The 55,795-nt window shown below is 43.1% G+C and carries 46 protein-coding genes, 21 tRNA genes, 2 rRNA genes, 1 riboswitch and 1 other annotated feature; of the genes, 7 read left to right on the forward strand and 62 right to left on the reverse strand.

Annotated features, from left to right (window positions below; genetic code table 11):
- Window positions 1-212: 212 nt before the first annotated feature.
- From LFYK43_RS04575 to LFYK43_RS04620, 10 genes are all read right to left on the reverse strand, one after another.
- Window positions 213-920 (reverse strand): Bax inhibitor-1/YccA family protein, encoded by a 708-nt coding sequence (locus tag LFYK43_RS04575; protein WP_124975905.1) that lies wholly within the window; start codon window positions 918-920, stop codon window positions 213-215.
- A 174-nt stretch (window positions 921-1,094) separates the two neighbouring features.
- Window positions 1,095-2,426, reverse strand: coding sequence for a UDP-N-acetylmuramate--L-alanine ligase (gene murC / locus LFYK43_RS04580; RefSeq protein ID WP_124975907.1), 1,332 nt, complete (start codon window positions 2,424-2,426; stop codon window positions 1,095-1,097).
- 84 nt (window positions 2,427-2,510) lie between these two features.
- The gene (locus tag LFYK43_RS04585) at window positions 2,511-4,943 is read right to left on the reverse strand and encodes a DNA translocase FtsK (protein WP_124975909.1); all 2,433 of its coding nucleotides are present in this window, start codon (window positions 4,941-4,943) and stop codon (window positions 2,511-2,513) included.
- 131 nt (window positions 4,944-5,074) lie between these two features.
- Window positions 5,075-5,716, reverse strand: a complete 642-nt coding sequence (ytpR, locus tag LFYK43_RS04590) for a YtpR family tRNA-binding protein (RefSeq protein ID WP_124975911.1) — start codon at window positions 5,714-5,716, stop codon at window positions 5,075-5,077.
- Between the two features lie 33 nt (window positions 5,717-5,749).
- Entirely contained in the window at window positions 5,750-6,070 is a 321-nt protein-coding gene (locus LFYK43_RS04595; RefSeq protein WP_124975913.1) for a thioredoxin family protein, read from the reverse strand.
- Between the two features lie 177 nt (window positions 6,071-6,247).
- Complete coding sequence (gene trmB / locus LFYK43_RS04600; RefSeq protein WP_124975915.1) at window positions 6,248-6,898, reverse strand: tRNA (guanosine(46)-N7)-methyltransferase TrmB; 651 nt, start codon at window positions 6,896-6,898, stop codon at window positions 6,248-6,250.
- Window positions 6,899-7,055: 157 nt separating this feature from the next.
- The gene (locus LFYK43_RS04605) at window positions 7,056-7,847 is read right to left on the reverse strand and encodes a phosphotransferase family protein (RefSeq protein WP_124975917.1); all 792 of its coding nucleotides are present in this window, start codon (window positions 7,845-7,847) and stop codon (window positions 7,056-7,058) included.
- A gap of 91 nt (window positions 7,848-7,938) precedes the next feature.
- Window positions 7,939-9,159, reverse strand: a complete 1,221-nt coding sequence (locus tag LFYK43_RS04610) for an ABC transporter permease (protein ID WP_124975919.1) — start codon at window positions 9,157-9,159, stop codon at window positions 7,939-7,941.
- Window positions 9,160-9,309: 150 nt separating this feature from the next.
- Window positions 9,310-11,097, reverse strand: coding sequence for an ABC transporter ATP-binding protein (locus tag LFYK43_RS04615; RefSeq protein WP_158609184.1), 1,788 nt, complete (start codon window positions 11,095-11,097; stop codon window positions 9,310-9,312).
- A 78-nt stretch (window positions 11,098-11,175) separates the two neighbouring features.
- Complete coding sequence (locus tag LFYK43_RS04620; RefSeq protein WP_124975923.1) at window positions 11,176-11,901, reverse strand: ABC transporter ATP-binding protein; 726 nt, start codon at window positions 11,899-11,901, stop codon at window positions 11,176-11,178.
- Between the two features lie 216 nt (window positions 11,902-12,117).
- Here LFYK43_RS04620 and LFYK43_RS04625 point away from each other — a divergent pair, with 216 nt between their 5' ends.
- The 3 genes from LFYK43_RS04625 (at window position 12,118) to LFYK43_RS04635 (ending at window position 13,896) form a co-directional block, all read left to right on the forward strand.
- On the forward strand, window positions 12,118-12,549 hold the full coding sequence (locus LFYK43_RS04625; protein ID WP_124975925.1) for an HIT family protein: 432 nt from the start codon (window positions 12,118-12,120) through the stop codon (window positions 12,547-12,549).
- Window positions 12,550-12,558: 9 nt separating this feature from the next.
- A complete protein-coding gene (locus tag LFYK43_RS04630; protein WP_124975927.1) occupies window positions 12,559-12,837 on the forward strand; it encodes a hypothetical protein in 279 nt (92 codons plus the stop codon).
- Between the two features lie 159 nt (window positions 12,838-12,996).
- A complete protein-coding gene (locus LFYK43_RS04635) occupies window positions 12,997-13,896 on the forward strand; it encodes a peptidylprolyl isomerase PrsA (protein WP_124975929.1) in 900 nt (299 codons plus the stop codon).
- 131 nt (window positions 13,897-14,027) lie between these two features.
- Here the strand turns inward: LFYK43_RS04635 and LFYK43_RS04640 are convergent, their stop codons facing one another.
- From LFYK43_RS04640 to purB, 12 genes are all read right to left on the reverse strand, one after another.
- Complete coding sequence (locus tag LFYK43_RS04640; protein WP_124975931.1) at window positions 14,028-14,369, reverse strand: DUF4260 family protein; 342 nt, start codon at window positions 14,367-14,369, stop codon at window positions 14,028-14,030.
- A gap of 203 nt (window positions 14,370-14,572) precedes the next feature.
- Window positions 14,573-15,544, reverse strand: a complete 972-nt coding sequence (locus LFYK43_RS04645; protein ID WP_124975933.1) for a 3'-5' exoribonuclease YhaM family protein — start codon at window positions 15,542-15,544, stop codon at window positions 14,573-14,575.
- A gap of 84 nt (window positions 15,545-15,628) precedes the next feature.
- Entirely contained in the window at window positions 15,629-15,970 is a 342-nt protein-coding gene (locus LFYK43_RS04650) for a YlbF family regulator (RefSeq protein ID WP_124975935.1), read from the reverse strand.
- 80 nt (window positions 15,971-16,050) lie between these two features.
- Window positions 16,051-18,198, reverse strand: coding sequence for a PBP1A family penicillin-binding protein (locus LFYK43_RS04655; protein ID WP_124975937.1), 2,148 nt, complete (start codon window positions 18,196-18,198; stop codon window positions 16,051-16,053).
- A 118-nt stretch (window positions 18,199-18,316) separates the two neighbouring features.
- Window positions 18,317-18,775: an arginine repressor gene (locus LFYK43_RS04660; protein WP_124975939.1), complete on the reverse strand. Its 459-nt coding sequence runs from the start codon at window positions 18,773-18,775 to the stop codon at window positions 18,317-18,319.
- Between the two features lie 135 nt (window positions 18,776-18,910).
- Entirely contained in the window at window positions 18,911-19,630 is a 720-nt protein-coding gene (locus tag LFYK43_RS04665) for a cyclic nucleotide-binding domain-containing protein (RefSeq protein ID WP_124975941.1), read from the reverse strand.
- 339 nt (window positions 19,631-19,969) lie between these two features.
- Window positions 19,970-21,664 carry an arginine--tRNA ligase gene (gene argS, locus LFYK43_RS04670; RefSeq protein ID WP_124975943.1) on the reverse strand — a complete coding sequence of 565 codons (1,695 nt, stop codon included), beginning with the start codon at window positions 21,662-21,664 and terminating at the stop codon, window positions 19,970-19,972.
- 304 nt (window positions 21,665-21,968) lie between these two features.
- Window positions 21,969-22,039, reverse strand: a tRNA-Gly gene (locus LFYK43_RS04675).
- A gap of 110 nt (window positions 22,040-22,149) precedes the next feature.
- The gene (locus tag LFYK43_RS04680) at window positions 22,150-22,365 is read right to left on the reverse strand and encodes a DUF2187 domain-containing protein (protein ID WP_124975945.1); all 216 of its coding nucleotides are present in this window, start codon (window positions 22,363-22,365) and stop codon (window positions 22,150-22,152) included.
- 111 nt (window positions 22,366-22,476) lie between these two features.
- Window positions 22,477-23,850: an MATE family efflux transporter gene (locus LFYK43_RS04685; protein WP_124975947.1), complete on the reverse strand. Its 1,374-nt coding sequence runs from the start codon at window positions 23,848-23,850 to the stop codon at window positions 22,477-22,479.
- A 555-nt stretch (window positions 23,851-24,405) separates the two neighbouring features.
- Window positions 24,406-25,305: a LysR family transcriptional regulator gene (locus tag LFYK43_RS04690; protein WP_124975949.1), complete on the reverse strand. Its 900-nt coding sequence runs from the start codon at window positions 25,303-25,305 to the stop codon at window positions 24,406-24,408.
- A gap of 94 nt (window positions 25,306-25,399) precedes the next feature.
- Window positions 25,400-26,695 (reverse strand): adenylosuccinate lyase, encoded by a 1,296-nt coding sequence (gene purB, locus LFYK43_RS04695; RefSeq protein ID WP_124975951.1) that lies wholly within the window; start codon window positions 26,693-26,695, stop codon window positions 25,400-25,402.
- 252 nt (window positions 26,696-26,947) lie between these two features.
- Here purB and LFYK43_RS04700 point away from each other — a divergent pair, with 252 nt between their 5' ends.
- Window positions 26,948-27,673 (forward strand): deoxynucleoside kinase, encoded by a 726-nt coding sequence (locus LFYK43_RS04700; RefSeq protein ID WP_124975953.1) that lies wholly within the window; start codon window positions 26,948-26,950, stop codon window positions 27,671-27,673.
- Between the two features lie 91 nt (window positions 27,674-27,764).
- Here the strand turns inward: LFYK43_RS04700 and LFYK43_RS04705 are convergent, their stop codons facing one another.
- From LFYK43_RS04705 to LFYK43_RS04745, 10 genes are all read right to left on the reverse strand, one after another.
- The gene (locus LFYK43_RS04705) at window positions 27,765-27,968 is read right to left on the reverse strand and encodes a hypothetical protein (protein ID WP_124975955.1); all 204 of its coding nucleotides are present in this window, start codon (window positions 27,966-27,968) and stop codon (window positions 27,765-27,767) included.
- A gap of 166 nt (window positions 27,969-28,134) precedes the next feature.
- Window positions 28,135-29,346 (reverse strand): acetate/propionate family kinase, encoded by a 1,212-nt coding sequence (locus LFYK43_RS04710; protein ID WP_124975957.1) that lies wholly within the window; start codon window positions 29,344-29,346, stop codon window positions 28,135-28,137.
- Between the two features lie 165 nt (window positions 29,347-29,511).
- The gene (locus LFYK43_RS04715) at window positions 29,512-29,856 is read right to left on the reverse strand and encodes a hypothetical protein (protein WP_124975959.1); all 345 of its coding nucleotides are present in this window, start codon (window positions 29,854-29,856) and stop codon (window positions 29,512-29,514) included.
- Between the two features lie 47 nt (window positions 29,857-29,903).
- The gene (locus LFYK43_RS04720; protein WP_124975961.1) at window positions 29,904-30,353 is read right to left on the reverse strand and encodes a universal stress protein; all 450 of its coding nucleotides are present in this window, start codon (window positions 30,351-30,353) and stop codon (window positions 29,904-29,906) included.
- Between the two features lie 91 nt (window positions 30,354-30,444).
- Window positions 30,445-30,738 carry a hypothetical protein gene (locus LFYK43_RS04725; protein WP_124975963.1) on the reverse strand — a complete coding sequence of 98 codons (294 nt, stop codon included), beginning with the start codon at window positions 30,736-30,738 and terminating at the stop codon, window positions 30,445-30,447.
- Between the two features lie 169 nt (window positions 30,739-30,907).
- Complete coding sequence (locus LFYK43_RS12505) at window positions 30,908-31,054, reverse strand: hypothetical protein (protein WP_158609185.1); 147 nt, start codon at window positions 31,052-31,054, stop codon at window positions 30,908-30,910.
- A gap of 616 nt (window positions 31,055-31,670) precedes the next feature.
- Window positions 31,671-32,051, reverse strand: coding sequence for a type II toxin-antitoxin system HicB family antitoxin (locus tag LFYK43_RS04730; protein WP_124975965.1), 381 nt, complete (start codon window positions 32,049-32,051; stop codon window positions 31,671-31,673).
- Between the two features lie 40 nt (window positions 32,052-32,091).
- Window positions 32,092-32,280 carry a type II toxin-antitoxin system HicA family toxin gene (locus LFYK43_RS04735; RefSeq protein WP_124975967.1) on the reverse strand — a complete coding sequence of 63 codons (189 nt, stop codon included), beginning with the start codon at window positions 32,278-32,280 and terminating at the stop codon, window positions 32,092-32,094.
- A 383-nt stretch (window positions 32,281-32,663) separates the two neighbouring features.
- Window positions 32,664-32,748 (reverse strand) — tRNA-Leu (locus LFYK43_RS04740).
- A gap of 180 nt (window positions 32,749-32,928) precedes the next feature.
- Window positions 32,929-33,669: a glucose 1-dehydrogenase gene (locus LFYK43_RS04745; RefSeq protein ID WP_124975969.1), complete on the reverse strand. Its 741-nt coding sequence runs from the start codon at window positions 33,667-33,669 to the stop codon at window positions 32,929-32,931.
- Window positions 33,670-33,839: 170 nt separating this feature from the next.
- Here LFYK43_RS04745 and LFYK43_RS04750 point away from each other — a divergent pair, with 170 nt between their 5' ends.
- Both LFYK43_RS04750 and LFYK43_RS04755 read left to right on the forward strand, forming a co-directional pair.
- Window positions 33,840-34,724 carry an alpha/beta hydrolase family protein gene (locus LFYK43_RS04750; RefSeq protein WP_124975971.1) on the forward strand — a complete coding sequence of 295 codons (885 nt, stop codon included), beginning with the start codon at window positions 33,840-33,842 and terminating at the stop codon, window positions 34,722-34,724.
- An 18-nt stretch (window positions 34,725-34,742) separates the two neighbouring features.
- Complete coding sequence (locus tag LFYK43_RS04755) at window positions 34,743-35,612, forward strand: NAD(P)H-hydrate dehydratase (protein WP_124975973.1); 870 nt, start codon at window positions 34,743-34,745, stop codon at window positions 35,610-35,612.
- A 66-nt stretch (window positions 35,613-35,678) separates the two neighbouring features.
- Here LFYK43_RS04755 and LFYK43_RS04760 read toward each other — a convergent pair whose 3' ends face one another.
- Complete coding sequence (locus LFYK43_RS04760; protein WP_124975975.1) at window positions 35,679-36,080, reverse strand: hypothetical protein; 402 nt, start codon at window positions 36,078-36,080, stop codon at window positions 35,679-35,681.
- Between the two features lie 34 nt (window positions 36,081-36,114).
- Between LFYK43_RS04760 and LFYK43_RS04765 the strand changes: the two genes are divergently transcribed.
- Complete coding sequence (locus LFYK43_RS04765; protein ID WP_174713962.1) at window positions 36,115-36,696, forward strand: restriction endonuclease subunit S; 582 nt, start codon at window positions 36,115-36,117, stop codon at window positions 36,694-36,696.
- On the opposite strand, the gene LFYK43_RS04770 is transcribed toward LFYK43_RS04765, so the two are convergent.
- From LFYK43_RS04770 to LFYK43_RS04910, 29 genes are all read right to left on the reverse strand, one after another.
- The gene (locus LFYK43_RS04770) at window positions 36,679-37,611 is read right to left on the reverse strand and encodes a site-specific integrase (protein ID WP_124975979.1); all 933 of its coding nucleotides are present in this window, start codon (window positions 37,609-37,611) and stop codon (window positions 36,679-36,681) included. The two genes, LFYK43_RS04765 and LFYK43_RS04770, sit on opposite strands and share 18 nt — an antisense overlap.
- Window positions 37,612-37,773: 162 nt before the next feature.
- A complete protein-coding gene (locus LFYK43_RS04775) occupies window positions 37,774-40,857 on the reverse strand; it encodes a type I restriction endonuclease subunit R, EcoR124 family (RefSeq protein WP_124975981.1) in 3,084 nt (1,027 codons plus the stop codon).
- A gap of 49 nt (window positions 40,858-40,906) precedes the next feature.
- Window positions 40,907-42,109, reverse strand: coding sequence for a restriction endonuclease subunit S (locus LFYK43_RS04780; RefSeq protein WP_124975983.1), 1,203 nt, complete (start codon window positions 42,107-42,109; stop codon window positions 40,907-40,909).
- Window positions 42,106-44,691: a type I restriction-modification system subunit M gene (locus LFYK43_RS04785; RefSeq protein WP_124975985.1), complete on the reverse strand. Its 2,586-nt coding sequence runs from the start codon at window positions 44,689-44,691 to the stop codon at window positions 42,106-42,108. Before LFYK43_RS04785 ends, LFYK43_RS04780 begins: the two co-directional genes overlap by 4 nt.
- Before the next feature lie 144 nt (window positions 44,692-44,835).
- Window positions 44,836-46,488: a putative polysaccharide biosynthesis protein gene (locus LFYK43_RS04790; RefSeq protein WP_124975987.1), complete on the reverse strand. Its 1,653-nt coding sequence runs from the start codon at window positions 46,486-46,488 to the stop codon at window positions 44,836-44,838.
- A gap of 322 nt (window positions 46,489-46,810) precedes the next feature.
- Window positions 46,811-49,225 carry a leucine--tRNA ligase gene (leuS, locus tag LFYK43_RS04795; RefSeq protein WP_124975989.1) on the reverse strand — a complete coding sequence of 805 codons (2,415 nt, stop codon included), beginning with the start codon at window positions 49,223-49,225 and terminating at the stop codon, window positions 46,811-46,813.
- Window positions 49,226-49,294: 69 nt separating this feature from the next.
- Window positions 49,295-49,500, reverse strand: a binding site (T-box leader).
- A gap of 55 nt (window positions 49,501-49,555) precedes the next feature.
- Window positions 49,556-51,733: a muramidase family protein gene (locus LFYK43_RS04800; RefSeq protein WP_124975991.1), complete on the reverse strand. Its 2,178-nt coding sequence runs from the start codon at window positions 51,731-51,733 to the stop codon at window positions 49,556-49,558.
- Between the two features lie 184 nt (window positions 51,734-51,917).
- A complete protein-coding gene (gene metK / locus LFYK43_RS04805) occupies window positions 51,918-53,108 on the reverse strand; it encodes a methionine adenosyltransferase (protein WP_124975993.1) in 1,191 nt (396 codons plus the stop codon).
- A riboswitch (SMK box riboswitch) is annotated at window positions 53,106-53,194 on the reverse strand. (Overlaps the previous gene by 3 nt.)
- 283 nt (window positions 53,195-53,477) lie before the next feature.
- Window positions 53,478-53,551: transfer RNA gene (locus LFYK43_RS04810), tRNA-Asp, on the reverse strand.
- Window positions 53,552-53,554: 3 nt separating this feature from the next.
- Window positions 53,555-53,628 (reverse strand) — tRNA-Met (locus tag LFYK43_RS04815).
- Between the two features lie 15 nt (window positions 53,629-53,643).
- Window positions 53,644-53,715, reverse strand: a tRNA-Glu gene (locus LFYK43_RS04820).
- A 9-nt stretch (window positions 53,716-53,724) separates the two neighbouring features.
- Window positions 53,725-53,812, reverse strand: a tRNA-Ser gene (locus tag LFYK43_RS04825).
- A gap of 15 nt (window positions 53,813-53,827) precedes the next feature.
- Window positions 53,828-53,902 (reverse strand) — tRNA-Ile (locus tag LFYK43_RS04830).
- 23 nt (window positions 53,903-53,925) lie between these two features.
- Window positions 53,926-53,996 (reverse strand) — tRNA-Gly (locus LFYK43_RS04835).
- Window positions 53,997-54,006: 10 nt separating this feature from the next.
- Window positions 54,007-54,079 (reverse strand) — tRNA-Phe (locus LFYK43_RS04840).
- Window positions 54,080-54,116: 37 nt separating this feature from the next.
- Window positions 54,117-54,190 (reverse strand) — tRNA-Asp (locus LFYK43_RS04845).
- 3 nt (window positions 54,191-54,193) lie between these two features.
- Window positions 54,194-54,267: transfer RNA gene (locus LFYK43_RS04850), tRNA-Met, on the reverse strand.
- 10 nt (window positions 54,268-54,277) lie between these two features.
- Window positions 54,278-54,367: transfer RNA gene (locus LFYK43_RS04855), tRNA-Ser, on the reverse strand.
- A gap of 39 nt (window positions 54,368-54,406) precedes the next feature.
- Window positions 54,407-54,480: transfer RNA gene (locus tag LFYK43_RS04860), tRNA-Ile, on the reverse strand.
- A 16-nt stretch (window positions 54,481-54,496) separates the two neighbouring features.
- Window positions 54,497-54,570, reverse strand: a tRNA-Met gene (locus LFYK43_RS04865).
- Window positions 54,571-54,586: 16 nt separating this feature from the next.
- A tRNA-Pro gene (locus LFYK43_RS04870) sits at window positions 54,587-54,660 on the reverse strand.
- Between the two features lie 5 nt (window positions 54,661-54,665).
- Window positions 54,666-54,739 (reverse strand) — tRNA-Arg (locus LFYK43_RS04875).
- Window positions 54,740-54,762: 23 nt separating this feature from the next.
- Window positions 54,763-54,848: transfer RNA gene (locus tag LFYK43_RS04880), tRNA-Leu, on the reverse strand.
- Window positions 54,849-54,860: 12 nt separating this feature from the next.
- Window positions 54,861-54,932 (reverse strand) — tRNA-Gly (locus LFYK43_RS04885).
- A gap of 3 nt (window positions 54,933-54,935) precedes the next feature.
- A tRNA-Thr gene (locus LFYK43_RS04890) sits at window positions 54,936-55,008 on the reverse strand.
- Between the two features lie 71 nt (window positions 55,009-55,079).
- A tRNA-Lys gene (locus LFYK43_RS04895) sits at window positions 55,080-55,152 on the reverse strand.
- Window positions 55,153-55,164: 12 nt separating this feature from the next.
- Window positions 55,165-55,237: transfer RNA gene (locus LFYK43_RS04900), tRNA-Val, on the reverse strand.
- Window positions 55,238-55,245: 8 nt separating this feature from the next.
- A 5S ribosomal RNA gene (rrf, locus tag LFYK43_RS04905) occupies window positions 55,246-55,362 on the reverse strand.
- Window positions 55,363-55,447: 85 nt separating this feature from the next.
- A 23S ribosomal RNA gene (locus LFYK43_RS04910) occupies window positions 55,448-55,795 on the reverse strand; the annotation flags it as partial.

Here is a 55,795-nt window from a genome sequence, read left to right on the forward strand (position 1 = left end):
GATAGAATTGTCTTGGGACATCATTAAAACCTCGCTTTGATTGATTTTTGGACACTTTAATCTTAGCACTTGAGGGACAATGATGTCCTTTTTTAGTATTTTGAGAAAAAAATAGTGCTGATGATTTTACTCATCAACACAAAAAAGTGTACACCCCAAAAAAGGCGCCGGCCGCCGCACGGTCAAACACCTTTTTGAGCTAAAAATCATACTTAATTCTTGCTGCCTTTGCCGCCTGAAAAAATTGAAAGCAGCTGTAAGAACAGGTTGATAAAGTCAAGATACAGTTGTAATGCCCCAGAAACAGCCAACGATGTCGTGTTGACTTGTGAACCATACTCAAGGTACATATTCTTAAAGGTCTGTGAATCCCAAGCAGTCATGATCGTAAAGATGATCACGCCGATAAAAGCAAAGAAGTAAGTGATCATTGCACTTTGCAAAAAGATGTTGATGATCGACACCACGATCAAAGCAATCAATGCTGCCAAAGCTTGAGTACCGATCCGAGTCAAGTCGCGTTTAGTAACGGCACCAAGAATTGCCATAACAATAAAGTCGGCTGAAGCAGCCACAAAGGCCATTGAAATGTCGCCAATATCATAAACCAGTAAGACAACACTTAGGAACAAGCCTTCAACACCAGCAAATGCAAACAGCAGACTAGCACTCATGAGCCCAGAACGATCGGGTTTAAATGAAATCGCAAAAACCATTACCAGCTGGACCGCAAACAACAAGAGCATTGACCACATGCTGCCGGCAAAAAAATTGATCACTTGCATCGGAAAAACACTGGCACACAGAAAAGCAACCAGAGCAGAAACTGCAACAGCCCCTGCCATAAAGCCATACATCTTAGTGAAGAACCGGTTTAAACCGCTGGCTTCAGGAGTGTATGTCTGATTCGAATTATTCATCTGATCTCCCTCTCTTCATCATTCTCGTTATTTTTAAAAGAGCTTCCAAAATCATCATACCATAGGGAAGTATGCCCTACAACAAATCTGCCATGGGAAAGCCTGGAGCGCTAGTCAAGACCTCAATACTTTTTGCAAAACAAGTAATTCCAGCCGATCTGTCGGACTTTAAAACTAATTTTTGCGCAATTTCACTGCGCTCAACAGTGTCTCATAGCTTTGTTCATATTTAGGAATATCCCCGGCGCCCATGAAGACTACCACAGCATCGTGAAAATCTAACAATGGCGACATATTATCGACACTTAAAACTTCGCCGCCCTTAGTTATTTTTTGTCCTAAGTCAGCAGCAGTTACGCTGCCGTTCTTTTCCCGAATGGAGCTAAAAATTTCGGTCAAGTAAACCTTGTCTGCCAAATTTAAACTTTCAGCAAACTCATCCATCAACGCAATGGTCCGACTAAAAGTATGCGGCTGGAAGACAGCTACGATCTCTTTATCCGGGTATTGTTGGCGGGCAGCATCCAAAGTCGCTTTGATCTCATGCGGATGATGCGCATAATCATCAATGATGATCATGTCTTCAACTTTTTTCTCAGTGAAACGGCGTTTGACACCAGCAAAAGTCAACAGATGCTGCTGGACTTCTGCTTGATCTAATCCTTCCAAGTAGGAAACAGCGATCACCGCTAAACTGTTCAAGATATTATGTGCGCCAAACATATGGATCTCATAGTTGCCTAAGAAATCTTCTTTAAAGTACACATCAAAACTCGAACCGCTAGTTGTACGCTTGATGTTTTTAGCCTGAAAATCATCATTTTCATCTGTGCCGTAAAAATAAATCGGCAGCTTAGATTTGATTTGACGTAAGTGCGGATCCTTACCCCAAGCAAAAATCGCTTTCTTGGTCTGATCGGCTAAAGTCTGAAAAGCCGCGCAGACGTCATCGATCCCCGTGAAGTAATCTGGATGGTCGAAATCAATGTTAGTCATGATCGTATAGTCTGGGTGATAGGCGACAAAGTGACGCCTATATTCATCTGCTTCAAACGCAAAAAAGCGCGCGTCGGGCGTTCCCTTCCCGGTACCATCGCCAACTAAAAAGCTTGTGGGCGAAACACTGCTCAAAACATGTGCTAAAAGGCCAGTCGTACTGGTTTTCCCGTGTGCACCAGCAACACCAATACTAGTAGTCTCCTCCACCAGCATTTCAACAACTTCCGGGTAAGTACAGATCTGCAAGCCCATTTGTTTAGCCTGGGCAATTTCAACTTGTTCATCATCAAAGGCATTTCCCTTCACGATGGTCATATTTTCTGTGATATTTTCACTGTTAAATGGCAGTATTTTGATTCCCGCCTGTTCAAGCCCACGCTGTGTGAACGTGTATTTATCAATATCAGAACCAATCACTTCACAGCCCTTGTCGTGCAGGATCAATGCTAAAGCACTCATGCCGGTCCCTTTGATACCAACAAAAAAATAGGTCGTATCCATTCTCATTACAAGTGTCCTCTTTTCAGTTTCTACTGCTATTAGTCTATCATACTTAGTCAGAATTAAAGCTAAATTTTAGAGTTTTAGTGTTTAGTTCTCCCGAATTTTAGCCAAACGTTCTGGCGTCAAGAAAACATCGCGCGGTTTGGAGCCTTTCGCCCCAGAGATATACTGTTTGTTTTCCAAGTCCTCTACGATACTTGCTGCTCGATTATAACCGACCGAAAAAACCCGCTGCAGCTTGGAAGTTGAAACTGCATCTTCGTTAACGATATAGTTGAGGACCTGGGGCATCAGCTCATCCTCATTTTCTGATTGACGAGCCTTTTCTTTCAGACCATCCGGGTCAAAAGCATATTGCGGTTGCCCTTGAGCCCTGACAAAATCAGTGACCCGATCAACTTCTTCATCAATAAATGTTCCTTGCAGGCGCAAAGCCTGACTCGCGCCATTACCCAGATACAACAAGTCTCCTTTGCCCAAAAGACGTTCTGCTCCGGCTGAATCTAAAATCGTCCGTGAATCAACTTGACTAGAAACCATAAAGGCTACCCGGGTCGGAATATTATTTTTGATCGTCCCCGTCACAACGTCGACACTCGGTCTTTGTGTTGCGATCAATAAATGGATCCCCGCTGCTCGGGCTTTGGCAGTAATACGAGCAATATAATCTTGCACTTCTGAAGCAGCAGCCATCATCAAGTCAGCCAATTCATCGATCACAATGACAATATATGGCATCTTGAGCCCAAAGTCGCCCGCGGCTGCAGCCTTCTCGTTAAAACTATCAATATTTCGCGCTCCGCTTGCTGCTAAACGCTCATACCTTTCCTCCATCTCCTTGACGACCCATTTCAAGGCTGCCGCAGCAGACTGGGGGTCTGAGACTACCGGAGCCAAAAGATGCGGAATTTTTTGGTAAGGAGCCATTTCAACCGCCTTCGGGTCGATCAAAAGTAATTTAACTTCTGAAGGTTTGGCTTTGTACAACAAGGAGATCAGTAAACTATTAATAAAAACAGATTTTCCTGACCCTGTTGCCCCAGCAATCAGACCATGCGGCATCTTCTTTAAATTAGTTACACGTGGTTTACCGAATAAATCGACCCCTAAAGCAACCGTTAAAGGTGAACGTGCCGACTGAAAGGCTTGTGATTGCAAGACCTCTTTGAGCATCACAGGCCGGGAAGTTCTATTTGGGATCTCGATGCCAATACTGCTTTTACCAGGAATTGGCGCTTCGATGCGAATATCTTTAGCTGCCAAAGCCAACTTTAAGTCATCGGTTAAATTTGTGACCTTATTGACCTTAACACCACGCCCTAAAGTGATCTCGAACTGCGTCACAGTCGGACCGATCGTCCAATCTTTAACGGTCCCATTCACATGAAAAGCCTGCAGGGTCTCGTTTAAAGTATCTGCTTCTTTCAAAACCCATTCATCGAGCTGTGGATCATCGTCCACTACTGGCTCAGGCAGCAACTCAAGCCCTGGAAATTGATAACTGGCATCTGCCGCTTCAGTTGCAGCCTGCTTAGTATCTTTGACAAGACTTTCGTGCTGCGAAAACAGACTTAAGTTTCGCTGATCATTTTGCTCAAAATCTAAGATATCAGCGAAAGAACGATTTAAGGCCCGCTCTTTAGGCTCTATTCGTTGGGGCTGTTGATCTCTGATTACGAGTTCAGTATGTTCTTTTTCATCGTTCTTGCTGTCCGACTGCTCTGCTTTCTCTGGAGAAATTGCAGGACTAAGCTCTTGTTGTTCTTTCTTTGGAACAAAAACTTCAGTTGGTTCTTTAGGACCCGCTAGAATAGTCTGTACAGGTTTTGTTTCAACTTGAGGCTGATGAGTGGCAGCCTCGTCCAAATCTAGGGGCTTTTCACCCAAATAAGTCAGCTTTTCAGCTTGATTTTCATCTGGCAAGATCAGTTGATCCTGAACCTCTGCTGCTTGAACTGTTCCGTCATTTAAATCCTCTGCTTTTTCGTCTAAGCCGCTTCTTAGATGTTGCGGCAAGAATGTTTCCGTAGGTAAGATAACTTCAGACTCGCTTTGACTTGAGAAAGCCTGATCAGCCTCGGCCGACTGAGTACTTGAAAAAGCTGGCCCCTTTTGATCCTCGCCTTGAGCTGCAGTTTTTGCTGGTTGATTTGCCTTGCTTTGTAAGTCTGCAGTCAAGTCAAAAGTAGGCTCGCTGCCATCTTCCTGATCTGACAACCAAAAATAGGTTTCTGCCTTTTTGTGCAATTCTTGGTATAAACGCGGATAAGAAATCGTTGGCGCAGCTTTTTTGGATTGCGACCTATTTAAGATCGAAGGAGGAATATAAGACGGTCGAAAAGGTCTTGAACTGATCGCTGTTTGAGAAACTTGAACACGAACTTCATGCTGTGCATCCTGCTGTGCAACAGACCGATGAACATGGGCATCTTTTTTTCTATTAAATTTTTCAGGTGTGCTCATTTGTTTTTTCGGACCACGCTGTACTCGATAAAATGCTGGTCCATCATAATGTTTCATCAGTTAATCATCCAATCATAAAAAAATCGGGCAGTGTTCCTTGCAAAAATGCACCCACTACCCGGATAAAAGAGCAAACCATGGCACATAACGTTTGCCATAAGGAGCTCGCCCTACCAATTAAATTCCTTTTAAGCTGAGAACAAACTTGCAGCTTGTAAAAAATCAAATGCTTCGCCGACTTGATAATCAGCAGCGGGAAGTTCAAGGATGCCGCGCTTTTGCGGAGCATTTGGCAAGGCCAGCTCGCGTGCTGAACAAACCATACCAAAGCTGTCGATCCCACGGAGTTTACCCGGCCAGATAATTGCACCAGAAGGCATCATCGCACCAACTTTAGCAATGACAACTTTCTGCCCCGCGGCAATATTAGGTGCACCGCAGACAATCTGCAAGTGCTCGTCGCCATCGACTAGAACAGATAAAACATGCAAATGATCCGAGTCAGGATGTTCTTCCATTGTCTCCACATAGCCGACCACGAAGTGCGGCTGATCATCAACAACTAGTTCGGCAGGCATCCCATTTGCGAGCAATTGCTGGTTTAAAAGTTCTACTTGTTCGGCGGTCAAATTGACTTGACCAGCTGCATTTAATTGCGGCAAATATGTTGAAGCGGCAAAAAAGTTATAACCTAACGTTTTACCGCTTTTTTCATCATAAATTCGCACGATATTATTTTTCTTTTCATAAACTTGTTGCGTGGTATCCTGACGTAAAACGACCATCAGGACATCACCGGTTTGTGCCAAATTGTAACTTGCGATCAGCATAATTTTAAATTAGTCTCCTCTATCCCTTGATAATTATTTAGCAGCAACTAAGAAATCTTCAACTTCTGCTTTAGTTTTCCGATCTTTATTCACGAAACGACTAACTTCTTTGCCGTCTTGATAAACAATAAAGCTTGGGATCCCCATAACCATCAATTCTTGGCAAAGATCGATATTCTCGTCACGATCGACCTGAATAAAGGTATAATCGGCAAAATCCGCTTCGATCTCAGGCATTGCCGGTTTAATAAAACGGCAATCCGGGCACCAATCAGCGGTAAAGAACAGAACATATTGCCCAGAGCCAAGCTTTTCTTCTAATTGTTGTTTATTCATTTTAGCTAACATTTCCATGATAGTACCTCCAAAAATAAAAGGGCAAAGATCGCATTAACAAACTCACAATACTGCGATCTGCATGCTGGCTGCTAGTTGCAAGCTCTCAGCCTGCTGCCCTGTGTAAGTGTTTAAAATCAATTATAGTATAATTCCAGCCATTTTCATATCTTAATGTTTACCGCAATGTGAAGCTTAATTTTTACTTTCAAAACGGGCAGCCAGCTTATAAATCGGTTGTCCCTTTTGACTAAATTTTTCCTCGTATTCAGTCATCACATTGTCAGCAGCTTCTTTTGAATGATGCAGATCCAACCAGACTTGGTCAAAGACCATCCCGTAGTTGTTCAGCGAAGCTAAAGAATATTCAAAAAGCCCCTGGTTATCTGTCTTGAATTCAAGCAGGCCGTCTGAGGCGATAATTTGCTGATACTGAGCCAGGAATGTCCGGTAAGTCAACCGCCGTTTAGCATGCCGTTTTTTGGGCCAAGGATCAGAGAAATTCAGGTAGATCCCGGCAACTTCGCCTGGCGCAAACATTTCTGTGATCTCATTGCCATCGCCGCAGATAAACTGCAGGTTGGGTAAATTGGCTGCCAATTGTTTTTTTAATGCGATCCCAGTCGCCGTTGTCTGAACCTCTAAGCCGATAAAATTCTTATCTGGGTTTTGACGTGCCATTTCTAGGATGAACCGTCCCTTTCCCATTCCAACTTCGATCATTAAAGGTTGTCTGGCGGCAAATCGTTCCTGCCATTGACCACGAAATTTTTGCGGTTCTGTGACTACATATTGCGGATTTTCTTGAATTAATGGTAAAGCCCAGGGTTTATTTTTTAATCTCATTTCTTCCTCCAAGCTGCGAAGAAATCGCAGTTAAGTTTCTTTGCTCACACTACTATTTTACCGCAAAAAATCCCCAGGGGTTCTGCTTCCCTGAGGGATCCTTACTTACTAGAACTAAAACTATGAACTTTATTTAAGCTGCTCTGATATCGTTAAGTTATGCGTAAATATTTGTAAAAATTGCTTGTATTTTGAGTATGTCTTGGTTCATTTCATGGAAACGACCACGCCGATAGTGATACTTTACGTCCAAAAGGAGATTCATCAGTGCATACCACTGAATTCGAAACTCCATTGCCTCCGGTAATTCTTTTCCAAAATAGCTTTCCAGCCATTGCTTCCAATCTGCGCGTGGGACATAGCGGCACATTAACATGCTGAGATCCTTTGCTGGGTCAGCAAACATTACTGATTCCCAATCCACAAGGTACAAATCACCCGAATCAGACAAGAGAAAATTCTTGCGATTCAAGTCACCATGCGAAACCTCATACTGGCTTTCTTCATATTGCGGTAAGTGCGTCTCAAGGTAAGCGGCGCATTTTTTCAATAAGGGATGTGCCAGCAACTCTGCTGGAACTCCGCGAAAGTACAAGGTCAAAAAATCCTCTGGATGATAATGCACACCACCGACTTTCTCGAGCATCCTCTTTAAGAGGTCTGAATGATGGACCCTGCTTAATAAGTCAAGGACTCGAGTTGAATGCATCTCGCTACGCTCAAGACAACGCCCATTCATCCATTGTTGTGCCGTCAAAGTGTCGCCGGTCTGCATCCGTTTAGACCATATCAGCTTAGGAGTGATCTCCTCAAGTGAAAGAGCCGCAATAAACGGTGATGGATTCCGCTTCAAGAAAACTTTTTCCTGCTGCTTGATCCCCATATATGCCGTACCAGTATCTCCGCCGATTGGGAGCACTTGCCAGCCATTCTCTAAATTGAGATCCATCTGGACAACGCTCCTTTTCAGTTCATAATTATCAGTCTGACTTCCTCAGAACTGATCACTACATCAAGTCTACAAATTCACGCTATTGGTGTCAAGCAATTTTCTTAAGTCTCAATTTGCTGTATATTCTTGCAAGCAGCCAGCTCTCAACCAGCAATAAAAGCAGGCCCAGCAAGGTTTTTACCAGTCCAAAGCCTTGGGTAGCCAGCGGAATAGTGAAGAGTATCGTGCTGGCTAAAAGCAGAGAAAATAAGACCCAAGAAAATGCTTTAAATTTATTTTGTATATTTATAGGATACGTGTGCATAAATACAACTTCATCGTACATCATGTAGATCGGCAATAATTGAAAAGCTATCAAATAAATGAAAAGTGCAGCAATCGCCAGTGCCAACCAGTAATTTGGCAGGAAGAATAGGATCAGCCAACACAAGAATGTTAATCTTAAATACAAACTGCTGTACTCTCCGCTGCGAAGAAAACCGCGCCAGAAAAGGTACTTAAAAAATCCCGCTGAACTTGGTTTAGCTTGAGGTAAGAGCCTGTCTAGATAGCGGCGCCGTTTCGGTTGCGGCGAAAGAGTCGCAACATCCGTAAACATATTAAAAAAGCGGGCTAACTGCGATTGACGCCCATCTTCTTTTGTATTGGCATAACGCCAGTCCAGCGGGCTTTGTGCCAGCTTAACTTTTTGCAAGGATCTAAGGGTACCCGCCAAGATAAGCGCCAAAATTAAGCTCAAGAGACTGCTTAGATATAAACCGCCTGCTAAAATAACTGCAGGAAGCAGCCAAGCAAATACAACTTGCCATTTCCAATTCCGGGGCAAAGGAAGATACATCGCTGCTCCTTGCTGCTCGATCCGTTGGATCGCCAAGACCAGCTGCGTCAGCCCTAAACAAATAGAACTTGCCAGACTTAAATGGGCTGCCAATAATAAAAACGGCAATAATAAGCAGAAGTACACAACTTGAACTGTTCCAACTACTGTGGCACTGTGCTGAAAAGCTGCCTTAAAATAGTCGCGCATTCCTTGCTCGCGCGGCAGCAAAAATACCGGATCCGGTTTTTTTAGAAGAGTCGCCAATTGATTGCTATGCAGCAAGAAAAGCAAGATCAAGGCTGCCAGTGGTTTTGCCCACCAGAGATCGCTTTGCGGTGAAAGCGACTTTAAGAAATTCGAATATGAAAGTGCTGCAGCTCCAAATAAAAAGAGCAGCGCGATCACAAAATGATCATTAAAAACAAAGCGCAAGTATTTCAAAAGTTTTTGCTGGTATGACGCGCGTCGTTTTTTCCATAGTTCATTCATACTAATGAACCGCCTTTCTGCGCCAGGTACCAAATGGATGAAAAACCAAGGTCCTGACACAATTTTTTCGTTTCATTTTCTCAGAGATCAATAATATTTTAGGTAATGGTTGAATTTCAGAGGCTAAATTGCAGTTTCGCTGCCATGAAGTTAGATCAATTGTAGATCTGTCAAAGCTTCAGAAACCTCCACGTCCCCCGCATTTCCCCGTGCCATAACCTGACCTTCTTGAAGAACAATGATTTCATCCACCTGCGCGAATGTTGCCGCGTTATATTGATGCGTGATCAGAATAAATCCTTGTCGCATCGAAAGCAGGTCCATCTGCAGTTTTGCAGCGATCTGCGGATCAAGTCCAGTGGTCAATTCATCGAAAATCATAAAAGGAGGATCATGTAAGAATAACCTGGCCAGCACTAAGCGCTGTTTTTCTCCACCTGACAATAAGGGCGACTCCGCACTGATTTGCGTGTCTAAACCATGCTGGATCAGCCAGGAACCCAATCCCGCGCGATAAATGGCCTTTTTGACCGCGTCCGCTGAAAAGCTTTGGTCAAACAAAGTGACGTTTTCTCGAACTGTGCCCTGAAAAATATCCGGCTTTTGGGTCATTACTCCGAAATTTGAATAAACCGCACCCCGATCAAACTCTATCATTGGTTTGCCCTGCAATTTAACCGTACCCGCAGTTGGAGCTAAATCCCCCAGCAAGGTTCGGATCAGGGTCGTCTTGCCGCTGCCGCTTGCACCGACAACGAGATATTTCTTATCGGCTGCAAACTGCAGATCGATCGACTGCAAAATTTGTTTATCGTCAACTTGATAACTGACATTCTGAAATTCAATTAAGGGGTCATTATTGAGTGAAATAGAAAAATTCGTTTGCTCTGGGAGAAATAATGGACCGTCAGTAGTTGTTTTCAAGATCATCGCCAGTTCGCGCGCCTGCTTACGTCCGCCATAAAACTCAGCCAGCATTTCTGTCAGCATCGCCATTGGCCAATTAAACAAACTTGCTAATTGGGAGAAAGCCACCAGCTGCCCTAAGGTGATCTCTCCTCTGCGCACAAAATACGCACCCATCAACCAAGCACCCAAATACATGACATCACCTAGAAAATCAGACACACCGCTTGTAATTTTTTGAATTCGTTGGTCCCTGACCGTTTTTAGTAAAACCTGTTTACTCGCACGCTCGTGTTTTCTTTTAAACTGGGGGACTGAAAGTGCATACTGGATCGTTGTAAAACCGGCTAAGATATCTGCAACTTTGCTCGTATAATTTTCTATGGCTATGACCAGATCAGTTTTAGCCGACTCCAGCCATTTTTTGACTAAAAAAGGAAAAATCACTGCAGGCAAGCTTAAAAGTGCAACACCCACCGTGATCACCGGATCGATCAAAAAAGTTCCCAGTACTGCTAAGATGAGTAAACTGACGAGATAAACGACCCGTAAAATAACATGGAAATAGCTCTGGGTCACCACATCCACCTGCTTAGTCAACTGCGCAACATACTGTCCGACCTGTTTTTGATAAAAATGCAACGGCCGGAACTGATTATAATGAGTAAACAGTTCACCGCGCAGCTCTTGCCCAATTCGTGCCGGAACTGATTCATTCAAATATTCCGCTGTACTATCAGTTAAAGCTTGCACGATTAAGTAAACAATAACAGCTGGTACCGCAAGTGCAAAGCTCAGCTGGATGGCTCCCGTGGCAATATCTGTAATCAACTGTAAAACATAGGAATAGGCAACAAGCACTCCTGCAGCGGTGATGTTCGCTACCACAGTAAAAGCGAGCCGCCACGGGTATCTCCAGAAGTATTTTGTCATAGCTTCAGACCACTTTTCTTTTGTTTTTCTAGAAATGCACCAGTATTTTCCGACGGCTGCTTGGTTCATCTGCTTCTTGCTGTAAATTTGACCGATCAACTTTTAAGTCGTTTGCTGATCCTGTTCAAATTTCATAAAAGTTCTCAAGAAGCTGATGTTTTCCCACAAACGACTGGCTTACTTTTGAGTCATATCAAGGTAGATCTCAGAGAGTGAAGCAGTCGGCTGCCGACTTTGCTTCCGTAAGTCTGCAAAAGTTCCATCGGCTAAGACTTGTCCCTCATCGATCATCACAAAACTATCGCACACCTCTTGCGCCGTGCTTAAAACGTGAGTCGACATCAAAATCGCCGTCCCATTTTCTTTCTTTTCCGCCAAAAGATTCAACAAATCACGGGTTGCCAAGGGGTCTAAGCCCAAAAAAGGCTCATCCACCAACAAAAGATCAACATCTGGCAGCATCGCACAAACAATCATTACCTTTTGCTTCATCCCTTTAGAAAAATTGATTGGAAACCAATCTAATTTCTTTTCTAAACGAAAAATTTTTAGCAAGCGCAAAGCATGGTCCCAAGCCTGCTTTTGCTCCAACTTATAAGCCATCATCGTTAGTTCCAAGTGCTCTTTTAATGTCAACTCATCGTAGAGGACTGGTATCTCAGGAATATACGCAATTTTCTTCTTGTAGGCAGCCGGGGCATTTTGGAGGGAGACGCCATTTAAACTGATCGACCCCTTTTGCGGCCGCAAGAGCCCAATAATATGATTGATCGTGGTTGATTTTCCCGCACCATTCAGGCCGATCAGGCCGACCAGTGTCCCCTGCTTGACCTCGAATGAAATATCTTTTAAAACAGGGAGCGAAGAATAACCCCCGACTAAATGTTCAACTTCTAAACTCATCTTTTAGTTCCTCTCTAAAAAGATCCTCTCAAGAACAATTTACCTTCTAACTAATTACACGTCTTTTTCTAAATTTTGAATGCCAAGAATATAGCCTTTTAATCCTTTTTAGATTATAACATTGACTTTTTGCACCGCCAAATACTTAAAAAAATTCGTGTCTAGTGTATACTGGGACTATATACTAATTATTACATGGAAAGAAGGTTCCTTAATATGGAAGATTGTATTTTTTGCAAAATCATTGCTGGTGAGATCCCAAGTACACAGGTCTATCAAGACGATGCCGTGACTGCCTTTTTAGACTTATCACAGACTACACCAGGACATACCTTAGTGGTCCCTAACAAGCATGTCAATGATATCTACGGCTACGATGAACAACTGGCGGCAGATGTTTTTGCACGGATCCCTAAAATTGCACGTGCATTACGCGACTCTGATCCTGAGATCAAAGGCCTCAACATTTTGAATAACAACGGAGAATTAGCTTACCAGTCGGTATTCCACTCTCATATCCATTTGATCCCACGGTACAATTCTGACGACGACTTTAGCATGCATTTCAGTGATAACTCTGACAAATACGATGCAAAGAAACTCAACGAGATCGCAGACCGGATCGCTAAAAATATTCAACCAAAGTGAGGGACAACTATGAAAAAAACAGTACTTTTAACACTGATCGGCGGTTCCACCGCTCTGGGTTGGCTTTTCTATAAAAAACAGCAGGCTAAAACCAGCCCTGCTTCAACCAAACTCACTGTGAAATCAGCACTCAAAAACACAACTGTCTCTACCAAAAACCTGATCACTGAGACAAAAAGTGCTCTAAACACCGTTGAAGAAATTACCACAGAGATCCAAGACTTTCTGCAAGAAGCAGAGCCTAAACTTAAAAAGTTAAACCAAAGCATCGCAAAGATGAATAAATAACTATTCACGATCAGCGAGATAACTGATTTCGTTACAATTTTTAAGTTAAAGTAAATTTATTCAGGCACTTTCTAAGGTTATGTTTTTTATGTTATAGTAATAATCGTTAGTCTGTGACTGATTAAACATAATATATATAGAAATGGATGTGTTCACAGAATGAAAAAATGGGTAACCGGATTAGCTGCGATCTTGATGGCTTTCAGTCTAGCAGCTTGTTCCAAGACCGTTGCCACAACATCAGGCGGTAAGATCACGGAGAGCGAATACTACGATAGTATGAAGAAGACTTCCTCCGGTAAGCAAGTTTTGCAGCAGATGATCTTAGATAAAGTGCTGGAAGGCAACTACGGCAAAAAGGTTTCCGATAAGAAAGTCACCGCACAATACAATACGGCTAAGAAGCAATATGGTTCCTCATTTAATTCCATCCTCCAACAAAATGGAATGACCAAGAGCTCATATAAGAAACAATTGCGTTCTTCCCTCTTATTGCAAGAAGCTGTTAAAGCTAACACTAAGGTAACAAATAAACAGCTGCAAAAACAGTGGAAGTCTTATCAGCCTAAAGTCACTGTCGGCCATATTCTGTTGAAAGGCAACGATGCCGGCAAGAAACAGGCTGAAACGATCATTGCCAGCTTGAAAAAAGACGGCAGCTATAAGAACTTCAAAGCCTTAGCCAAGAAGTACTCAACTGATACCCAGACTAAAAATTCAGGTGGTAAACTGCCAGCCTTCGACAACACTGACACTAGCTTGGTCAGCGCCTTCAAGAATGCAGCCTTCAAGTTAAAACAAGGTGAATTTACAGCTCAGCCAGTTAAGACCAGCTATGGTTACCATGTGATCTATTCCATTAAGAACCCTGGTAAAGGCAAGCTCTCAGATCATAAAGCTGAATTGAAGAAACAAATCTTAGATGATAAGATGCAAGATTCAACTTACATGCAAAAAGTCATCTCTAAAGAGCTTAAAAAGGGTAAGGTCAACATTAAAGACAGCGACCTTAAAGATATCCTTTCCGACTATATTGGCACAAGTTCCAGTTCAAAATAGTCTTCTCTCAAATCAATGACTATCATCTTTTCAAAAAAACAGGGACAAAATTCTGAATTCAGAATTTTGTCCCTGTTTTTTTACTTTAGTCGCAGAACTCAGCTGCTGATCACATTCAACCAGCTGCAAGTTTACGATAGATGCGTATGCTGAAAACTATCTCCGTACTTCAACCCAAATCCAAGCATCCGGTCCATCCAGACATGTGCAAAGAGTATCAAAGCTGTCATATATAGCAAATCTTTTTTAGTCAATAGCGCAGCTGACAAGAGCAATGCCGGTAAAACAAGGTTATGAAACAAGTTATACAAAACCGCCCCACTCTGCTTGTTAAATAAATAACCGACTTGCGACAAATCAACTAGTAAAATTCCAAGCAGAAAAATAACCCAAGAAAAATGAAAGTGGTAAAAATAAATAAAAGCCGTCAAAATAAACAACATCGCGTTTTCAATTTGTAGGAAGTATTTCATGATAAACTCCTTTTTTTGGTCCCGCTTTTACTCTTTGTTTTTTAGTTAGCTTTTCATATATCTTGCATAGAACCCTGCTTTCGAAAAATGTTCCCACTTTCTAGCCATTTTTGGCTGCTGTGACTGGAAATTGAAACTGATTGAAAGATTTGGCGCCGCACGATGATCAGCCCGGTATTTTTGCGCTGCTTTATTCTGTCAAATTACTCTGGTTTGGCTAAAGAACCATCTTCTGTCGGCCGGTAGAAGTTGCGCCCATCCATCCCAAAAATTCTCTCAGTGTATTCTCCAGGTGCCGTATGATCAAGTGCCTTATTCATCATCATGATCGAAGCATCTAAATCATCTAAGTGATGTAAAATCTCGGCTTCCAGCAGGTGCGGACGCACAGGCGACCCGTACTCCAGCAACCCGTGATGAGAAACGATCATATGGCGTAACAAAATTGCGTCTTGGCTCATTTTATCGATCCCGAGCTTATCACACGCTTCAGTGATCTCCTCATCAACTAAAACGATATGTCCCAGCAAATTCCCCGGGACGGTATAAACAGTCGCAACGGGACCGGAAAGCTCTAAGCTTTTTCCGAGATCGTGCAAAATCACACCGGAATAAAGGAGTGGTGCATTCAGCCCTGGGTATTCTTTAACAACTGACTGAGCCAGGTGCAAAATTGACAGTGTGTGGAAGGCTAAACCGCCAGCAAAATCATGGTGATTCTTTTTAGCAGCCGGAAAGCTGAAAAACTGAGCATGATATTTTTTTAATAAGTAGCGCACGATCCGATTCCAATTTGGATTGGTAATTTCAAAAATAACCTCATCGAGTTCTTTTTCCATGTCTTGCGTACTTTCTGGCGCGCTTTGCAAGTAAAGGCTCGGATCAGCCGGCTCCATTTCAGTTGCCAAACGTAGTTTATAAATTTTGATCTGCGGATTCTGCTGATATGTCTCCCTTTTTCCTTGCAAGAAAACAACTTTCCCAGCTTCAAATAATTCGATGTCTTGCTCTGAGGCGTCCCAGAACTTAGCACTGATCTCGCCTGAACGATCAGCGAAAGTAAAAGCAATGAATTTTTTGCCGTTTTTCGCGATCCGCACATCAGCTCCCTTTATTAGTACAAAAAGAGCCATGTTATCATCAACCTGATAGTCGAAAATCTTTTTGGTCTCCACAATTTGCCTCCTGCTTTTTTGAACTCAACGCAGTACATAAAAGAAAAAGGAACTGTCTTTCAAGAAACAGTCCCTTCCCGCGTACTATTCGAAATCATATAACTGGCTAACTGGTTTGAAAATGATCTTATTGATCTCTTCAAAAACAGCATTTAAAGCTTGTTCTTTTTGCATTAAATCGGACAAACTGTCATAGTTTTGTGCTTCATCTGCCAATTTTTTGATTTCTTCCATATCTTTGTCTGAAAGATCACCCTGCATTTGTTTGGTTTGCAGATCCTTTTGAGCTTGCTGAACCCGCTTGAAGCAATCAAATGCTTGAGGTTCTGCTTTAAGCTTAGCCATAGCTGCGCTTAAATCAAGATATTCTTGCGTCTGACGCAGGTCTTGTTCCAGTTGATTAGCTGAATCATAAATATTGATCACGTAGATGTCCTCCTTGCTGATATTAATTATTATTGTAACATTTAAAGCCATGGCAACCAAATAATTTATTGCCGTCTAACTTAGCGTCCGAAGATACTTTCGAGGTACCGTTTCCCGGATTCAGCAGCTTGACTAGCCTTATCTCTAATGCCGGATGTACCTTCAGAAAATTTCTTTTTCAGTCCTTCGCCCGCTTTTTCGATCGAATTCCAAGTGTTAGAAGAAGCATCGCTTTTACCAGCTAAAGTTTCATTGTACCTAGTTGAAGCGGACTTGACGTTAAATGAACTTTGAGCTGTCGTTGGCAAGATCCCTTCCATCTCAGTTTTAAAGAGGGCCGAACCAGCGTTGGTGCCAACATTAGCAATCGAATATTTGGACGAATCAAACCCGATCCATGTTGCCACAACAACATCTGGAGTATATCCAATGTACCACTTATCATTATCATCATTATTGTTATTCGAAGCCGTAGTACTTTCAGTCGAACCGGTCTTGCCGGCGATCGTATACCCGTCCGGTTTAGCGGAAACGCCCGTACCATTGGTGTAGACATCCATCATCATGCTGGTCATTTGCTTGGCAACACGACTGGAGATCACGTGTGTTGATTTGACATTGGTCCGATCCACGATCGTCTTGCCTTCAGAATCCACAATTTTAGTGATAAAATGCGGACTTTTACGGACACCATTGTTGGCGAACGCTGTATAAGCACTGGCCATCTGATAAGGGGAAACACCCTTTTTCAGGCCACCCAAGGCAAGACTCAGATTTTCATCGGTTTTGTCTAATGGGATCCCGAATTTTTCAACTGAGCGGAAGCCTTTTTTGACACCGATCTTATTCAGCAGCCAAACAGCAGTTGTGTTCTTACTCAAAGCTAAGGCTTGATACATCCGCAACTCGCCTGCATACTGGTCATCCCAGTTGTGGGGCGTATATTCATTCTTGCCAAAACCTTGCAGCTTATCTTCAACCTTAGAGTCATAATGATAGCCGCTTTGTAGTGCCGGTGCATATACCGCTAGTGGTTTGATCGTTGACCCTGGCGAACGGATCAGCCCGGTCCCACGATTATAACCGCGGAAAACATGTGTCTCAGCCCGACCGCCAACTACTGCGTTAACGCCGCCTGTTTTCGGGTCGATCGCAACTGAACCCGCCTGAGCCTTAGTCCCATCGCTAGCCGCATTTGGAAACAGGGAGGAATCCGCGAAGGTTGACTGCATCTGAGATTGCTGCTGCTGGTCCAAGGAGGTGTAGATCTTATAGCCGCGGTTCATAATTTCCGCTTCAGTCAGGCCATAATCCTTAATAGCCTCGTCGATCACAGCATCAAAGTAGTAAGGATACTTATAACCCGAACGGTATTGGTAAGTATCATTCAATACCATCCCTGCAGCTTGATATTGAGTTGCTTGGGCTTGAGAAATCTTTTTATTTTTGACCATCGTCGTCAATACCAAGTTCCGCTTTTGCCGTGCAGCTTGGATATGGTCGATGGGATTATATTGAGCCGGGTTAGATAACATCCCTGTCAGAGTAGCAGCTTGAGGTACTGTCAATTCAGAAGCATGCACACCAAAATACTTCTGGGCGGCGTCTTCTACTCCCCAGACTCCATTGCCAAAATAAGCATTGTTTAAATACATCGTCAAGATCTCATTCTTGCTGTACTCATTTTCAACCTGCATCGCAATAAAGATTTCCTTGGCCTTACGAGTGAAAGTCTGTTCCTGCGATAAAAATGCATTTTTTACCAGCTGCTGAGTTAAAGTACTCCCGCCGCCGCTGATATAATTTCGCCCAGTTACCTTGTTTTTGACCAGCAGCCAGGCTGCGCGGGCTAGTCCTTTAAAAGAAAAACCATATTCATGGTAGAAATTGCGGTCTTCACTTGAAAGAACTGCATCTTTCATGTTCTGCGACAACTGGTCGGAAGAAACCCAGGTCCCCTTTTGCGAGTACAGGTACCCCGCTTTTTTATTATCCTGGTCGTAGATCTCGGTCGACTGCTGTAAAGCCGATTTTAAACCTGAAACATCAGTCGTCTTAGCGACAAAAGTCAGATAAATACTGGCAACTAAAAAAATACTCAAAAAACCAATTGCCAACCAACGCCAGAGTTGATATCTGCTCCACTTTTCACCGACCCAAGACCAAAAAATACTCCAGAAGTGTGCAAATTGCTGTTTAAACTTATTCCAAAAAGATGAATCTCTCATAACTTATTTTTCCTCTTGATAATATACTTAGTCTGTTCTATATTATCACACTTCTAAGAATTTAAAGCGCAGAGACTCGCGTCTTAAGTAAGATTTAGCAACCTGCAAAGTGCCAGTGTTATTTTTCCAACATATATTTGGCAAAATATGCGGCGATCTTCTGTGCTGCATCCGCATCAGGACTGATCAAAACCAAGGTGTCATACCCAGCCAAAGTTCCCACAACTCCGGCAATACCGACTCCATCGATCAGCGCTGCCAATACGTTGGCGTTTCGCGGAGTCGTCTTAACAACATTCATAAACTGCACTGTTGTAACTTCAACTACGAGTTCACTGATCAGTTCAGCGACTTTTTCTTGCGGATTCTGCGCACCCTTTTGAAACAGGGTGTAATGTGTCTGTCCGTTAGCGTCGCTTTCTTTAACGATCTGCATTTCGCGAATATCCCGTGAAACAGTTGCTTGGGTGGCTTTAATTCCTTCTTCTTCCAAAGCCTTTAATAATGCTTCCTGGTTAGGGATCATTTGCTGCTTGATCAACGAAGCGATCCGAGCTTGGCGTAATTCCTTTTTCAATTAGATCATCCTTATCTGTAAAAGTTAGTTCTGATACTTACCCAGGGTCCAATTTTCTGTTGACCGAATGGATTCATAATCAAATATTATCACAGACCAGTCGTCTTTCTCCAGATTTATTAACCTTTTTAGCTGTTAAAGAGCAGTTTTATAAGACAGCCCTTGTTCAAAAATCGTCCTTGAAATTATCAGTTTGCGGGATTGATCCGATAAGATCCCACCCTGTCTGAACTGCTTAACCTTTTGTCCAACCGTCTGCACACTGGTATGGGCAAAAGATGCGATCGTGTCATAAGTTAAAACACTGGGCAATTTCACATCTCCGCTACTGAGCTGCTCTCCGCATTCTTGCCCAAAAAAGATCAGAATGTTTTGCAGCCGTTCGGTAATTTGACCAGCAGTACACTGTTCCTGGATCTGCTTTTGCAGCAGATATTTTTCCAGCATGCTGGCATGAACCACATTGAAAAAGTGCTTGCTCCTAACCTTCAAATCCTCAAAACACTTAAATGGGATTGCGAGCACAACTGAATCCTCACAAAAATGAAGTGAAGAAACAAGTGTTTCCTGGCGGGTCAACTCAAGGTCAGCTGGAAAATACATACCGGCTTTCAAGTAAGTATAGTAGGTACTGCCATTTCTACAAGGCTCTTCTAGCAGCAATGACCCTTGCGCTAGCCAATAGATCTGTAAACCGGCTGTTTGAGCTTGCAGGCTCACCCTTGAACCTGCTTGGTAGATCAGAGCATGACTTGAAGCAGCTAGAATTTCTTTTTCATATAAACTAAACTGTGAATCTCTTGTCAATAGTGCATGGATATCGACAGACTTTAATGTGCTAGTGATTTTTATCATAACTTTATTCAGCTGATCTCCGCGCCAATGCGTTTTGAAGAAACTGGTCCTCCTAAACTAATTTTATTATGATTCAACTTATAGTTATTGTTGATTTTGTTTATATTTGGTATTCAATAATTAATATTATAGCACCTTGATATTCCTTGTGCAAGTTTTAATTTGTTAATCCGTAGCATAACCCTATCTTCTGATCTAACAGCGATTATTACCACTATTAGCTGACGTCTATAATCACAAAGTTCTGGATCAAAAAACCTCCAACAAATAGTCAGCAGTCAAGCCTGCTTTTTGTTGGAGGTATATTTCTGATATTTTAATTTCGCTTAAATTAAACTGCTACATTTCATCCGGAGCATTGACGCCAAGCAAACGCAGAGCTTCTTTCAAGACAACAGCCACACTGGCGACCATCGCTAGACGAGAATCTTTCTGTTCATCATCTGTCAAGACCTTAGTATGAGCATAGTACTTGTTAAAAGATTTAGCTAAACGGATCGCATACTTAGCGATCACTGAAGGTTCATATTCTTCAACGGCTCGCTTGATCATAGCTGGGAAGTTAGCCAACTGACGAACGACTTCCCAAGAGCCTTCATCATTGAGACCAACAATGTTTAAATTATCCCGATCGATATCCCCTGCCTTGCGTAAAATACTCATGGCACGCGCGTGTGTATACTGAACGTATGGTCCAGTTTCACCTTCAAAACGAACAACTTCTTCCAAGTTAAAGTCGAAGTTGTTTAAACGCTCATTTTTCAAATCATGGAAAATGACTGCCCCAACTCCGACATCGTGCGCCACCTGCTCTTTATTCGGCAAATCAGGGTTCTTTTCAGCGATCTGCTTCTCAGCTAAAGCAACAGCATCGTTCAAAACATCTTCTAACAAAATAATGTTGCCGCGGCGAGTCGAGAGCTTCTTACCACCGGCAGTGATCAAACCAAATGGGATGTGGTGGATCTGGTCGGACCAATCATAGCCCATCTCTTTGAGAACAGCTTTCAGCTGCTTGAAATGGTTGGTCTGTTCATTCCCCACAACATACAGAGATTGCGTAAAATCATATGTTCTGAAACGATAAAGAGCAGCAGCCAGATCACGAGTAATATAAAGAGTCGTTCCATCGGTCTTTTTGATTAAAGCAGGATTCAAATTATATTTTTCGAGGTCAACGATCTCAGCGCCGCGGCTTTCTTTTAAGAGACCCTTTTCTTCTAAGAGCTCCACGATCTCATCCATCTTGTCATTATAGAACGATTCGCCATTATAAGAATCAAAGTCGATCCCTAATTCCTGGTAGATGCCCTTAAAGAATTTCAGGGATTCATCTCTGAACCATTTCCATAAAGAATGTGCTTCTTGGTCGCCATCCTCTAATTTCTTAAACCAAGCCCGTGCTTCATCATCCAGTTCCGGTTGTTCTTGGTCAACTTCATGAAAATGCACATAGTATTTCAGCAAAGTATTGATTGGATCTTGCCGGACTTCTTCTTCATTACCCCAGAGTTTATAGGCTTCGATCAACTTGCCGAACTGAGTCCCCCAATCACCCAAATGGTTGATCTTAATAGGATTGTAGTTAACTTTTTTCAACAGTTCAGCTAAAGAATTACCGATCACAGTCGACCGCAGATGCCCCATTGACATTGGCTTTGCAATGTTAGGCGAAGACATATCGATTGGAACGTTTCCTGCGTGTCCTAGATCTTGCGCGCCATATTCAGCTTGCTGGCCTAAAATATCTTGCAAGATCGTTTGACTGAAACTTTGCTTAGCCAAAAAGAAATTGACGTATGGTCCGACAGCTTGAACTTTATCAAAATCTTCCTGCGGAATTTTTTCAACTAGTTCCTGAGCAATCATCTGTGGTGCTTTATGATAAGACTTAGCTAAAATAAAAGCCGGAAAAGCGTAATCACCCAAGTCATAGCTCTTGGGTACTTCGATTTTAGGTAAAACTTGCTCTAATGACAATGTGCCATCCGTGGCCGTAACGATCGCCTGTGCTACTAAATTTTTCTGATCCATCCTTTTTCCTCCTCGCGGCGCGTGCCAATTTCAAAAATAAAAAAGTCCCTTGCAAATAAACTGCAAGAGACGAGAATAAGCCCGCGGTACCACTCTAATTGATTAATGATCCACTCATAAAAAAGTTAATTGTTTTCTAAGAGGTACGATTCACTAAGTTAAATCACCTGGCTTCCACCCTTCCAGATTCGCTAACGACCGCTCTTAATTACTAGTCTCTATCATCGAAATTCAATTAAATCTATTATTCTTATTTTTTTAGTGCTATAAAAAAACACCTTCATTGCCGAAGATGTTTTAGTCAAGCGGGTAACGAGAATCGAACTCGCGACATCAGCTTGGGAAGCTGGGATTTTACCACTAAACTATACCCGCAACAACAAAAACAAGTATAGCACAGTAATCCGCGCTTGTCACTACTTTTTTGTCAGCCGATTCCTGTAATTAGGTTATCCTTTGACCAATAAACAATTATTCAGTCAGAATTAACCCTTGACTGCCCGTTTCTTGATACTATCTAAACGAACGATCGCGCGATTGTGAAAGTCAGCAACCGCAACAGCATCGCTTTCATCAAACTTATCAATTGAAACCATCGCTGAATTATCATAAATTTTTTCAATCGTACCAATAAAATCTTTTTGCAGTGAACCAAATTTTTTGCAGTTAACTTGATCCCCAATTTTAAATACAGACTCCATCTGTCTCACCCCTTATCACTGATAACAAGCCGTCTGAACCTTGCACCATCGACGGCTGTCTATGGAATACGAAGTGCATATTATCAAAACTGGCTCCAAAAAGCAAGAGTTTTATTCTTCTGCCAACTGTGTTTTACCCGCATCTTTAGCTTCTTGCCGTCTTTTTAACATCTTCACAGATTGTACATATGATGTGATCAGCACTAGACATGAACCGATCCAAGCTAAAGGACTGGCAAAACAAGCGCCTGCATATCCAAAAATTGGTGCCAAAATCAAAGCCGCTCCAATACGCATGGCTAATTCTGCTACGCCGGCCATCGTCGGCACGGCGCTTTTGCCCAGACCCTGCATACAGTTACGGAAGATAAAGAGCAGTCCCAGCAAAGGATAAAACGAAGCATTAACGTTGAAGAAAATTTGCGACAACTTCAAGACCCCGGGATCACTCTTGCCCAAGAAGACCATGACCAGATCTTGGCCAAAAATAATCATTACCAATCCCGCTACGATACTAAAGGAAACAGTCAGGATCGTCGCAGAGCGGACCCCTTTCAAGATCCTGCTATATTCTCCTGCACCATAATTTTGTGCAGTATAAGTCGCAACAGCTACACCAAAGGAATTCAGGGGTAAGGTTGCGATCTGATCGATCTTACTAGATGCGGTCGTCGCAGCCACGGCAGTCGTTCCCAAGGCATTTAATGCTGACTGGATCATGATAGAGCCGATCGCTATGATCGAGGACTGAAAGCCCATTGGTAAACCAACGCTCAAATGCGACTTGATGGCCTTGCTGTCGATTTTTTTAAAATCCGTCCAATGGACTTGCAGCAGCGGGATTTTTTTAATGATGTAGATCACACAAAACAAAACTGAAAACATTTGCGCAGTTACGGTTGCAAAACCAGCACCAGCAACACCCCAGTGAAAGACCACAATAAACAGCAACTCCAAAAAGACATTCAAGACCGCAGCTATGATCAAAAAGTAGAGTGGGGTCCGGCTATCCCCTAAACTGCGGATAATGTTTGCCAGCAGGTTATAAGCCATTTGGGTGATGATCCCGCCAAAAATGATCGTCGAGAACACCTGAGCCTGAGGTTCAATTTCGGCAGGCGTATTCATCAGCATTAAGATGTCATGAATAAAATACACACTCAAAAATGTCAAGATCAAGGTTACAACGAGACTGATGACGATACTCGTGGCAAAGCTTTCCCGAACTTTGCGAAAATCTTGCGCACCGAAATATTGGGCGGTCATGATAGCCAAGCCTGCGGTCAAGCCTTGAGCGAAACCGATGATCAAAAATTGAATACTCCCTGTAGAACCAACAGCAGCCAATGACTTGACCCCTAATGTCTGTCCCACAATGATAGTGTCGGATAAACTATAAATTTGTTGAAATAAGTTACCGATCAAAAGCGGTAAGGCGAACGACAGGATCAACTTAATAGGACTGCCTTTGGTTAATTCTTTCACGGTTATAATTCCCCCTAAAATCACAGAGCAAAGAACAACGGGAGAAAGCGAGCATTATCGGACTTTGACACTATATTGCGGGCTTGGCAATGTAGTGTCGAAGTTGGATAAGCACGGCTTTCTGTTGCTCGGAGCTCAACTAAAAATCACAGAGCGAAGCATGGCGTTCAGCAGGCGAGCATTATCGGACTATCAACTTTAATGCGAACCTCAGCATTAGAGCTGATAGTTGGATAAGCACAACCTGCTGCCATGAGCAGCTCAACTAAAATCACAGAGCGAAGCATGGCGTTCAGCAGGCGAGCATTATCGGACTATCAGCTTTAATGCGAACCTCAGCATTAGAAGCTGATAGTTGGATAAGCACAACCTGCTGCCATGAGCAGCTCAACTAAAATCACAGCACGAAGCCGTTTTGCTACCTGGTGCGTCTTTCCAAAAAACATGGGCGAGATCTCTACAGCAGCTCGCCCATCAAACTAAAAATCCTTACTTGATTGTATACCCTAAAAAAAGCTATTTTACCAGTACTTTGCTTACATTTTTTTCTTTCAATTAGTCTGCCAAAATTTTTTCGGCAGGATAACGCTGCTTGATCCATTCTTGGACAAGCTGTAAAAACGCTTGGCTGGAAGGTGTCTGCCTCTTTTCATCCTGAGTAACAACAGCAATCGTTCGCTTGAACGGCTGCGAAAAAGGATAACATTTGACATTCCCGCCAAGATTTTGCATGGCCAATTCAGGCAAGATCCCCAAACCTAAACCACTCTCTACCATTGCTACAATTGAAGCATCATCAATACTAAACTGGATCGAATTTTCCGACACGCTGTACGTGTCTAATGCTTGCTTTGTTTCCCGATCGTAATCGATCTGCTGGAGCATGAAACGTTCATTTTTAACATCTTCTTGAGTGATCGTCTGCCCGTTTTGGGGGTGAAAACCGGTGGGAACGATGCAATAGATCGGATCTTGGTGCAAAGCAACCACATGCAAGTTATCTCTGACAGGCAAAGCGGAAAAGCCTATATCCAAGCGGCCCAGGCGCACCTGTTCAGTTACTTTATTGAAATTTCCTTGCTCAATACTGATATCGATCTCGGGGAATTCCTGTTTAAATTCATGAATGATCTCGGGCAGCCAATTGATGCAGACACTACTGAAAGCACCAATTCGCAGTTTGCCAGAATTCAGTCCCTTGATCCGATCGGCCTCCTCATGTAGTTTGATCTCAGTATTTAAGATCTCTTGCACGATAGGCAAGATCCGCTCGCCGTCTGGGGTCAGTGTGACTCCTGTGCGGTTTCGAATAAAGAGCGGAAATTCCAATTCATCTTCCAAAGTCGCAATAGAATGACTGATCGCCGAAGGAGTCACATTCAGTACTTTAGCAGCCGAGATAAATGTGCGCTGGCGGGCAACTTCACTAAAAGCTTGGTAAGCAAAATTTGTCATCTAAAAAATGCTCCTTTCGACATTAGACGCCAATTTACACCCATTTAGCAGTCAAGTCAAACCTTTTGTCAGCTATTTGCAAATAATTTTATTTTTAGTTTAAGCCGACCCGGTCAAAGATCTCATCAACTCTGCGTAAATGCCAGTGATAATCAAATGCATCATCCAATGCCGCTTGATCCAGTCTGTCAGTAATTTGCGGATCCTCTTCTAACAGCGGCCGAAATGGGATCTGTTCATCCCAAGAACGAGCGGTCTTAGGCTGGATCAGATCATAGGCTTCTTCTCTGCTCATCCCAGTATCGATCAGTTTTAATAAAACACGACCGCTATAGATCAGCCCAAAAGTTTTATCCATATTTGATCTCATTCTCTCTGGGAAAACAGTTAAGTTAGCCAAAATTTTTCCAAAACGGTTCAACATGTAATCAAGTAAAATCGTGGTATCCGGCAAAATAATACGTTCTGCCGATGAGTGCGAAATATCGCGTTCATGCCACAAAGGAATGTCTTCATAAGCAGTCTGAACGTGCCCACGAACCACACGAGCCAAGCCGCAAATATTTTCTGATCCGATCGGATTACGCTTATGCGGCATAGCTGAGGAACCTTTTTGTCCCTTGGCAAAATGTTCTTCAACTTCGCGAGTTTCAGACTTTTGCAAGCCCCGGATCTCAGTTGCAAATTCTTCCAAGCTAGTGGCGATCAAGCCTAAAACGGCAACATATTCAGCATGCAGATCACGAGGTAAAACTTGACTTGAGATTTCTTGCGCGCGAAGCCCTAATTTATCGCAGACATACTTTTCAATAAATGGATCGATGTTAGCAAAACTGCCGACCGCTCCGCTGATCTTACCGGCTTCTACGCCTGCAGCGGCATGCTCAAAGCGCTCAATATCACGATTGATCTCAGAGTACCAGCGAGCTAATTTCAAACCAAAAGTTGTCGGTTCAGCGTGGACACCATGCGTCCGCCCCATCATGACAGTCTGCTTATATTTTTTGGCTTGGGTCGCGATGATTTCTTTAAAACGCTGCAAGTCAGCCCGCAAAACATCATTGACCTTTTTGAGCTGATAACCATAAGCGGTATCAACTACGTCTGTACTAGTCAGACCGTAATGGACCCACTTTTTCTCGTCCCCTAACGACTCCGAAACGTTACGGGTAAAGGCGATCACATCATGATGAGTCACAGATTCGATTTCTGCGATCCGATCAACGTCAAAGGCAGCATTTTCTCGGATCTTGACAACATCAGCCTCCGGGATCTGGCCAAGCTTGGCCCACCCTTCATCAGCAGCAATTTCAACAGCCAACCAGCATTCATATTTAGTCTGATCGTTCCAGATAGCAGCCATTTCAGGTCGAGTATATCTTGAAATCATTCGTTTTTCTCCTTCTTTTTCCAAAGCTAAACACATTTTTGTTAAGATTTACAGGTTAATTATACATTTCCGTCAATTAAGGTACCAGTTTTTCTTGCAAATTAATTTATAAACTTTAGCCGGTGAACTAAAGATTGAAAAGCCCTCTTGCTCAATGTAAAATAGATGAGGTATGCATCTGCAGCCAAATCAACATGGGACCGCAAACTGTGGTCGTTTGAGCATTTAAAACCGAAAAGGAGTTGTCCGCGCTTGATCACCTTAGCCGGAATTATTGGGTCTGGCAAATCCAGCTTGACCGAAATTTTAGCACAAGAACTTGGCACTACACCATTTTATGAACCCGTTGAAGATAATCCGGTGCTTCCATTATTTTATCAAGGTAACGAAATTGCCGCCAAACGCCGATCGGCCGGAGAAGAAAATGTTTCTAATCCATACGCCTATCTCCTACAAACATTTTTCCTCAATCGTCGTTTCAAGATGATCAAGCAGGCTAAAAGCGGCACCAATAATATTTTGGACCGTTCGATCTACGAAGACGCGATGTTTATGAAAATGAACACTGATATGGGGAATGCTACCCAGATCGAATATCAGATCTATCAAGAACTTTTGGACAATATGTTATCCGAATTAAAATTTGTCTCGGATGATTCCAACGCGGATCTGATGGTCATGATCAAGGTTTCATATGAGACAATGATCTCTCGGATAAAAAAACGGGGCCGTGAATTCGAACAGATCGACACCGACCCATCTTTAGTCAGTTATTATCATAATCTGTTGAACTACTATAGCGAATGGGCCAGCTCTTACAACATCTCACCTTTTTTGATCATCGACGGTGATAAGTATGATTTTGTGGAGAACCTAGCCGATCGAAATCATGTCTTAGACCAAATCGAAAATAAACTTGTTGAAATAAACAGCCTAACTTCGCAGCAATTGCAGCAGTTTAAACAAAGGCGCTACTAAAAAAATATGGCGATACCCTCAATAAATGGGTACCGCCATAGTTTTTTAGTTTATCTGTTTTGTTTTTGATTTGATCGCCCGAGTCATCCGCCTAATCTTCAGCAGCTTCAATTGCTTCTAAGATGTTTTGCAGGTTACTGATCTCGTTGCGTACGCTTCTGCGTTTTTCATCATAAACCTTCAGAAGATTATGGCTGACTGTAGAATCACCCATCATCGCACAGACGCTGTCTAATTCGGCAGCCTCTTCTTCTGCTACTTGATAATCGCGCAAAATATCAAGCTTGTTGCCCATGACAAAGCCTCCTAAATGAATTAATTATCTTTTTATTGACCAGAATAATTTACCACTTTTTAGGAGGTTTGTTAACACTTTTTGGTTACAAAAATATTACATTTTTTAATTTTTTTCAAAGCCCTGCAAAAGCCTTTACTAGCAAGGCTTAAGCCCCTGCTCTAAACTAAAAGTTGGTGGCTTGAGGGACTTCATTCAAAGCCAGAACATCACGTGCGATCATGACTTCTTCATCGGTTGGGATCCGCATCACAGTTACTTTAGAATCAGGACCAGAGACAATATCTTGCACCCCGCGTTTCAAATTTTCTTCTTGATCTATTGTGATCCCGAGAAAAGCTAAACGTTCCATGACCGCAGCCCGGATCTCATCAGAGTTTTCGCCAACACCGGCTGTGAATATGATCCCATCCAAGCCGCCCATTTCAAAGGCGTACTGGCCGATATACTTAACAATATCTTTCACCATGATATCTAGTGACAGTTGCGCGCGGTGGTTAGTGTGTGCGACCTGGAGAACATCGCGACTGTCTGGTGAAATACCCGAGACCCCTAAGAGACCAGAGTTCTTATTGAGCAAATAGATCATTTCAGAAATTGAATCGATCCCCATCTTTTCCATCACATAAGAAACCAAAGACACATCCACATCCCCAGAACGGGTTGCCATTGAGACACCAGTCAGCGGGGTAAAGCCCATCGAAGTATCGAAAGACTCGCCATTCTTGATCGCGCAAATCGATGCACCAGCTCCAATATGACAACTGACCAGCTTCAATTCCTTTAACGGACGTTTCAGCATTTTCGCCGCCTCACCAGCTACATAGCGATGGCTGGTCCCGTGGGCACCATAGCGTCTGACACCGTATTTTTCATACCATTCGTAAGGAACACTGTAAATAAAGTTCTCTTCCGGGATCGTTTGATGAAATGCGGTATCAAAAACAACTACAGAAGTTGCTGCGGGTAAAATTTTTCTAAAGGCTTCGATCCCAACAAGATTTGCGGGATTATGTAAAGGAGCCAAATCAGAAATACTGCGAATCTGGTCGATCACTTTGTCATCAACGATCACTGAATGATCAAAATATTCTCCCCCTGCAACTACCCGGTGTCCAACGCCTTCTATTTCTGAGTAGTCTTTAATGATATGCAGCTCTAACAATAGATCCATTAGAACTTGAACGGCCTCACGGTGATTTTTAATATTTTCTTTGTGGTGAAATTTTTCACCTGCGTGATGTTTAACTGTAATGATCGAACCCGGCAAGCCGATCCGCTCGATCTGACCTGAAGCGATTACATTTTCTGCCGGCATTTCGAATAACTTAAACTTAAAACTTGAACTCCCTGAATTAACTGCTAATATTTCCATCATAAAAATCCTCTCTACAAAACTAATAAATAAAGCGCTTACTAAATAGTATACACTGTTTAGTTACTATTAGAAAGGAAAATTTATGACTACTGCTTGAGACAAAACGTTCTCAACAAAAAAAGACCTCCCACTTTATCTAATGAGAGATCAGTCAGTACTCTAAACTTAGTTTGATTGCGATGGTTGACGCAAGAGTTTAATGATATCAATGTCACGGTTGCTGACCACGATCATCGCAACTGTGTACAGATCCATGAAGAAAGCTAATTGCGCCAAAGTTCCTTTAAAAGCCATAAACAAGGAGGTCAAGAAAAAAATCTGACCTAAAATGGACCACTTCTTTTTGTCGGCTGTGTAGCCTTTCAAGGTCCCCTGCTCTTGTTTTGACAGTTTTTCCGGCTGCCTAATTTTTGCTTTTGAACGTAATTTCGTCAAGTGATAATTCCGACGCAAATTATAGATCATCAACACAAACAACATGACATAAACCACACCAGCTCCAATATCCAATTTAAGCCACCCCCTCACGGTTTAAATTTATAATCAAGTTAAAGTGATCATCTAGCAATAATAACATCACAACTTGCTGCCCGGATCACGTAATCGGTTACCGCGCCAACAAAGACACGTTCAACCGCATTTAAACCTGTTGGTCCCATAATAATGAGATCAGTCTGATGATCTTCTGGGAAGTCCTTAGCAATGACTGTTCGCGGCGATCCGAAACGAGCATGGACATCAACGTCATCTAAGCCTTGATCTTTAACCTTCTTTTGCAGTTCGGCCAAATATTTATCCACGTCTTCAAAGGTCTGATAAACCACGTCACCACTTGCATTTAACATGCCTGCAAAACTAACAGAGAATTGTTTTAAGTCGATTACATTTAAGATATCTAGATGTGCATGGTTTCTTTTGGCAACCTCAACCGCTTTCGTCAATGCCTTTTCAGCTGCTTCAGAACCGTCGACTGGTACAAGGATGGTTTTATATTCCTGTTCTGTCACTGTGACCACTTCCTTTTTTACATATAAAGCTTAAGAAGATACACTTCCTATCAGCTTTAGTATAACACGCTTTTTATTTGCTGTCCTATATTTAGCGGCCTTGTTCACTCAAGAATTGGCGACTGGCGAGACGAATTAATTCTAAATCAGCCAACAGCGCATCGTCATCTTGCAACGAAGCAGAAATCCGTTGCAAAAAATGCAAATATGCTTCATCCTGTTGTGAATAATTTGCTAGTTCTGCCTCGCAGGCTCTCTTCAGGCTTTTCCAAACTAGCTGGGCGCGCTGATTTTCGCCTTGTGACTCAAGTTCGATGCCTCGCTGTGCTTCGTCACGATAAATCTTCGCCCGTCCAATTAAGTACATTGAATTATTCTCTGTCATAACGATTACTCCCTCTCTTACTCTCTATGTTTACGCTTTCATTTAAGCGTACCGCATCTTTAACAATAAATCAATTCACTGCAATAAAAATTTACTAAATTTAATAAAATTTATTTATCTCTAGGCTACAAAAAATCCCCCGCATTTTAAAATGGGGGATTTCTTTTTTTCACTGTTTTTTAGCTAATGCCATCTTGTATTGAATAATTTTCCGTTGGCACTCAACTGTCTTAGTAGTGTCGCCAATTCGAATGAACTCTTTGACCTGTTGCTCTAACTTTGTGATCGCGCCTGACAATTCTTCTGTTTCTGCCATCCTGAGTCCTCCGTCTAAAGGATAAATTTTTTTACATTATAAGGGAAAGAAATCTAGTGTCAAATTGTATGCGATCTATAGCTCATATTTCTGCACTAGGCTGGATAATTGAGAACATCTAGCGGATCTGCAATACATTTGTCAAAAACAATACCAACAAGGCTAACAGAGCACCTAAAATAATATGAAAAATAGACGAGACGATTTTTGGCTTGATCATCATATTACCTCCCATTAACCTTTAGCGCGATCACACATCTCTTCACCTATAACGCTACGCTTCAGAGATGTTTTTTCTGTTGTGGGAATGTAAAGGAATAGTAAATAAAACCCTAGCAGTTAATTTTATTTTTTAATTTATTAGCATAAAAAAGGCAATATTCCATTCGGGTAGTTTTCACGACTTTAATGTGATGGCTTGAAGCGATGAAAAACTTCAACTGGTGCGGTCAGCTTTCTTTAGATCATACCCCACGATAGACATCCTTGCCTTCAATCGTGATACCGGCCACTACGACTCACATTGGACTTGCACCAACTTGCTGCTACCCCATACTGAGCGCAACAAAAAAGGCAATCGTTGCAATTTCGATCGCCCTTCTATTATTTTCGCCTGCTAAACACCTAGTTTAACTTTCAACGCTTCAGTTAAAACGGCTGAGAAGTTTATATTCTTCTCCTTACCCAACTTTACCAAGTATTCAGGAACAGATACGTTCTTTCTGACAGTCTTTGGATTGTTGCGATGATATTCATCCATATCTATACTAACAATTGTTTTAATGTCTCCGTCTTTAACATCCATATCTTCTAATTTTGAAGCTTTAGGGTAATCTGTAACATCTTCAAGCATCAAGCCAATCATATCAGCAGCCATTTCAATTGCATCCTTAAGATCTTCTCCTTGAGTATATCCGCCATCAATATCTGGGACTTCAACAAAGTAACCTTTCTCTTCTGGATGAAGTATAACTGGATAGACTAATAAGTTTGCCATGGTTGTTTCCTCCTTGCAATTAAGTCCAGCAAACAAAGGCTTATTTCAGCCCTGCCTGTTTCAAAATGCTTTGTTCCAAACCTTTTTTCAATTCTTTTGCATGAATCGGAACTGGTATTGAAACGTGTGTCTCAGGATTGTACATTTTGAGATGTGAACCGCGTTGAGATTTTTCAATGAAACCGTTGGCTTTTAACAACTTAACGATTTCTTTCGGCTTCATAGGCATCTTTCTGTACTCCTCCCCTAACTACACATTCTATTATACACAATAATAAGTATAAAGACAAAGCTATTTGTAAAATCGGTAGGAAAGACATTGCCTCCATTTCCATAGTTTACGGCTCTCGCATGCGGCTAGTCTCTTGTCTAAAGATGCAGTCTTATACGCACTAGCAGACTGCTAGACCATACTGACATGATCTCCCCGTTGAAGAAATATGCCTACCTAATTGAGTATAAAGCGAAGTCTGACGATCATATCGAAGATCTGCTGTAAAATCTTGGCAATAAAAAAAGCTCCTCACCCTCTCGGAATGAAGAACCTTTATAAGCTGTTGTCCAAATGTTGTCCAACAAACGCTGAAAACCTAGTGTTAAAGGCTTCTCTTATGCCACTGGCAGGAGTCGAACCTGTACTTGGATAACCCAAACAGCGACCTGAACGCTGCGCGTCTGCCAATTCCGCCACAGTGGCAAAACTCTCAAATCAGTACTTAAACATCATACAATAATCTGGCAGAAAATAAAAGTCTTTTTATCAACTTTTTTGTTTTTAAGTACGAAAAAGTTGCTTTTAAAGCTTAAAAATCTACATACAACGCCGTTTTCACTCAAAAAATAAGGACGGTTTGAAAACCGCCCTTTAATGCTCACCCTATTGTGCAGTATACCCGCCATCAACGACAAACTCGCTGCCTGTCGAAAATGAGGACTCATCGGAAGCTAGATACATTACCATATTAGCGATCTCCTCTGCACTCCCCAAACGTTTCATTGGGTGCAAAGCTTCAAGATCTTGCCGCATTTCCGGATAAGCATCGACCATTGGCGTATGCGCATAGCCTGGATGGACCGAATTGATTCGGATCGGATAATTCTGTTCACAGCAGTATAAGGCTGCTGACTTGGTCAAGATCCGCACTGAACCTTTGCCAGCATTATAGGCATACAAATTGGAAATCCCTATCAACCCAGCGATCGAACAAAGATTGATGATCGAACCGCCCTTTTCTTTCAGATATTTGATCCCGTATTTGACGCCATAGATCACACCATCAACATCAACCGCCTGGATCTTGTGCCATTCCTCAGTAGTAATGTGTTCTGCATCATTAAATTCCAGAATACCAGCATTGTTCACCACCACATTAACCGGTCCAAATTTCTCAACTGCTTTTTTGAAGACTGGTTCCCACTCGTCTTCTTTTGAGACATCCTGCTTGATGAAGATCACATTGTCGCTATCTAGCTCAGCCAGTGCTTGATCTGCGCCTGCTTGATCAACATCTGTGATCACAACTTTAGCCCCGTGCTGTAAGAACAGCTTTGCCGTTGAGAGTCCAAAACCTTTCGCCCCGCCAGTGATCAGTGCAACCTTGCCATCCAAACGTGCCATAATAATAAGCCCCTTTCTTATTTGTGATGCTTTTCACTATCTTTAATTATAGTCGTTGTCTTGAAATTATTGCAACCGTTTCGCTTGTGTTTCTTGCAAGCTGAACCATGTCTGAAATCGTTATTTTTGTTATAATTAAAGCTAGAGAATTAACTGAAAGGAAGAGGAAATTGGTTAAAGTTACAACGCAAACTATTACCTATACTGATCCCAGTCGGACTGATCGGCCGCTTAAAACGACACTTTGGTCTCCTGCAGAAATTGACTTGACAAAAGCAGTCAAGAAACTCCCGTTAATTTTGCTGTCGCACGGTTCAGGCAGCAATCGCCTGAGCTTGGCGTGGTTAGCTCGACCGTTAGCTGAGCAAGGCTGCATCGTTGCTGCGCCAGACCATTTTGGCAACACCTTCGATCACCCCGAGCCGGAACAATTCAAACGCTACTGGGAACGGCCGCGTGACCTTTCTTTTTTGCTCTCCCAGCTCCAACGCGACTATGGCGGCGTGATCGACAATGATCAGATCTTTGCCATCGGCTTCTCCTTAGGCGCTTACTCGGTGCTCGCATTAGCTGGTGTGAATGTTGACCAGAATTTGATCAAACAAAAGGAAAAAGCCGTCCTAAATGTTGCCCAATCAACTGATATGCCTACATTTGGCAAGCTGACCGGCAAAGTGGTTGAGGCAGATCCCAGCGAAGTACCACCAGACTTAAAGGACGAACGTTTTCGCAAAGTTGTCGCACTTTCGCCAGCTTTAGGCAGCGGTTTAGGTTCATTTGATCAAACCAAGAATGTTGAGATCCCAATTTTACTGATCGCTCCAGGCGGCGATAAAATCGCCCCAGTCGATTTAAACGGACGAGTCTACCACCACTTTCTTCCCGCTGCTAAATATACCGAACTGCCGCAAAATGTTGGCCATTTCATCTTCTTACCGTATAAGAAAAGTTTTCCGTCAGCTGATGCTTTCTGGTACCAAGACGCTCCGGGCGTTGACCGGCAACAGATCCACCAGCAGACTATTCAGCAAATCAGCCAATTTTTACTAAAATAAAAGTTTGGAGGGAGCAATTTGAAAGATTTAGACACAAATGTATTATCAGTTATCAGTCCCCGGCCGGCAGAAAGTTATAAAGGCAATTACGGGCGAGTTTTAACGATCGGAGGTAACGAAAACTTCGGCGGCGCGATCATCATGTCGACGTCGGCTGCGGTTCACGCTGGAGCCGGTCTGGTGACGTGCGCAACTGCCCCCGCCAACCTGACTGCCTTGCACAGCACAGTACCTGAAGCTATGTTCGTGGACTACACGGACAATGAAGCTGTCAATAATGTGCTTAAGAGTACAACCGCCATCGTGTTGGGACCAGGGCTCGGAACGGATGAAACTTCAAAGAAGATCATCGCCAATGTTTTCGCCAATGTGAGCGAAGAGCAATATCTGATCATCGATGGTTCAGCCATCACCCTACTGGCACAAGAAAAGGATTTGCAAGCCAATTTACCGCAGGCTCACATCATTTTTACCCCCCACGAAATGGAATGGCAGCGACTGTCAGGGATTAAGATCGCTCAGCAAACTGAAACAGCCAATCGAGTTCAACAAGAGAAGCTGGGCGCGACTGTGATCTTAAAGAAACATCATACCGAGATTTATGCTCCCAATGCAGAAACTTTTCGCTTACCTCTTGGCGGACCATACATGTCAACTGGCGGCATGGGTGATACACTGACCGGGATCATTGCAGCCTTTATGGGTCAGTTTGCCAAAACCAACCCACAAAAAGCCTTGCAAGCGGCTGTCTACACCCATAGCGCCATCGCTGATCAGCTCTCTGAAAACGCCTATGTTGTTTTGCCAACCGACATTATCGGGCATCTGCAAAAATTTATGCAAGAACACAGTCATGAAAATTACCGGACGAAAATCGGATTTAATTAAAACAATAAAGCGTCACCGCTAACAAAAATAACGTTGGCAGTGACGCTTTATTCATCATAATTTAACTTATCTAGCATTGACCCCATAGATATAGGCAACGTAACAGGCAAAGTCACCAAAACGTTTGCGAGCACGAACGCTATCAAGCCTCAGTTGATCGAACCATTCTGCAGGCAAACCTTGTTTATCAAAGATCCGTTTCAATAATGTCAACTGGTAAATCACCGCATCATGTTCATTGGTCCGCCGATCATCGATTGCTGCTTTTTCCTGGCTCGATAGCAGCAGCCAAGTGCCGCGGGTCCCCGCGTAAGTCACAGCGACTTTGACAAATTCATCCCATAATTCCTGCGTTTCTTGTCCAGCAATCTCGACCAGTCCCGTTAGCTCGGAATAAATTTCCTCCGCTTCTGCGAATGTGAGTGCGCCTGATTTCTTTTCAAAAGAATTGTATGTGTAGAAATTCAAAGTAAACACCGACCTCCATTATTAATCTCATATCGTGCTAATCTTTACCCAGCTTACCTTAAATGGTGGAGAATTTGCAAACACTTGGGAACAGCGTAAGTTGGGTGCTTTCACAGACTCTTTTTCTGGTGGAACTCCGACCGCGGGAAAAGCTGAATACTATGGCGGTGAAATTCCGTTTATCCGTTCGGGTGAAATCTCATCAGATTCAACAGAGCTTTTTATCACAGATGCTGGGTTAAATAACTCGTCAGCAAAGATGGTAGGGATCGGTGATATTCTTTATGCTCTATATGGCGCAACCAGTGGTGAAACGAGTATTTCAAGAATTAACGGGGCAATTAACCAAGCTATACTAGCTATCCGTCCAACTAAAGGTGACGACCCTTACATGATTGTTCAATGGCTAAAAAAACAAAAAGAAACCATCATCTCAACTTATCTACAAGGTGGCCAAGGGAATTTATCCGGCTCAATTGTTAAAGACTTGCTGATAACTTTGCCAAAAAACAAAGACGAGCAAGCTAAAGTGGGTTCGCTTTTCAAACAACTTGACCAAACTATCGCTCTTCATCAGCGTCAGCCTTTTTACGCCGTTTTAACTCAAACCAGATAAGGATCTCATAACTAAATCAATGTCTTGATTTTCCAGTTCTTGAATAATATGCAAATACGTTTTCTGAGTTGTAGTCATACTCGCATGCCCCAATCTTCGAGCCACACTAGCAATTGATACCCCCGCAAATAACAGTAATGAAGCATGGGTATGGCGAAGTCCATGAATCGAAATGGTTGGAACTTTTGCCTTCTTACATGCCCTTTCCAGCACTCCATTCACGGTCGAATTATAAACTTTCTGGCCTTCATCCACAAAAATAGGCTGATTTTCCGATAATCCCTTAATCATTTGCGAAAACTGAATCACGGTCTGCCAATCGAGTTGAATTTTCCTAACTGAAGACTGATTTTTTGTTGGCAAAAATCCACCCTGCCCTTTATAATCCCAAGTTTTATTGACAATCACCATTTGATGGGAAAAATCAAAATCTTTAGGAGTTAAAGCTAGAGCTTCCGAAAATCTCATTCCAGTTTTAGCCACCAAAAGAATGAACCAGTTCCAATCAAGTTGTTCACCCAGTTCTAAGTTCATCAACATCGTATGCAATTCATACTGATTCAGGTATTTCGGTTTCTTCTCCCGAGGTGTTTTCCCTTTAATAATAGCTTTTCTAGTTGGATCACGCGCAATCAATCCTTCGTCAACTGCGTCAAGGATCGCCCCTTTGAGCTGATGATGAAAATCCATGGTCGTTTGTCTTTCATGTTCTTCTGCATAAGAATTAAGCAATTCTTGGTAGTTGATCCGATTAAGTTCCACAACCTTTAATTGCGGGACCAGTTTCACTAACCATTGATATGCCATCAGATATTTAGCCATCGTGACTGGTCGGATGGCTCCTTCCTTATAAACTGTGATCCACCGCTGATAGTATGCGTGAAAAAGCTCATCTTGTTTCTTTGAATCTACCATAACATATCCTCCTGCTATGTCGGCTGACGCTCATGAAGGATTTTAAGTTTGGTCAATCTGTTGCTTTGCCCTTGCCTCAGATTTTACCAAGCTTCTTTAAATGTTCAAAACTTACTGTTCCACTGCAGTAAAAAATGCTAGGGTCTCCCCTAACCTTAAAAGTTAATTATACCTTTGCTTAACATCCAACATCCATTGAGCTAGATCCCCTGTTAGTTTAATCGTATGCATTAGCTGATTACCAGCTGATTTATCCTTGGCCTTGCCAAAATCAGCTCTAGTTGTAATTTCATCAATGTATGGAACCACATCAGGTTCTCCAATCGAAAATGCTGTCACTGATTTTTGCAATAGATCCGCATCAATCCCACGTTCAGCAGCAAAGTGATCGACCTGTTCTTTCTCCAAACTTTGTTTCCACAGATCATATGCTTCATCAAAGTTAACGTCCGCCGATAAATTTCCTGGAACTAGTTCTTCCTTGACAAATCTAAGCAGCAACTTAGCTTGAATATCTTGCCCCATATTACTCAATTCCTGAATTTGCTCATAAATGATTCGCAAAGTTTCGTCATCAACTGTCTGAACCTTGCCTGTGGTATCGACCTTTTGACCGATCAATTTTAAAATATGTGCGGCATCGATCACCTGTGAACCAGAAACTTGCGTCTTGCCTGCCAAATCTCTGACCTGGACAATTTTTATGTCGATCGGCTCTCGTGGAAAGAGGTTTTTGTACGCACCGATATATTGCATCCACAGGTGCTCACTCATTCCAAATGTCTCATCGACCCATTTAAACTCATAGTATTGCTCAACAATATTAGCTTGACTTGACGCGTCCTTAAAGGCTGCTTCAAACCCTTTCTTGGCTTCTTCATCATCTTTAATTTCCTGCCAACGAGTCGGATCAGTCAGAGTTTGACGCAATTCATCAAAAGCAATTTTTAGTTTCTTGACTGCATTTTCATAAACATCAACAATGGCGGGATTATTCTTTCCACCACTGCCATATAATGTTAAAGCCTGATCAACGGTTGCTTCAGTGACCTTGGGCAATTGAAAATTGATGATTGTGCCAAATTCCTTGGATGCACCAAAAACACGATTGGTCCTCGAATAAGCTTGAATCAAGCCTTGCAATTCCAGCGAGCGGTCAACATACAAGGTATTCAGGCGCTTCGAATCATAGCCCGTCAACAGCTGATCAGCAACGATCACTAAATCAATATTTTTCGGATTCCTTCCGCTGCCGCCCTTCTTGGCTCTTTCGGTCAGATCCTCGAAATAGGCACTTTCACCATGCTGCTGGTTTCCTGCTTCAAAGTGGATCCCAGTGAATTCGCCATAATCGGTAAACATTTCTTTGACGACTTTAGTCGCAACGTTGTCTGGATCATTTTCATTGCCAAAGCTAAAGGTCATCGCAATGTTGATTTTCTCGTCTCTATCAGCCATCTGCCGTTTGAATTCTTTATAGTAGGCAATCACACGTTCCTTATAGGCAACAGTCAAAATACCATTAAATTGCCTAGCTTGCGACTGGCTTTCCCACTGATTTAAAATGTCAGTCACGACTCGTGGAATATGTGTCTCATCCTGATAGACCAATAAATCATCTTTAACGGCTGCTTGTTCGACTTCCAAATTAGACAATTGCTGGACCTTGCGTTCAATTTCACGCTTACCCTTTTCTGGGTGTTCCTCTTCTTGCTTTTCGATCAATTTGTCCCGCAAATCATCATAACTTTTAAACTCACCTGTATTTACGTAATCAACATGAAAGCCAAGTACATTTCCATCAGCGATTGCTTCTTCGATTGTATAGCGGTGCAATTCCGGTCCAAAAAGTTTAGTTGTGGTATTAATGACCTCACTCTTAGCGTTAACTTTACCCTTAACCTTATTTTCGTCAAACAATGGTGTCCCAGTAAAGCCGAAGAACAGCCCATATTTTCTGAAGTAATGCTTAATATCTCCCATCATCTGCCCCATCGTTGTTCGATGTGCTTCGTCGATAATGAAAATCAGCTTTTGATCAGCCAAGCTGTAGTCATGATTTTCAACCATCTCTTTCACTAATGAATTCAGTTTAAAAGTTGTGGTCACAACGATTCCTGATTTACTTTGCCTAAGGCGTTTCTTAAGCTGGTTAGTTGAAGAAGTATCGTCAACATCAACCGCCTCATACTTTGAATAGTTTTTAAAGCTATCAGATGTATTACTGTCTAATTCACGCCGATCCACCAAGAAGACCACCTTGCCAAAACTCAGGCGCGTGGATAAGAATAAGGCAGTTTTAAAACTAGTAATTGTCTTGCCAGAGCCCGTCGTATGCCAAATAAATCCCCCATGCGCTATACCGCTGTCGACATCACGACCTTTTGATGCTGCTTCGATTGCTTGCAAGGCATAGACTTGGTATGGCCGCATTAACATGTGGCGTTGATTTTCTGGATCCTTAGCCTCATCGATTACCAAATAATCTCCCACCATCTGGTGAGCCATGGGGATCTTAAGTAAAGTCTGGGTAATTTCGCGCCAATCATTAATAGGACGATTCTGTTTATCAGCCCAGTGGAACACAAAACTGGGATTGAAATCATCAATCGACTTAGGTGTCGCAAAATAACGCGTATCAACTTCTGAAGAAAGGACCATCATTTGCGAGAAAGCCATGAAGTTATTCGAGTATTCGCCATCACGATAATAACGTTGAAACTGCCCAAATGCTTCCTCTAAATTCTTATCGGTTCTTTTCTGTTCGATGTTGATCAGAGGTAGCCCATTGATCAACAAAACAATATCAAAGCGATTACCATGGTCAGTTTTAACTTCACGGGCAATTTGATAAGTTGAATCTCCTGCGTGGACCTCTGCTTTTTTAAAAATTGTCAACGTGATTTGTTCTCGGGTAACTTCTAACCCACTATCACGAAAAATTCCATCGATTTTACCCGTTGATTCCTCAATTGAAAGCATTTTGGCAGCTTCGTAACTATTACTGATTTGCCTGACTCGCATCATAACTTGATCAAATTCAGCATCAGTCAGTGCCTGACCTTCAAGCTGATCAGCATTGATCCTATTCAGCTGGACACGCCAATTATTGATCAAATCATCAACTGAGACCTCATGGAGGTTCCCATTCAAGGCTTCAGGCGCGACCCAATCATGTTTAGTCAGCTCCTGGACAAAATTCTCCTGAAAAGTACTTTCGGCTGCATCTTTAACAACATTACTCAATACAAATGCCCCCTTTTACAAATTCCTACATGTTGCACTTACGCACAAATTAAACGAACATCTCATTTAGATAGGCTTGCTTCAAATTTTTCAGCTTATCCAGCTTACGTTGATGAAGGGTGATAAGGTGATCAAGGTTAGAAAAAAGTTTTCCAATCTTTTCTTGTTCCTCCAAATTATTTGGAACCATCAATTTTTTCTCCAAAAATTCCTTCTTAGTAATTCCTTTTATAGATGTGCCTTGAACAGCATTTGAGTCTCTTTGTAGTTTTTTGTAAAGAATATAGACTGCAAATAGCCTATTAACTTTGAGATTACTTAAAGATAGAAAATCCTGGCTGGTTGTGTATTCAAAAGGGACGATAGCTAATTTTCCGACTCCGACTCGAGTAACAATCGCTATTGAATTAGCAGGGATTAATTTTGTAGCTGATTTTTTTACAGCACTTTTTGAAATATATTTTTGAGGATGAACATTTAACACACTACCTTCCACAACATCTTTGGATTGGATCCATGGGATATTTCCATTCCAAAAATCCTTAGTAGAAGTTTTAGGAGTACCTCCTCCGAAAGTGTTTTCCGATATTTCTGACGCCTTACGCTGTTCCCAAGGACCAGTAAATCCTGGAAATCTGCGTTTAGGCTCACGCTCTCCTTCAGCGGGAAACATTTCTGATAAATACGCCGATTTTAAATTTTTTAGTTTATCAAGCTTACGTTGATGAAGGGTGATAAGGTGATCAAGGTGAGTAAAAAGATCGCCAATTTTCTGTTGTTCTAATTCACTAGGAACACAGATATCCGCTTGCTTAATCTCACTTGAGTTAATGCTTTCAAATGTTGATCCTGTACTGTATCGAGACCAGTAGCCTGTTGATTTCATTTTTATCAATTGCTGATAGATAAAATCATTTCCTTTTATACTTGCTACACCCCGACCAATTACTGCACTATAATCAGTTTTCCCAACATCACCTACTGGAGCGCGCACACTCAAGATTAAATCGCCTTTTTCAACTTGTTTTGTTACTTGTGTAGTCCATACCCTCGGAACAACTCTTCCCTCTTTCATATCAGCGTTACCTTGAACTAAAATATGGTCTCGAGGATTATCAGTGTAATTTTTAGAGTTGGGTGACTGTCCCATGGTAATTAGAACTTCTTCTCCCAACTTACGCTGTTCCCAAGGATCAGCGTTTTGGAACTCTTTGAAGCGGCGAATTGGCACATTTCTTTGTTCTTCGATCATTTTCTCACCACCAACTCTGCTAATAAATCATTGAATTCGTTTTCAGCATCTTGGATTTCTGTATCTAGAGAATTCAAAGTGGATGAGTAACGTTCCTGAAGCTCACCCAAAGTTTGCAATTCCTGTTTGAGTGGCTCGCTCACTAAGCTGACCATCTTATCATTGACCTGGCTGAACCACTTTTCAAAGACCAGTTGATCAATTTCCTCATCGGTGAGATTTTTGATTCGTTGGTAAACTGCATCGTCTAAATCACTTTGTCCAGTTTTAATTTTCTTATTAAGAGCTGTTTTCTTGTTAGTTAAGCTAGAAACTTTTTTCAAAAGATCGTATTCAATGGAGCCCTTGGTTGCTTCCTTCAGCTCGGCCTTGATCTTCTGATTCTCAAAAGAGTCTTGTGGTTCGTCTTCTTTATTTTTCTTAACTGCGTCAAACAAAGCATTATATTCATCGCTATCTTCAACCCTTGCTGCTTCAACCAGTTCACTGAGCTCCCCATCAATCGAAGCAACTCCATTATTTAAATCTTCAATTTGTTGAACTTGGTCTGCATACAAATGCTTGGCAATCAATTCATTCAGGACAATGGCACCGATCCAACCAGCAGGTTCTTGATGTTTTTTGTCTCCAGTCCCTTTAGTCACCATTTGCTGCTCACGGGTCCGACCAGCTTGGTAGAAACCTAACACAGCAATTAACTCTAGGTCATGAACTAAAACGTCTTTCCAGATTTCGGCAATCACCTGGTAGCCGGCATACACATCAACGTCAGCAAATTCACCTAACAAGTTTTTGATCTCAGTTAACATTTCAAGCTTCAAATCTTTTAATTCAGTTTCTTTGTCCACTTGAGTCAGCTTCTGCCAATATTTGCCCACATAGGCTCTGATTTTTTCAGCAAGTTGTGCCTCTTTATCCTGCACGCGTTGATCAGCTAGAATTTCAGCTGACAGTTCGCTCAAAGACCTGTTCAGCTCAGCATACCCTGGACGAATTTCTGTCAAGGACCGTTCCAAGATGTCTTTGACCACTGAATTCAAAACTTTCAATGCTTGAATATTTTTCAGTGGAATTCCGCCCAACAAATGCGCGTCAACATCTTGTGGGATTTCAGCATCTGCTGCTTCCACGTAACGAGGAATATTCAAGTTATACTCGTTTTCGATAATTTCCTTACGAGTTGCCAGATGACTGTAACCTGGTGTCTCGACTTTTTCAGCGAAGGTATCCACAATTTGGGCGATATCTTTTTCACGTAACACGTTTTGCTTGCCGACTTTGATGAAATTATTAGAAGAATCGATCACTGTCAATGGTGCCGATAATTCACGATTTTTCTTCAAAATCATGACACAGACTGGAATGCCAGTATTGGTAAATAAATTGCTAGGCAAACCAATGATAGCGTCAATGTAATTTTTCTCTAACAAGCGTTTGCGGATCTCGCCTTCAGTCCCGCCACGGAAAAGCACCCCATGAGGCAAAACGATTGCCATCGTACCCTCTGGTCCCAAGTGGTATAAGCCATGCAAAAGATAGGCAAAGTCTCCCTTGGCATCCGGAGGCAAAACTCCAAAATCAGCAAAACGTGGATCACTGACTTTTAAAGGCTTATCTTCACGCTTGTTCCATTTTTTGTCTGAATATGGCGGATTCATGACCACAGCATCGAATTGAACACCCTCATCCGGTCGCTTAGGATCTTCAGGCCAATCTTGCGCCAAAGTATTAGCATTTCTTATATCCATCTTATCTGGACGAACACCATGTAGCAGCAAGTTCATCCGGGTCAAATTATAGGTTTCTGTGATGTACTCTTGGCCATAGTAATGCAGGTCTTTTTGCTCATTTTTGTTTAAATGCTTCCCAACTGTCAACAGCAACGATCCTGAACCGACCGTTGGATCATAGACCGATTTGATTTGAGAAGATTTGACCACGATTTGAGCCAAAACTTCACTGACTTGATGCGGGGTATAGAATTCTCCTGCCTTCTTACCGGCATCAGAGGCAAATTGGCCAATCAAATATTCATAGGCATCCCCTAAAATGTCGCTTTCTTGCAGGTCAACCATGTTTAAATCAGCAAAGAGGTAGATCAGGTCCTTGATATTGCGACTCCGTTTGTTAAGATCACTGCCGAGCGCGGAATCTGTCATGTTGATGATAGAAGACGAAAAAAGGCCCTTAAAGTCATTCGCATCACCTTTGACTGCGATATTTCTTTCAAACGCATTCAAACTATCCATCACTTTTTGAAGTTCAAAGTCACCATTGCGAATATCTTTGACCCAAGTCTGATACAAGTGCTCCGGTAAAACATAATAGCCTAAAACTGTCTGGATCATCTTTGTCAGCTGGTCACCAATTTGCTCATAAGCATCCGCATACTCTTGCACTAAATCGGCACCGCTATCCAGCTTGGCAGTATTTTTAAAGGTTTGCAGTGTTTTATCACTTAAAAACTTATAAAACATCAACCCCAGCATATAATCTTTGTAGCGGCTGGCATCCATCGAGCCCCGCAGATCATTGGCTCCATCCCATAAACGTCGTTTTATTTCTTCTGATGTTGTAACCACGATTGTCCCTCCATAAACTCTATGTCTTACTTTGATTCCAAAAAAAGCTGGTAATCGTTTTAATTATAGCATTTTGCTATCTGGTGCTGAATAATTTTGCGAAAAAATAAAGCCCTTGTGCACAAGAGCTTCACCGTTCATTTTTTATTTAATTCTCAGTACTCTTCTTAAAGACCCAGCTTTAGAACCCAAAACTTTATCGGCAACCCGTGTCTTCAAAGCCAGACCGGCATAGACAAAAGCACCAGCTCCAACCGCGACAAGCAAGACTAAAACTGCGAAGAAACGGTTCTGCACATTCAAGAACAGCCCGGACACAAAGACGATCAATAAGACTACAACAAACATAATCAAGGCAAAAACTGCCATTTGATTAAAACTCTTCAATAGGCGCCCCAGTTCCAAGCCAAATTTTTGGTTGATAAAACGCAACATCAAGTAACAAGAGACGCCCATACCGATTCCTGTCGCAAGGACTGGTCCGTAGCCGTGCAGTAAGGTTGTCATTGGGAATTGCAATACAACTTTAACGATCAGACCGACGATCGTGTATTTGATCGCCATCCGATTTTCATAGACCCCTTGCAAGATCGCTGACATCAGTGAGAACAAGCCCAAGGCTAAGGCCGTATAGGCTGAAACACTCATGATAAAAATCCCTAAGTGATCATAGGAATAAAACAGCACGTACAACGGACGCGCCACAGCTGCCATTCCTAAAGCACACGGTAACATCACAAAGAAGAACAGTTCCAAGGCATCAGTCACTTGGTCTCGTGTACCTGCAATATCCCCACTTGTCACAGCTTCGGTCAACAGCGGGATCGCAGTTGAAGCCATCGCGATCGCCAAGGAAACGATAATCATCACTAATTTGTTGGCATTCCCAGCAAATAACGCATATTGGGCGTTGATCGAATCCAGGGAAAAATTAGTCATCCATTGCATGATCGGCTGGAAGGTGGCTTGATCTAGCAGATTGTATAACGTCATTGAAATGCTGACAAAGATAAACGGGATCGACTGGTAGATAACTTCCTTGATCAATTTACCGTCCGAAACCTCAACAACATTCGCACTAGAATCGGCTAACTCATCAAAACGGCGCCGATGACGTAAATAGTAATAACCCAAGAGGACTAAGCCCCCGATCGCACCGAAAAACGCGCCGAGCGTTGAATGCACGACCCCCAATTCATAACCGCCTTTAAAGACACGCATGATCAGGTAGGTTGCCGCGAGCATATAGACAATTCGGACAAACTGTTCGACCAGCTGCGACATCGCTGAAGGCGCCATATCTTGGTAGCCCTGAAAGAACCCCCGCGCTAAACTCATCACCGGGATCAAGATCAAGGCAACTGCCAGGGAACGGTAAATCGGCACCATCCGCGGATCACCCTGTGAAATCAAGGGTGAGATGAACCAGAGCAGCGCGGCTGAGAACAAACCTAAGCCAAACATTAAATACATTGTCTTCTTAAAGAGCCGCCGACCGACCTGATACTCATTTAGCGAGTTGTAATAAGCAACTTGTTTAGCAACAGCTGACGGGATCCCAGCCGTAGCGATCATAATAAAGAGACTGTACACTGTATAACCCTTGGTATAAAGTGCGTTGGCCTGCAACTTGTCAGCGCCGAACCACCCATACCACGGAATAATGTAAATTGCCCCCAAGACGCGAGAAAAAATGCTGCCGGCAGTCATCCAAGCCGAACCCTTCAACATCTTCTCTTTAGCAGTCGGTTCAGAAACGGTTGGCCCCTGGTTTGGCTGGACCTTATGTTCACTCATCAAAAATAAACCAGCTTTCCATTTTCAATTTAAAGGAAGTTCAAAATCTATTAACTCCTAAAATATAGTCCTGAAACAATTTTATAGAATTTATTAATACTTAGCAAACTTTATTCAAAATCATTATAAATTTATAAAGTCTGACGAAAAGAGACAACTTAATTACGTCAAAAGATGGAACCAGAGTAATTCGGTTTGGCTCCAAGTCGAGCAAAGATGGAACCAGAGTGATCCAGTCTGGCTCCAAGTCGGAGAAAGAATGAACCAGCAAAAAGCGCGAGTACCTTATCCAAGTACCCACGCTTCTTTTCTTTACCTGTAATTATTTACCAACAACAATATTGACCAGCTTGTTTGGCACAGCAATTACTTTCTTGATTTCCTTGCCTGCCAGCTCTTCTTTAACATGCTCATCTGCCAAAGCGATTTCTTGCATCTGATCACGTGTTGTGTCGCGGGCAATTTCCAAGTGTTGACGCACCTTGCCGTTCACCTGAACTACGATCTCAACTGCATCGTTGATCAACTTACTTTCGTCATAGCTTGGCCAAGCAGCGTAGGTGATCGTGCCGACATGCCCCAATTTGGTCCAGAGTTCTTCGGCCAAGTGCGGTGTCAAAGGTGCCAGCATCTTAACTAAGCCCTCAACATATTCCAGCGGCAATGAATCTTGCTTGTAGCAGTCATTAACAAAGACCATCAGAGCCGATATCGCCGTATTGAAATGCAAAGCTGTAAAGTCCTCAGTCACTTTTTTAACTGCCTGGTTGTAGGATTGATCAAGCTGATGGTCATTGATCGTCGTGATCCGGTCACGCAATTCATCTTCCTCATCGATCAGCAGGTTCCAGATCCGTTTGATAAACTTATGAGCTCCATTCAAACCATCTTCGCTCCAAGCAATCGAGGCATCTAAAGGTCCCATGAACATCTCGTAAAGACGTAAGGTATCAGCACCATATTGTTCCACGATGTCATCTGGATTGACAACATTGCCCTTAGATTTGGACATCTTTTCGTGATTGTCTCCTAAGATCATACCTTGGTTGACCAGCTTCTGGAATGGTTCCTTGGTCGGTACAACGCCTAGATCATAGAGGAACTTGTGCCAGAAACGAGCATATAACAAGTGCAAAACAGCATGTTCGGCCCCGCCGACGTAAAGGTCGACTGACATCCATTGCTTGAGTTTATCGTAATCAGCTAAAGCATCTTGATTGTGCGGATCGACATAACGTAAGAAGTACCAAGAGCTGCCAGCCCATTGCGGCATGGTATTGGTCTCGCGTTTCCCTTTACGGCCGTTTTCGTCAACCAACTTGACCCAGTCGGTCAAGTTGGCCAATGGGCTTTCCCCTGTGCCGGAAGGCTTGATGTCTTTAGCTTTTGGCAAAAGCAACGGCAACTCGTCTTCAGGGACAAGAGTTGTTTCCCCGTCTTCCCAGTGAATGACTGGGATCGGTTCACCCCAATATCTCTGGCGAGAAAAGAGCCAGTCACGCAAGCGGTAGTTGACTTTCTTTTCGCCAACCTTCTTTTCATTCAGCCAGTCGATCATTTTGGCAATCGCAGCTTCTTTACCCAAACCATCCAAAAAGCCGGAGTTAATATGCTTGCCATCGCCAGTATAGGCTTCTTTAGTGATGTCGCCACCTTCGATGACAGGCACGATCGGCAAATCAAATTTCTGGGCAAACTCGTAATCACGGTCATCATGGGCTGGTACGACCATGATCGCACCAGTTCCATACGAAGCCAAAACATAATCAGCGATCCAGATCTGAACTTTTTGCCCGTTTACAGGATTGATCACATATGAACCAGTGAAGACACCGGTCTTGTTTTTGGCCAAATCAGTCCGTTCCAAGTCAGATTTATGGGAAACTTCGCTGACATAGGCTTCGACGGCCTCTTTTTGTTCCGGTTTAGTTAATTTTTTGACCAATTCATGTTCCGGTGCTAACACCATGCAGGCAGCACCGAAAATTGTGTCTGGGCGTGTTGTAAAGACTTCGATCTCGTCTTCTTGATCTGCGACCTTAAAGCGGATCGAAGCTCCGACAGAGCGGCCGATCCAGTTGCGTTGCTGTTCTTTGATCGCTTCTGGCCAATCCAGGCCATCTAAATCATCGATCAAACGATCAGCATAGGCGGTGATCTTCAAGACCCACTGCCGCATTGGCTTGCGGATCACAGGGAAACCGCCGCGTTCCGTTTTGCCATCGATCACTTCTTCATTAGCGACAACTGTTCCCAAATCTGGACTCCAGTTGACCGGTACTTCAGCTTCATAAGCTAAGCCCTTTTTATACAGCTGCTCGAAGATCCATTGCGTCCACTTGTAATAATCGGGATCAGTTGTGTTGATCTCACGGTCCCAGTCATAGGACAAGCCCAGCGATTTGATCTGACGACGGAAGTTATTGATGTTTTTCTTAGTAAATTCCCGAGGAGAATGTCCAGTATTTAACGCATACTGTTCGGCTGGCAAACCAAAAGCATCCCAACCCATCGGATGCAACACATTGTAGCCTTGCATCCGTTTCATCCGGGCAACGATATCCGTTGCTGTGTATCCTTCTGGATGTCCAACGTGCAGCCCTTGTCCGGATGGATAAGGGAACATATCTAGTGCATAGTAATTTTTCTTAGCAGGGTCCTCTGTTGTTTTGAAGGTTTGATGCTCATCCCAAAACCGTTGCCACTTTTTCTCAATCTTCTGATGCTCGTAAGCCATTTGACCAATACTTCCTTTCCAATTTTCAATAAAAAAAGTCCCATACGTGTCCTTCATCAAAGAAGAACTGTATAGGACGAATTGCTCGCGGTACCACCTAAATTTCGACCGTCACCAGCCGACACTCTTTTTCATAACGGGAAATACCGTTCTTACCTACTAACTTCAGCAAGAAACTCAAAGGCGAGTTCACACAACCGGCTGTTACGCTTGCACCAGACCGCGTACTCTCTTGATCGGTCGGTTGTCCTACTATTCCTTCTCTGCGTTAATATTATCTTTAACTATAGCAAACCCATTTTTGTTATGCAATAGCTAAATTAATTCATTCTATTTTAATTTTAATGTTTGTCCCACATAGATCGTGTCTGAAACTAAATGGTTCAAGGACTTCAACTGGTTGACTGTCAACTTATTGCGGGTGGCGATCCGCCAAAGAGAATCCCCTTGCGCGACTACATAGCTTCCCTGCTTAGCATCCTGGCTCTGAACTGTCTTGGTTGCTGCGTTGACAGAAGAACGCTGTTGAACCCGCAATGACTGGCCGATATAAATCACGCTGCCGGTCAAATGGTTCAGTTCGCGAAGTTTGGCGATCGTCGTATGGTGTTCGTTTGCGATCGACCACAAAGAATCATTTTTTTGCACAACATAGGTCCCGGCTATCTGCTTGCTTGAGCTTGTTTTCTTGGCTGAAGCTTGCTTAGTCTGCGTACTTGTTTTCGCAGCTGACTTGCCTCTGACCTGCAGTTTTTGCCCAACTGTGATCAGATCACTAGTCAGATGATTAGCAGCTTTCAGCGCTGGGACCGTCATCCCATGTTGAGTTGCGATCGACCACAAAGAATCGCCTGATTTGACCTGATAAGTACTGCTCGAGTCGTTTGGCTCAGGAGCCGCCGTTTTCTTCTGAGCAGTACTTGTAGTCTGACTTTTCTGAGGTCCGCTCAGCTGAAGCTTTTGCCCAACTGTGATCAGATCAGAAGTCAAATTATTTAGCTTTTTGATCTGAGCAACTGTCATATTATGCTGATGTGCAATCGCCCACAAACTGTCTGAACTTTTAACCGTATAAGACGAGCCAGCAGTTGTTTGTTTGTTCTGCTGAGTCGCAGCAGGCTGATTTTGATTTACTTTCTGAGTCTTGACCGGAGTTGTCTGCGCAGCTTTTTGACCTACGACTAGTTCTTGATTTACGTAGATAATATCACCTTGCAAATTATTCCAAGCACGTAACTGGTCGACTTTAGTCTTAAACTTCTGCGAGATCGACCAGAGACTATCGTGTTTTTGGACCCGATAGGTCTGAGCATTGGCCGGCTTTTGCGCTGATGTGGTCGTTTTTTGTGCTTGACCAGCAGCAGGTTTGCTGCTGGTTGAACTCGTTGTGCCGCTTTGTTTGACCTTGAGTTTTTGTCCTGGATAAATGTCGTTGCCGGTCAGATTATTGGCACTTTTTAGTTCCGGCAAAGTCATCCCGTGATTAATTGCGATCCGATAGAGGGAGTCGCCGGATTTAACAGTATATTGTCCATTAGCAGCTACTGCGCCAGACTGATTTGTCTTAGTGCTTGTCTGGTCGATAATTGGAGTTGATGAGCCAACTGTCGAGCTCTGTTTGCTGTCGTATTGCTTCAAATTGTACTGATTGACCAACCTAACAAGTTTATCCGCATAATCCGGTGCTGTAGCATAAGTTCCGTAAACACCGTGTGCCAGATTAGCGGCAGCTTTTTCCACACTCCCTGCTTTGAGAGTTGAGTTAGGAAAATGTCCCAAGATCAGATTCGCATAGTTGTTGAGACTATCTGTGTAAGATGAATATTTCTGAAAATTAGCCTGAACTGTGTGAGACTTCCCGCCATAATACTCAGAAGTCTGCATGCTGACAAAAGCTCCGCTCCCAGACCACTTAACGCCAAACAAGTTATGAGCAGACGTTGCTAAAGAGCTGCTGCCCCAACCGCTCTCCAGAGCCGCTTGGGCGATCATTAACGAAGCGTAAAGTCCACGCTGCTGCGCCACCTGCATTGCGGAAGGTGCAATATTATTTATGAAACCTTGTGTTGATGTAAAAAGCGAGCGCGTACTGTATGTTGAAACACTATTTGTCGCAAGACTTTTATTGGCAGTGTTTTGCTGGTTTACCCCATTAGTTTCCACTTGTTGCTTTGCTTGACTTGCAGTCTGCTCACTGCTGGAGCTGGCTTGACCGCTCGTTGTTTGCGGTGTGGACTGCGAGTTTTGTGCCGCAACCGTGCCTTGTCCTTGCTGATTGCTGCTGCCGTTAGCCTGACCTTGGCTGCCAGCGTTTTTAGCGCCTGTCTGTTGTCCGTCTGCAACCTGGACTGTCGTGTCGGCTAAAGCCTTGGTCCGACTCAACCCAACACCAGCTGTTCCCATTAATACTGTAGTTCCCAGATATGTAGTTGCTTTTTTGACGGATTTAAAATTTTCGGTAAATTGCAAAGCTTTTTCTGCTTCAATTCGTTCTTTCCGTTTTTTCAAATCATCAACCCCCTAAACTCATTTAAAACAAGACCCGCAGAATATGCCAGTCCCTACTGGCAACTTAACGTTACTAGTGTCTAATAGCTAACATTATATCATTGCAAGGTAAAAAATACACCTAAAAGACTTTATGAAAAAAGCACAACTCATCCACAATGAGCTGCGCTTAATTAATTCGTTTTTATTTGACAAATTGTTCTTTCAATTCAACAACTTTATCTGTCTTTTCCCATGGTAGATCCAAGTCGGTCCGACCAAAATGTCCATAAGCGGCGGTTTGCTTATAAATCGGACGCCGCAAATCAAGCATCTGGATGATTCCTTCTGGCCGGAGATCAAAGACAGCGCGGATCGCACGAATCAACGATTGATCATCAACTGTCCCAGTTCCGAATGTATTGACCGAAACGGAAACAGGTTGAGCAACACCGATAGCATAAGCGAGTTGTACCTCGACTTCAGAAGCAAAACCTGCTGCAACAACGTTTTTAGCAATATAACGTGCTGCATAGCTAGCCGAACGATCAACTTTAGTTGCATCTTTGCCTGAAAAAGCACCGCCGCCATGGTGTGCGTACCCACCATATGTATCGACAATGATCTTACGACCTGTTAGGCCAGCATCTCCTTGCGGTCCGCCAACAACAAAACGGCCGGTTGGATTGACAAAATATTTAGTGTCATCATCCAGTAATTCTGCCGGAATGACTGCTTTGATCACGTGTTCTAAGATATCAGCCCGGATCTGCTTTAAAGTCACTTCCGGCTTATGCTGTGTAGAAACAACCACTGTATCGACGCGGAACGGCTCATTTTGCTCGTCATATTCAACCGTCACTTGTGCTTTGGCATCAGGCCCAAGGTAAGTTAGTTCTCCGGTTTTACGGACAGCAGCGATCTTGCGCATCAGCTTATGGCTCAAAGTAATCGGCAATGGCATTAATTCAGGTGTTTCATCAATGGCATAACCGAACATCATTCCTTGGTCACCGGCACCAATCGTATCGAGGACATCAGTTTGGCCTGACTTAGTTTCCAGCGAATGATCGACACCTAAAGCAATGTCAGGCGATTGTTCATCGATGGCGGTCATAACCGCACAGTTATCACCATCAAAGCCAAACTTATTGTCAGCGTAACCGATATCTTTGATGGTCTGACGTGCAACTTTTTGGATGTCCACATAAGCTGAGGTAGAAACCTCACCTACGACGACAACCAGACCGGTCGTCACTGTTGTTTCAACCGCAACACGAGCGTTGGGATCCTGCGTTAACATCGCATCAAGGATCGCATCACTGATCTGATCTGCGATTTTATCTGGATGTCCTTCTGAAACGGACTCCGATGTAAATAAATGTCTTTCTGACATTAAAATTCCCCCACTATCTGTTTAATAATTGGTTACAAGGCATCTTCATCAAAAATGAATCCTTTCGGGAATGAGTTGTAACATCGTAAATTTTAACATAAAAAAAGCCTAAGGTATATAAAATACGTCCAGGTATTATTATTCCCTTCAGCATGATAGAGACGGACATGATCAAGCAGGTACTGCTCGATTTCAAAACAAAAATCCCGAGTAGGCCTAATCTGTCAAAGCAATTTCAGCTTCCAACCAGTACGAATCTTCTCAAAACAGCAAATTCCCCGCTCGCACTACCACGTTTCAGTCAAGACTGAGCAGCAGAATACAAAAAAACCGTCCCAATTAAGGAACGGCAAATTTAAATCGTCACAACGGTCCTAACCGGATTTGAACCGGTGATCTCCTGCGTGACAGGCAGGCGTGATAAACCCCTACACCATAGGACCGAATTGCGGGAGCAGGGTTTGAACCTGCGACCTTCGGGTTATGAGCCCGACGAGCTACCAGACTGCTCCATCCCGCGATAATAATAAAAAAGTGACCCGTACGGGATTTGAACCCATGTTACCGCCGTGAAAGGGCGGTGTCTTAACCACTTGACCAACGGGTCATAAAGAAACGGAGAAGGAGAGATTCGAACTCTCGCGCCGTTTTACCGACCTACACCCTTAGCAGGGGCGCCTCTTCAGCCACTTGAGTACTTCTCCATAACATAAAACTAATGGGCCTAAATGGACTCGAACCATCGACCTCACGCTTATCAGGCGTGCGCTCTAAACCAGCTGAGCTATAGGCCCATAACAACGATCTCTAGATCGTAAGCGGGTGACGAGAATCGAACTCGCGACAACAGCTTGGAAGGCTGTGGTTTTACCACTAAACTACACCCGCATTTTTGCAATGGCGCGGGACGGAATCGAACCGCCGACACACGGAGCTTCAATCCGTTGCTCTACCGACTGAGCTACCGAGCCATAAAAATCACAACTTGAGCGAATGCCCAACGAGAAGCGGTCCTAACCGGATTTGAACCGGTGATCTCCTGCGTGACAGGCAGGCGTGATAAACCCCTACACCATAGGACCGAATTGCGGGAGCAGGGTTTGAACCTGCGACCTTCGGGTTATGAGCCCGACGAGCTACCAGACTGCTCCATCCCGCGATAATAAAAAAGGAGGATAAGAGATTCGAACTCTTGCGTGGTTTTACCCACCTGACGGTTTTCAAGACCGTTCCCTTCAGCCAGACTTGGGTAATCCTCCATAAAATTAAGTTTCATACTATAAGGTTCATTGAAACAATGGACCTTGTAGGACTCGAACCTACGACAGGACGGTTATGAGCCGTCTGCTCTAACCAACTGAGCTAAAGGTCCAAGCTCTGGTATGAAATCGCGGCGGGGGGGATCGAACCCTCGACCTCCCGGGTATGAACCGGACGCTCTAGCCAGCTGAGCTACACCGCGATAAAAAACATACAAATCGGGAAGACAGGATTCGAACCTGCGACCCCCTGGTCCCAAACCAGGTGCTCTACCAAGCTGAGCTACTTCCCGATCAATGCACCCAGTAGGAGTCGAACCTACAACCTTCTGATTCGTAGTCAGACACTCTATCCAATTGCGCTATGGGTGCAAAAAAAAATAAAAAAATCAAAATGCCGAGGACCGGAATCGAACCGGTACGGTGATCACTCACCGCAGGATTTTAAGTCCTGTGCGTCTGCCAGTTCCGCCACCCCGGCGATATTTTGACAAGCGGAAGACGGGATTCGAACCCGCGACCCCCACCATGGCAAGGTGATGTTCTACCACTGAACTACTTCCGCATATGCCGACTAGACGATTCGAACGCCCGACCCTCTGATTACAAATCAGATGCTCTACCAACTGAGCTAAGTCGGCAAACTATGTATAAACACAACTTTATTAGTTTACCAAATCAATAACCGCTTGTCAAGATTATTGAGATTAAATGAGTCGTGACAGGCTCGAACTGTCGACCCTCTGATTAAAAGTCAGATGCTCTACCAACTGAGCTAACGACTCAAAGAATTGGAATGGAGGATACAGGGCTCGAACCTGTGACCCTCTGCTTGTAAGGCAGACGCTCTCCCAACTGAGCTAATCCTCCAATAAAATGCGCGGCAGCGCCCTACCCTCACAGGGGGCGATCCCCCAACTACTCTTGGCGTAACGAAGCTTAACTTCTGTGTTCGGCATGGGAACAGGTGTAGCCTTCGTGCAATCGCCACCGCACTATTTTTCTTTGAGAAGATCCATCCTCTCAAAACTGAACAACATTTCTTCTTGCTTTTATCAAACCGCACTTCCGCGCGACTCTTTGGTTAAGTCCTCGACCGATTAGTAATGGTCCGCTCCATGCCTCGCGGCACTTCCACTTCCATCCTATCTACCTGATCATCTCTCAGGGGTCTTACTTCCATAAAGGAATGGGAAATCTGATCTTGAGGTGAGCTTCGCACTTAGATGCTTTCAGCGTTTATCTCATCCACACTTAGCTACCCAGCGCTGCCTTGGGCAAGACAACTGGTACACCAGCGGTGTGTCCATCCCGGTCCTCTCGTACTAAGGACAGATCCTCGCAAATTTCCTACGCCCGCGACGGATAGGGACCGAACTGTCGCACGACGTTCTGAACCCAGCTCGCGTACCGCTTTAATGGGCGAAC

Origin of the sequence: Ligilactobacillus salitolerans (genome assembly GCF_003864415.1) — a bacterium.
Taxonomy (GTDB): domain Bacteria; phylum Bacillota; class Bacilli; order Lactobacillales; family Lactobacillaceae; genus Ligilactobacillus; species Ligilactobacillus salitolerans.

Bases quoted from the DNA above. Each gene is read 5' to 3' on its own strand.
- LFYK43_RS04575 (WP_124975905.1), bottom strand. From the start codon at position 920: ATGAATAATTCGAATCAGACATACACTCCTGAAGCCAGCGGTTTAAAC.
- murC (WP_124975907.1), bottom strand. From the start codon at position 2,426: ATGAGAATGGATACGACCTATTTTTTTGTTGGTATCAAAGGGACCGGC.
- LFYK43_RS04585 (WP_124975909.1), bottom strand. From the start codon at position 4,943: ATGAAACATTATGATGGACCAGCATTTTATCGAGTACAGCGTGGTCCG.
- ytpR (WP_124975911.1), bottom strand. From the start codon at position 5,716: ATGCTGATCGCAAGTTACAATTTGGCACAAACCGGTGATGTCCTGATG.
- LFYK43_RS04595 (WP_124975913.1), bottom strand. From the start codon at position 6,070: ATGGAAATGTTAGCTAAAATGAATAAACAACAATTAGAAGAAAAGCTT.
- trmB (WP_124975915.1), bottom strand. From the start codon at position 6,898: ATGAGATTAAAAAATAAACCCTGGGCTTTACCATTAATTCAAGAAAAT.
- LFYK43_RS04605 (WP_124975917.1), bottom strand. From the start codon at position 7,847: ATGGATCTCAATTTAGAGAATGGCTGGCAAGTGCTCCCAATCGGCGGA.
- LFYK43_RS04610 (WP_124975919.1), bottom strand. From the start codon at position 9,159: ATGAATGAACTATGGAAAAAACGACGCGCGTCATACCAGCAAAAACTT.
- LFYK43_RS04620 (WP_124975923.1), bottom strand. From the start codon at position 11,901: ATGAGTTTAGAAGTTGAACATTTAGTCGGGGGTTATTCTTCGCTCCCT.
- LFYK43_RS04625 (WP_124975925.1), top strand. From the start codon at position 12,118: ATGGAAGATTGTATTTTTTGCAAAATCATTGCTGGTGAGATCCCAAGT.
- LFYK43_RS04630 (WP_124975927.1), top strand. From the start codon at position 12,559: ATGAAAAAAACAGTACTTTTAACACTGATCGGCGGTTCCACCGCTCTG.
- LFYK43_RS04635 (WP_124975929.1), top strand. From the start codon at position 12,997: ATGAAAAAATGGGTAACCGGATTAGCTGCGATCTTGATGGCTTTCAGT.
- LFYK43_RS04640 (WP_124975931.1), bottom strand. From the start codon at position 14,369: ATGAAATACTTCCTACAAATTGAAAACGCGATGTTGTTTATTTTGACG.
- LFYK43_RS04655 (WP_124975937.1), bottom strand. From the start codon at position 18,198: ATGAGAGATTCATCTTTTTGGAATAAGTTTAAACAGCAATTTGCACAC.
- LFYK43_RS04665 (WP_124975941.1), bottom strand. From the start codon at position 19,630: ATGATAAAAATCACTAGCACATTAAAGTCTGTCGATATCCATGCACTA.
- argS (WP_124975943.1), bottom strand. From the start codon at position 21,664: ATGGATCAGAAAAATTTAGTAGCACAGGCGATCGTTACGGCCACGGAT.
- LFYK43_RS04680 (WP_124975945.1), bottom strand. From the start codon at position 22,365: ATGGAGTCTGTATTTAAAATTGGGGATCAAGTTAACTGCAAAAAATTT.
- LFYK43_RS04690 (WP_124975949.1), bottom strand. From the start codon at position 25,305: ATGACAAATTTTGCTTACCAAGCTTTTAGTGAAGTTGCCCGCCAGCGC.
- purB (WP_124975951.1), bottom strand. From the start codon at position 26,695: ATGATTTCAAGATATACTCGACCTGAAATGGCTGCTATCTGGAACGAT.
- LFYK43_RS04705 (WP_124975955.1), bottom strand. From the start codon at position 27,968: ATGGGCAACAAGCTTGATATTTTGCGCGATTATCAAGTAGCAGAAGAA.
- LFYK43_RS04710 (WP_124975957.1), bottom strand. From the start codon at position 29,346: ATGATGGAAATATTAGCAGTTAATTCAGGGAGTTCAAGTTTTAAGTTT.
- LFYK43_RS04725 (WP_124975963.1), bottom strand. From the start codon at position 30,738: ATGACAGAGAATAATTCAATGTACTTAATTGGACGGGCGAAGATTTAT.
- LFYK43_RS12505 (WP_158609185.1), bottom strand. From the start codon at position 31,054: ATGGCAGAAACAGAAGAATTGTCAGGCGCGATCACAAAGTTAGAGCAA.
- LFYK43_RS04730 (WP_124975965.1), bottom strand. From the start codon at position 32,051: ATGGCAAACTTATTAGTCTATCCAGTTATACTTCATCCAGAAGAGAAA.
- LFYK43_RS04735 (WP_124975967.1), bottom strand. From the start codon at position 32,280: ATGCCTATGAAGCCGAAAGAAATCGTTAAGTTGTTAAAAGCCAACGGT.
- LFYK43_RS04745 (WP_124975969.1), bottom strand. From the start codon at position 33,669: ATGGCACGTTTGGATGGCAAGGTTGCACTGATCACTGGCGGGGCGAAA.
- LFYK43_RS04770 (WP_124975979.1), bottom strand. From the start codon at position 37,611: ATGGTAGATTCAAAGAAACAAGATGAGCTTTTTCACGCATACTATCAG.
- LFYK43_RS04780 (WP_124975983.1), bottom strand. From the start codon at position 42,109: ATGATCGAAGAACAAAGAAATGTGCCAATTCGCCGCTTCAAAGAGTTC.
- LFYK43_RS04790 (WP_124975987.1), bottom strand. From the start codon at position 46,488: ATGAGTGAACATAAGGTCCAGCCAAACCAGGGGCCAACCGTTTCTGAA.
- leuS (WP_124975989.1), bottom strand. From the start codon at position 49,225: ATGGCTTACGAGCATCAGAAGATTGAGAAAAAGTGGCAACGGTTTTGG.
- metK (WP_124975993.1), bottom strand. From the start codon at position 53,108: ATGTCAGAAAGACATTTATTTACATCGGAGTCCGTTTCAGAAGGACAT.